Here is a 54,695-nt window from a genome sequence, read left to right as displayed (position 1 = left end):
CCGCGACACCTGGCTTGAGCCGGCCCTGGCCAGCCGCCCCGCCTTCTTGCTGGCGCTGGCCGGGGTGAACGATCCGGGCAAAGGCATATCCCTGGCCACGACCGTGGCCAACCTCACCGCCATGGCCGAGCGCGCCCTGCAGCTGGGCGTGCGCCCGGTCATCTGCACCAACCCGGGCAGCGAAGCCTTCACGGTCGAGCAGGCCGCAAGCTTCCACGGCGCGGGGGGATTGAACGATCAGATCCGCGCGCTGGCCGCGGCGGACCGGCGGGTCATCGTCGTGGATCTCGCGGCGGCGCTTCTGGCTTCCACGGCGCCGATCGTCTTCGACACCGGCTTCTCCTACGACGGCCTGCATCTGGACGTGCCCGGCGGGATCGCCGGCGGGGCGGCGCTTGGCGCTGGCCTGCTGCCCTATGTGCCGGCCCCGTCGGATCCGAGCTTGGTGGGCAGCCTGGTGGCAAACGCCGACTATGCGACGGGGACGGGAGGATCGGTGGGCACGGGCAACACCGGAACCTTGCCGGCCTCGTTCACGGCGGCGCGCGACAACACCAACTGCTCGACGGTCTTCTCGGTCAACACCCGGGGCGACGGCGTAAAGGAGATCGTGGCGGCTCTGACAGCCAACAACGCCTCTGGAACTACGCTCGGCGGTGTGACCATCACTCAGTCGCTCAGCGCCGCGCTCTTCCCGACCAAGGGGGCGCGCTACGTAGTCGGCTGTCAGGTCGACGTGGACGCTGGCTTCACCAACCTCGCGGATCTCAGCAGCCAGCTGGACTTCAACTATACCGACGGCAGCTTTGACCAGGGGTACATGGCGCGGACCACGGGAAGCCGCAGGGTCATCCCATCCACCGGCGCCTTGGCCCTGACCTTGGAGACCCAGCCGATCACCTATGACGCGGCCAAGACCATTTCGACCTGTAACGCCAGGATGAAGGCGCGGTGCCTGGGTGTCGGCGCCGTGACGGCCCGGTTCAGGCGGCTCTATGTGCGGCAGGTCTCCTAGGCTGGCGTTGCGGGCGGTCTCCCAGGGCTAGCGTTCCTGGGAGATCGCCGGCGTGGCGGTCGCATTCGGAGCCCGCCCGTCATGGCCTTCAACGAACTCAACATTACCAAGATCAGCAATGTCGCGCCGGCGGACAACGTCTCGCCGTCGCTGAGCTTCTGGCACTATCGCGAAGCCGCGCTGATCGCGGCGATCGCCGCCGCCGGCTACTTCAACAACTACCGCGACTTCCTCAAGGTGGAGGACCTGATCCTGGTGCAAGCCTCGGACGGCGCCTATCACCTGAAGGTCGCCACCGTGCCGGCCGCCGGCAACGTCACCGTGACCCGCACCAACGGCCCCGTGGCCGGCAGCCTGAAGAGCGCCAGCGGCCAGGCCGCGACGGCCGCGGCCTCGAACACCATCGTCACCGGCCTGGCCACGGTCAGCGCCGTGGTCGCCACGCTGAACGACGACCCCGTCGCCGGCTGCACCTCGGTGACCGCGTCGATCGGTGACCAGGCCGGCGCGCCGGCGGCCGGCTCGTTCCTGCTGAAGGCCTGGAAGCCCACGGGCGCCGGCGACACCACGCCGATCGCGGCGACGACTTTCGCCAAGAAGGTCAACTGGGTCGCTTACGGAACGTAGCGACGTCGTCCGACTTGAGACCTAGTTAAATCCCTTGGTCGGAAGGGGCGGTGACAAAAAGTCGTTGCCCAGTAAGGGATTTGGTGAGGGGGTGCGTAAATCGCGTCTTCACTTTTCCCCAGGGGTCGCTACAGGAGCGCGGATGAGCGAAAAGCCCTCGCAGAAACAAGGCTGGTTCCAGCGCCTTACGGCCGGCCTGACCCGGTCTTCCCAGCAGATGACCGAGCAGGTCACCGGCGCCTTCACCAAGAAGCCGCTGGACCAGGAGCAGCTGGACGCGCTGGAGGAGATGCTGATCGAGGCCGACCTCGGCCCGCAGATCGCCGCCCGCATCGCCGACGCCTTCGGCAAGGCCCGTTTTGGCAAGGCCTCGACCGACCACGAGGTCAAGGAAGCCCTGGCCGAGCTGATCGCCGCCGAGCTGGCCGACCGCGAAGGCCGCTTCGACCCGCTGGGCGGACCGCGTCCCTATGTGGTGCTGTTCATCGGCGTCAATGGCTCGGGCAAGACCACGACCCTGGGCAAGATCGCCGCTGACCTGACCGAGAAGGGCGCGCGCGTCCTGATCGCCGCCGGCGACACCTTCCGCGCCGCGGCCGTCGAGCAGCTGAAGGTGTGGGCCGACCGGGCCGGCGCCGACTTCATGTCCAGGCCCACGGGCAGCGACGCCGCCGCCCTGGCTTTCGAGGCCGTCGAGCGCGCCAAGGCCGAGGCCTATGACGTGGTGCTGATCGACACCGCCGGCCGCCTGCAGAACAAGCAGGGCCTGATGGACGAGCTGCTGAAGGTCATCCGGGTGGTCAAGAAGGTCGATCCGGAGTTCCCGCACGAGACCCTGCTGGTGCTCGACGCCACCGTCGGCCGCAACGCCCTGGCCCAGGAAAAGGTGTTCGGCAACAGCGTCGGCGTCTCGGGCATCGTCATGACCAAGCTGGACGGCACCGCCCGTGGCGGCGTGCTGGTGCCCGTCGCCCGCGCCTCGGACAGCCCGATCAAGCTGATCGGCGTCGGCGAAGGGGTCGATGATCTGCAACCGTTCGACGCCCGCGCCTTCTCGCGCTCGCTGGTCGGGCTGGAGGACTGAGCGCGTGACCGAGCAGAACTCCGCCGCCCCAGAAGCCCAGGCCAAGAAGAAGACCGCCTGGGTGCGCACCGCCGTCGACTACGGCGCGCCGATCGCCTTCGCGGCCACCTATTTCGTCACCAAGAACTTCCAGACCGCCACCTGGGTGCTGGTCGCCGCTTCGGCCCTGGCCCTGGTCGTCGGCTACGCCCTCGAGCGCCGCGTGGCCCTGCTGCCGCTATTCTCGGGCCTGATGGCGCTGTTCTTCGGCGTGCTGGGCCTGGTGTTCCACAGCGACGTCTTCGTGAAGATCAAGGTCACGGTGGTGAACGGCCTGCTGGCCGCCTTCATGATCGGCGGGGCGCTGATGGGCCGCGCGCCGCTGAAGGCGCTGATGGGAGAGGCCCTGCACATGTCGGACGCCGCCTGGCGGACCCTGACCCTGCGCTACGGCGGCTATTTCGCTCTGGCGGCCATCGCCAACGAAGTGGTGCGCCTGACCCAGGACACGCCCACCTGGGTGAAGTTCCGCATCGCCCTGCTGCCGCTGGCGATCGTCTTCTCGCTGACCCAGACGCCCTTCATCATGAAGCACATGGCCAAGCCGGACGACCAGAAGACCCCCGAGCCCCCGGACGCGGGTTTCTAATCCACCGCCCACGGACCATCTGTCGTCAAACCGACGCGTAACCGTGCTAGCTGGACGTCCGTCAACGGAAACGGGGCGGACGACATGGCCAAGCACAAGAGCGACAAGACCGCCGCGCGCGAGGTCGGGGTTCTCGACCGTTCGCCCAGCCACCTGCTGCATCGGGTGCTGCAGACCGCGCTCGACATCTATGTGGAAGAGACCGGCGCCGGCGGAATCACCCAGCGCCAGTTCGCCGTTCTGGCCGCCGTGGCCGAGCACGAGGGCGTCACCCAGACTGGTCTGGTCCGCGCCACCGGCATCGACCGCTCGACCCTGGCCGACATGGTCGCCCGGATGATCGCCAAGGGCCATCTGGAACGTCAGCGCTCGGAGCAGGACGCCCGCGCCAACTCCGTACGCCTCACCGACGCCGGCCGCCTGGTGCTGGAAGAGAGCCTGCCGAAGGTCGGCGCGGCCGACGCCCGGATCCTCTCGCTGCTGAAGGCCAGCAAGCGCGACGGCTTCCTCGACCTGCTGGCCGAGATGGCCGCCGTCGACCTCCACGCGCCCCCGCCCGAGCCGAAGGCCAAGAAGCCCAAGGCCGAGAAGGCGGACAAGCCGAAGAAGGAAAAGAAGGCCAAGAAGGACAAGGACGCCAAGAAGGCGGCTTGATCCGTTCCCTCTCCCCTTGCGGGAGAGGGTGGCCTCCGAAGGAGGTCGGGTGAGGGGTCTCTCAGAAATTCGCAGAGGCCTTTCGACCCCTCATCCGTCGGCTTCGCCGACACCTTCTCCCGCAAGGGGAGAAGGAAATCAGACCACGATGTTCAGCAGCGACCCCGGGCGCAGCACCTTCTGCGGTTGCTCGGTCGGGGCGGTGAAGGTCTTGGGGGCCGTGCGCTGGGCTTGCGGCTGGGTCTGGGTCTGAAGCTGCACGCTCATCGCCGACTGGGTCGGGCGCGTGGTCGTCGCGCCCGTCGCCTCGGTGACCGCCGCCTGGAAGAACGCCGCCGCGCGCGACTGGCCAGCCGGTGTCACGCCGCCGGACGAGGGTCGGGCGGGGACGGCAGGCAGGCCGGTGGGGCGAACAGTGCTCATGACGCGCAAGCTAGCATGGTTAATGCATGGTGCGCGAGCGTGGTTAACGCGGTTCTAAGGCCGGCGGCGCGCGGCCGTTTACCGCAGTTTGGCGACCAGGGCGTCGAGGTCGGCGGGGGTGAGCGGGCCGGTGTGCTTGGCGATCACCGTGCCTTTCGCGTCGACGATGAAGGTCTCGGGCACGCCGGTGACGCCGAACTCGACGCCCGCGCGGCCGTCGCGATCGACCAGCCGGGCGGCGAACGGGTCGCCCAAGCGGCCGATGAAGGCCTCGGTATTGGCCGGGGCGTCCTTGTAGGCCACGCCGACGATCCGCACGCCGCGCGCCTTCAGGGCCATCAGCTGCGGATGCTCCACCTCGCAGGGGGCGCACCAGGAGGCGAAGAAGTTGATCAGCATCGGCCCGTCGCCGGCCTGGCGGATCGCGGCGGGCGTGCCGCTGTCGAGGTCGGGCAGGGAAAGGGCCGGAACCGGCTTGCCGACCAGGGCGTCGGGGCTGACCTGCGGATTGCGCTTCAAGGCGTAGCCGGCGAACAGCACGGCCAGGGCGGCCAGAACGATCAGCGGCGCGAAGGCCAGCCAGCGCTTCACTTGGACCGCTCTTTCGCTTGCGCTTCGCGGCGCTCGACCTCGGCGCGCCAGCGGCGGGCGCTCGCCAGGCTGTCGGCGATCATCCAGACGAACACCGCCGCCGACAGGGCGAAGGCGGGCCAGACATAGACGGCGTACTTGCCGGCGTCGAAATCGAAGTGCACGCGCTTAGGCCTCCGCCGCCTTGAGGGCCAGGGCCCGGGCCTTGCGCCGCCAGACCAGGGCGCGGATCCGCACCAGCCATAGCGATCCGAAGGCCGACAGATAGGCCAGGCACATGACCAGCATCGGCCAGGCGTAGACCGCCGGCAGGCGGTCCTCGCTCTTGGCGAACAGGGTCGAGGAGCCCTGGTGCAGGCTGTTCCACCACTCGACCGAGAACTTGACGATCGGCAGGTTGATGACGCCGACCAGGGCCAGGATGGCCGCGGCCCGGGCGGCCTTCTGCTCGTCGTCCAGCGCGCCGCGCAGGGCCAGATAGCCGAGATAGAACAGCAGCAGCACCAGCACCGAGGTCAGGCGGGCGTCCCACACCCACCAGGTTCCCCACATCGGCTTGCCCCATAGCGAGCCGGTGGCCAGGGCCAGCACGGTGAAGGCCGCGCCCAACGGGGCGCAGGCCTGGGCGGCGGCGTCGGCCAGGGCGTGGCGGAAGACGAGGGCCAGGAAGCTGGCGATCCCCAGGCACAGATAGACGAAGCTGGCGAGGATGGCGGCCGGCACGTGGATGAACATCATCCGCACGGTGTCGCCCTGCTGGTAATCCTCGGGGACCATGAAGGTCAGGACGAGGCCGATGACGGCCAGCACGCCGGCGATCGCGCCGAACATGGGCGCGGCCCAGCGCGAGAAGGCCATGAACCGCTCGGGGTTGGCCAGGAAGTCGAAAGGGTTCTTGTTGTTGCGGGCGCCCATCGACCTTGACTTAGATCGGCTGAAGGACGCCCGCAATCGTCTCGGTTGTTTACGAGCCCGACTTGCGCTCGATGATCACGCGACGCTCGCTGCGGCGCTCGAAACCGGGGCCGCCGGGACCACGGGTCTCGATGCGGCGCACGGCGACGCCCGGACCGCCGCCGACCTCGGGACCGAGGATGTCGAAGGCCTTCTTCTGGCTGGGCGACAGGGCGTTGTAGAAGGCGCGCGTGGCGTCGGCCCGGGCCTTGAACTCGGCGGTGACCTTGGCCAGTTGCTCGGCCTGGCGGTCGAGGCGTTCCAGCGTGGTCGGCGGGGCCTTGTCGGCGCCGGGACCTTCAGCGCCCGGACCCTTAGCGCCGGGGCCGTCGTCGCGCACGGGCTTGGGCTCGGGGCGCTCCTTGGGGCCGGTGGCGGCGATGTAGGCCTTCAGCGCGCCTTCCTGGCGGTCAGTCAGCTGCAGCACGTCGCGCAGGTGCTTGGCGCGGGCTTCCGGGTCGCGGTGGGCGCGCATGGCCATCGGCGGCGGGCCGCGGAAGGTCAGGTGGTCGATACCGGGCGGCGGGGGCGGCGGTTCCGGGGCTTCCGGCGGGGCGGGCGGCTTGGGCGGGGCCGGGGGCTCGGCGGTCTGGGCCGCGGCGGCGACGACGCCGGCCGTGAGCGCGGCGGCGCCGGCGATCGCGAGGGACTTGAGGGCGAGGCGCATGGCGATCTCCTTGGACAGGGGCGGATACGAACTGCGGCCTAGGTTGAAGCCCGTTGTGGCGCGAAAATGTCTGAAGATGTGAACAATGTTACACGAATGAAGCTCTATCCGGATCGGCGATACGAAGAGCTGACAAATCAAGTACTTGGCGGTGTGGCCTCCGGGCCGCGCCTTGGCTCATTTCGATAATTTCATGTTCTGCAGGGGCCTGCTGACAGGTCCTGACACGGGTAAGGCCCATATCCCGCCGTATCCGAATGCGGCATGAGGCCCCCATGAAACGCGTCGCCTTCCTCGCCCTGATCCTCGCCGGCCTGCTGTGGGGCCTCGGCTTCCCGCTGGGCAAACTGATCCTGCGCGAGACCGACGCCGCCCACATGGTGCTGCTGCGTTTCGCCGTCGCCGCCGTGGTGGCCGCGCCCTTCGCCCTGCGGACCAAGGAGGCCCGCGCGCTCTTCCGCTCGCCGGTGATGCTGCTGTCGGGCGCGCTCTATGGCGTGGCCTTCATGGTGCAGTTCGAGGGGCTGGCCCATGTCAGCGTCACCCTGGCGGCCCTGCTGGTCGGGGCCATGCCGGCCCTTATCGCCGTCTGCGCCAAGGTCATGGGCGAGAAGGTCAGCCGGGCCTCGTGGATGGGCGTGGGGGCCGCGACGCTGGGCGCGGCCCTGATCGCCGGCAGACCCGACGGGGCCGGCTCGCCCCTGGGCGTGGCCCTGTCGCTGGGCTCCCTCTTCATCTTCCTGGCGTGGCTGGTAGTGCTGAAACGCGCGCCCAAGCCGCCGACCCCGATGGCCATTCCGGCGGTGACGGTTATCGTCGCGGCCCTCACCGTGCTGCCGATCGCCCTGATCATGCACGGACCGCCGAAGCTGGATCTTTCGCCGACGGCCTGGATCGGCGTGCTGGGCCTGGGCGTGCTGTCGACCCTGCTGGCCACGGCGGCCTGGCAGTTCGGCTCAGCCCGCGTCGGCAGCGCCAGCGCCGGGGTGTTCATCAACATCGAGCCGCTGATGGGCGCCTCGATCGGCGTGCTGCTGTTCGGCGACCACCTGACCCTGGCCCTGGGCGTCGGCGGCCTGATGATCATCGCCGGCAGCTTCATCACCGTGCTGGGCGAGCGGCACGCCGATCCGGACGGCCTGCAGGCGGTTCCGGCCCCCGCGCCCTAAGGCCGATCGACAGTCACCGGCCTGAGCTCATTTTTCACCGAGCATCCCCGCGAAGGCGGGGACCCAAGCCAAGTCCGCAGGTGATCCACGGCCGCGCCTCATCCTGAAGTCCAGCTTGGATCCCCGCCTTCGCGGGGAGACACGGATTGGAAGGGCGCGAACAGCTGAATGTCGATACGCCTAACCGAGCAGGACCATCAGCCAGGCGCCGAGGCCGACCAGCAGGAAAAGGCCCGTGACGCCGGCCGCGGCGAGACGGATCCGGCCGTCGTGGAGCTTGCCGTCCAGCAACAGGCCGGCCGCCGGACCGAAGGTCGCCGCCAGCAGCAGGGCCGCGCCCGCCTTGCCGGCCGAAGCGCCGTGGGCCAGCACGTCGGATTTGGTTTCAGGCTCGGGGTCCAATTCTGGCGGGATCGCGCCGCCGCGCAGGTCCTCGATCAGCCGCCGGGCCTCGTCGGCGTCGCTGTCGGGCGCCCACAGGCGAAAGCCGCCCATGGCGATGGTCATCAGATAGTCGCTGGCGCCCCAGTGCTCGTTCTGCAGCAGCACCGGCACGCCCTCGGCCCGCAGCCGAGAGGCGGCGATCTGGGCCTCGGCCAGGTCGGCGAAGCGGGCGATCTCGGTCAGGCTCATTGGCCTGCCCTCCTCAGCGCGGCTCCGAACCGAGCCGCCACAGATAGAGGTGACGCGCCGGCGTGCCGACGCGCAAGTCCTTCAGGTCCTTCTGCTCGGCTTCGCTGAGCTTGAACCGGCTGTAGCCGCGCTCGGCCAGGCATTTCTCCAGGGCCGGGGTCGCCTGGTCGCGGACGTTGCGCCAGTGGCGGTTCATCCGCAGCCGGTAGGCTTCGGCATAGGCGTAGGCCGATTGCGCCGCGCCGGTGGTGGAGGGTTCGAAGGCGCCGAGATCCGGATCGACCGGAACGTCCATGCCGAAGGTCAGGTCCACCAGCGCCAGCTTCACTGGCGCCAGGGTCTCGACATAGTGCAGGCACTCGGCCGCGTCGGTGCGGTATTTCAGGTAGCTGACGCCGGGCTTTCCCCAGCTTTCCTTGCGGGTCGGCGCGCCCTGGGCGGCGCTCGCCACGGCGAGGGCGGCCAGCAGCGACAGCGCCTTGCCGGCCGTTCGGATCCTGGTCATTCGGTACGGCCTCCCCTGCCGGCCGGTTGATCGTTCGTCGACCCATGTTACCGTGACCATGGAAGAAGAAAAGGGCGCCGCATGCGCGTCCGACGGGAGGCCGCAGGGTGGACGCTCATTTTCTCATCGCCGTTGGTGCGGCCGGGCTGCTGCTGGCGGCCCAGGCTTCCGCGCCGGTTTCAGCGCCGCCCGCCGCGCCGCAGGCCGATGCGAAGGCAGCCGCCGATATCGACGGGGTCACGGTCACGGCCCAGGAAAAGGCCAAGGCCATGCCGCCCTGGGCCGAGCGGGTGCGGGCCGACGGCTGGCCCTATTTCGCCGCCGCCGAGGAGGGGGCGGTGCTGATGTTCGCCAAGACCGCCAAGGGCAACGACGGACGCAAGCCGCAGGGCCAGGTCTGGGTCCGTCACGAGTTCCGCCTGCCGCGCACCGAGGCCCAGGCGCCGGACGCCCCGGCCTTCCGCTCCGAGAAGGTGCTGGTCGAGGTAGACTGCACGGCCGGTCGCTTCCGCAACGCCGCCGCCTTCCGCTACCCGAAGAACAACCTCGAAGGGACCGAGGACTCCTACCGTTTCGAGCAGGACTGGCAGGCCCCGACCGCCGGCACGCTGGACGCCACGGTGGTCGAGGCGGCCTGTTTGACCCCCTGAGGCCGCTCATGTGCGCCGAAGCGCGACCGAGCAGCCGGGAGATGTGCAGTTGTGCCCGGGCAAGGACGCCGGGGATCGCCAACCAAGGCCCAGGTGGCCCAAGCCGCCGAGGGCGCGATTGGTGGTGTCGCGATCGACTGGAACGCTGGCGCCGAGCATCGAATGCGGCCATCCCGCCGCCGCGTGGTCCTTGAAGGCCGTCATCGTGGGATGTTGGTGCGAGTTGCCCTGGCCGAACGAATAGGCGGTCCGGGCGCCGGGCAGGCCGCTGGCGGCGGGTGTCGCGTGGCTCGACATGTTCGCGCCGTGATGGGGGGCGACGAGCGACGTAAAGGTGGCGTTGACCGCGCCGGGAATAGCCGTGTAGCGCGCGTCGCCCGTCAACAGGATCGGGGGCTGGCCCGCTGGACCGCGCACCTCCATGGCCAGGCCCGTGTGGTTTCTGTTGGCGCCCATGCTGGTGCACTTGTGGATCGTCATCTGGCCGCTCGACAGGGTGGCCAGCGTGTTGGGCCATATGAACAGCCTGCCGGCTCTATGCAGGCCCGCGGCGAATGTGCTGTGCACCACGCCCAGGCTCTGGGCCGGGGCGATCCAGTTCAGGGCCTGGGCGCCCGGGAACTTGGCGCCCGACGACCAGTGGTCCCAGTCCCAGTGCGACAGCACCACGGGCGGAGACGCTTGATAGCAGAAGTCGGTGAGCGCCGCCGGAAAGGTGGCGAGGTTGGTGTTCACGCCGCCGCCGAGATCGAAATAGGCCAAGGGCGTCTCGCCGCTGTCGCACAGGCCGTTCGCATTGCCCTGGCCGATGTCGTAGACGCCGATCCAGTCGATCGTGCCGGTCACCGCGTCGAGCACGTCCTGGATTTCGCGGGGCTGGCGCTGCAGGGGCTCCAGATCAAGGATCTCTTCGAGTTTGCGCGAGATCCCAGGATCGACGTTCTTGACCTCTTCGACCGTGGTCGCCTGGGGCTCGCGAAAGAGATTGAAAAACAACAGGGACTCGCCGCCGGGCCTGATCGAGATTTCGTACCATCGGGGCGGCATGGCGTCGGGCCAGTCGTCGAACTCGCCGCTGGGCGGCGGCGTCTGACGGTTGTCGCGATCATGAAGAACGAAGATCGGCGCCCTGGCCGAGAACTCCGACCAGGCGTCGATGCCGGCGATCGCCGGGAGGGTGTCGAAGAAGGCCGCATCGACCGCCTCGAGCACGACGGCGTCGGGCTCGAAATGATCGATACGCGCATAGAGGCGTCTTTTGTCTTCCCGCGGCTGTCCGTCGAGGCGGGGGCGGAGGAAAGCGTTCTCGAACATCGCGTCTGCGCCAGGTTGCGAGCGGTCGCGGCGGCGATCGCCTCAGGCGGGAGCAGGATGGTTGAAAACGACCTGCGGGGGAACCCTTTCGTCGATCCCTCAGTCCAGCGCGTTCCTGCACGCCGCCGCCATGGCCAGGGGGCTCAGCGCCACGGCCGCGGCGCTGTAGGCCAGCAGGAACAGCAGGCCGCCCGTCCACGGCAGGCCGCCGGCCAGGCTGTCGAGCGCGCCGGCGCCGAAGATCACCGGCGGGGCGTAGAGCGGCAGGACGATCACCGCCACCAGCAGGCCGCCGCGGCGGCTGCCCAAGGCCAGGCTCGCGCCCAGTCCGCCAAGGAACGAGAAGGCGAGACCTCCCGCCAGGGCGCAGACGAACAATAGCGGCGCGATCGAGGGCGAGGCGCCGAGGATCACCGCGGCGATGGGCGCGGCCAGGGCCAGGGGCGCGCCGGCCGCCAGCCAGTGGGCCAGGCATTTCGCCACGGCGACCGCCTCGAGGGGAGCGGGGCCCAGCGCCAGCAGGTCCAGCGCCCCGTCCTCGAAGTCGCGCTCGAACAGGCGCTCCAGGGAAAGCAGGGCCGCCAGGGCCAGGGCCAGCCAGGCGATGCCGGGGGCCAGGGCCGCCAGGCGTTCGGGTGCGCGGCCGGCGGCCAGCGGCAGCAGGGTGACGACGCAGGCGTAGAAGGCCAGGGCCAGCAGCGGCCCGCCGCCGCGTCCCCAGGCCAGGGCCAGCTCGCGGCGGAAAAGAACGACGAAACCCCTCATCCGCCGATCTCCACGCCGCGGGCGGGGATCGGCAGGGGATCGTGCACGGCGGCCAGCAGCAGGCCGCCGCCGGCCAGGTGTTCGGCCAGGATCTCGCCGAACAGGGCGCGGTGGCCGGCGTCCAGCGGGGCCATCGGCTCGTCGAGCAGCCACAGCGGTCGCGGACTGGCCAGCAGGCGAGCAAGTGAAACACGGCGGCGCTGACCGGCCGACAGCCGGCGGACCTCCAGGTCGAGCAGGCGCGACAGGTCCAGGCGCTCGACGGCGGCGCGGGCCGAGGCTTCCGTCCCGCCGGTCCACAAGGCCTGAAACAGCAGTTCCTCCCAAGCGGTGCGGGTGGTCTTCAGCCCGTCATGGTGGCCGGCCAGGTGCAGGCCTTCGGCGCGGGCGGTTTCTGCTTCCAAGGAGGCGCCGTCGGCGCCTTCGAAGGCGATCGTTCCGGCCTGGGGCCGCAGCAGTCCGGCGACCGCGCGCAGCAGGCTGGTCTTGCCCGCGCCGTTGCGGCCCAGAAGGGTCGCCGCCTGGCCGCTTTCGAGCGCCAGATCGAGCCCCGAAAACAGGGTCCGCTCGCCCCGCGCGAGGCTCAAACCCTTTATGCGAACGGCTCTCATCATCGCAAGTCCATGCGCCGTGCATGGACGTTGTGGGTAACCGGCGCTAAGAAGCGCTCGGCCGTCACCCTCCGCTTTGGATGGGGCGTACGCGGCGCGAGGATGGACGCTGTGGGTCCCCCTCGATCGCGCGATCCCGGGAGTGGTTTTCCGGCGGCCGTGAACAGAGAAGGGATCCTTCCAAATGGCGTCAGTGGACAGCCTCAAAACCCGCCGCGAACTCGTCGTCGGCGGTAAGACCTACGTCTATTACAGCCTTCGCGCCGCCGAGGAAGCCGGTCTGGCCGGCACGGGCTCGCTGCCCGTCTCGATGAAGGTGCTGCTGGAAAACCTGCTGCGCTACGAAGACGGCGTCTCGGTCAACGAAGCCGACCTGAAGGCCGTGGCCAACTGGCTGGAAAACAAGGGCTCGGTCGAGCACGAGATCAGCTTCCGCCCGGCCCGCGTGCTGATGCAGGACTTCACGGGCGTTCCCGCCGTCGTCGACCTGGCCGCGATGCGCGACGCCATGGTCGCCCTGGGCGCCGACCCGGCCAAGATCAACCCGCTGAACCCCGTCGACCTGGTCATCGACCACTCGGTGATGGTCGACAACTTCGGCGACGCCAAGGCCTACGACGCCAACGTGAAGCGCGAATACGAGCGCAACATCGAGCGCTACCGCTTCCTGCGCTGGGGCTCGTCGGCCTTCAACAACTTCCGCGTTGTCCCGCCCGGCACCGGCATCTGCCACCAGGTGAACCTGGAATACCTGGCCCAGACCGTCTGGACCGCGCTCGTGGATGGCGCTGAAGTCGCCTACCCCGACACCGTCGTCGGCACCGACAGCCACACGACCATGGTCAACGGCCTGTCGGTCCTGGGCTGGGGCGTCGGCGGCATCGAAGCCGAGGCCGCCATGCTCGGCCAGCCGATCCCGATGCTGATCCCGGAAGTCATCGGCTTCAAGCTGACCGGCGCCATGCCGGAAGGCGCGACGGCCACCGACCTGGTGCTGACCGTCACCCAGATGCTGCGCAAGAAGGGCGTGGTCGGCAAGTTCGTCGAATTCTACGGCGACGCCCTGGCCAACCTGACCCTGGAAGACCAGGCGACGATCGCCAACATGGCCCCGGAATACGGCGCCACCTGCGGCTTCTTCCCGATCTCGGCCGCCACCGTCGCCTTCCTGAAGGGCACCGGCCGCGACGCCGACCGCGTCGCCCTGGTGGAAGCCTACGCCAAGGAACAGGGCCTGTGGTGGGAGCCCGGCGTCGCCGAGCCGACCTTCACCGACAGCCTGGAACTCGACCTGTCGACGGTTCTGCCGTCGCTGGCCGGCCCGAAGCGCCCGCAGGACCGCGTTCTGCTGTCGGACGCCTCGAGCAAGTTCGCCGAGTCGCTGGTCGGTGAGTTCGGCAAGGCCGAAGCCCCCGAGTTCCGCGCTCCGGTGGAAGGCGAGGACTTCGACGTCGGTCACGGCGACGTGGTGATCGCCGCCATCACCTCGTGCACCAACACCTCCAACCCCTCGGTCCTGATCGCCGCCGGCCTGCTGGCCAAGAACGCGGTCGCCAAGGGCCTGAAGGCCAAGCCGTGGGTGAAGACCTCGCTGGCCCCCGGCTCGCAGGTCGTCACCGACTACCTGGCCAAGGCCGGCCTGACCAAGCACCTCGACGCCCTGGGCTTCAACCTCGTGGGCTACGGCTGCACCACCTGCATCGGCAACTCGGGCCCGCTGCCGGAAAACATCAGCAAGACGATCAACGACAACGATCTGGTCGCCTGCTCGGTGCTGTCGGGCAACCGTAACTTCGAAGGCCGCGTGAACCCGGACGTCCGCGCCAACTACCTGGCCTCGCCGCCGCTGGTGGTGGCCTACGCCCTGGCCGGCTCGCTGAAGATCGACCTGAACACCCAGCCGATCGGCAAGGACAAGAAGGGCAACGACGTCTTCCTGAAGGACATCTGGCCCTCGAACGAAGACATCGCCGCCCTGCAGCGCAAGTCGATCAACGAGAAGATGTTCGCCAGCCGCTACGGCGACGTCTTCAAGGGCGACAAGAACTGGCAAGGCATCAAGGTCACCGGTGGCCAGACCTACGCCTGGGAAGGCGAGTCGACCTACGTTCAGAACCCGCCCTACTTCCCGAACATGTCGATGACCCCCTCGCCGGTCACCGACATCGTGGAAGCCCGCGTTCTGGCCGTGTTCGGCGACTCGATCACCACCGACCACATCAGCCCGGCCGGTTCGATCAAGACGTCCAGCCCGGCTGGTCAGTACCTGGTCAACCACGGCGTCGAGCCGATCGACTTCAACGGCTACGGCGCTCGCCGCGGCAACCACGAAGTCATGATGCGCGGCACCTTCGCCAACATCCGCATCCGCAACAAGATCACTCCGGAGATCGAAGGCGGCGTGACCAAGCACTTCCCCTCGGGCGAAGTGATGCCGATCTACGACGCGGCCATGAAGTACCAGGCCGAGGGCCGTCCGGCCGTCGTGTTCGCCGGCAAGGAATACGGCACCGGCTCGTCGCGTGACTGGGCGGCCAAGGGCACCAAGCTCCTGGGCGTCCGCGCGGTGATCACCGAAAGCTTCGAGCGCATCCACCGCTCGAACCTGGTCGGCATGGGCGTGCTGCCGCTGCAGTTCATCGCCGATGGCTGGCAGAAGCTGGAACTGACCGGCGAAGAGCTGGTCTCGATCCGCGGCCTGCAGGACCTGGCGCCGCGCAAGCAGCTGATCGTCGAGCTCTACCGTCCGACCGACGGCCGCATCGCGCGCTTCCCGGTGCGCTGCCGCATCGATACGCCGACCGAACTCGAGTACTTCAAGAACGGCGGCGTCCTGAACTACGTGCTGCGCAACCTGGCCAAGGCCGACTAAGCGCAGTCGCAAGACGCTGAATAACGAGGCGGCCGGCCCTTCTGGGGCCGGCCGTTTTCGTTGATGGGACCGCCGACATCGTTGTCGTGTGGATTTACCGGCCCCGAAGCGGTCATTTCACGGCCTCGTGAGCGGCGACGCAGCGGTTTCTTGGCTTAAGTGCGCCGCACATGCGTACGGCCTTGATCTCTGTTGTCTCCCTCGCCCTGACGAGCCTCGTCGCCGCCCCGGCCGCGGCCAAGTCTCCCGTGCTGGTCGAGCTGTTCACCGCCCAGGGCTGTTCGTCGTGCGGCAAGGCCAACCAGGCCGCCGCCGAACTCGCCGAGCGCGAGGACGTCCTGGCCCTGACCTATTCGGTCGATTACTGGGACTATCTCGGTTGGAAGGACACCTTCGCCAAGCCGGCCTTCGTCGAGCGCCAGCGCGTCTACGCCAAGGCCTTCGCCCTTAGGGACGTGCCCACGCCCCAGGTGGTGGTGGCCGGCAAGGTGCAGGCCTCCGGCGCCAAGGCCGAGACCGTCGACAAGCTGATCGAGACCACCCGCCTGCCGCCGGCGCCGGACATGGAGTTCGTCGGGACCGGCCGGGTGGCCATCGGCTCGGGCGTCGTGCCGCGCGGCGGGGCCGAGGTCTGGCTGGTGCGCTTCGATCCGCGCAAGCAGGAGATCGCCGTCAAGCGTGGCGACAACCGCGGCCAGACGATCGTCCACCGCAACGTGGTGCGCGAATTGGTCAAGCTGGGCCCCTGGTCGGGCCGTCCGAAGATGTACCGCCTGCCCGCGGGCCATGACGACGAACTGCAGACGGCGATCATCGTCCAGGGCGTCAAGGGCGGCCGGGTGCTGGGCGTGCTGCCGCCGGGCGGCAAGAGCCGCTGAGGCCGTTCAGTAGCCGGCCTGGGGCGTCCAGCCGGCCAGGCTGAGCATATACTCGCCCAGAGCCCGCTCGGGACCGCGCTTGGGCGACCAGCGGTTCACGTAGCGATAGGTCCCGCCTTCGGCGGACTCCAGGATCCATTGCGACCCGTCCGTGCCCATGGGGCAGTCGGCGGGGCGCAGCTTGAGGTTCGAGGCGGCCGCCAGCAACCGCTCGAAGCGACGCTCCTCGTCCTTGGTCAGCACCTTGTGGACGACCCCGCCAGCGGTTTCCTCCGGCAGGCCCGGGTCGTAGCCGCCGGCGCCGGACAGGCGCGTGGCGGTCAGCACGGTCTTGCCGTCGGGCCAGACGTTCAGGCGCACGATCATCGGCTTGTGAAAGGTCGGGATGAAGGTCAGTCGGTAGGTGCGGACGCCCGGCGGTCGCGGCTGGCGCGAGAAGGCGTAGAGCGAGGGTTCGTCGGCCGCCATCAGGATGCGCGGATACCATTCGGCCTCGACCTCGCTGATCACCGGCTGGCGTCGCAAGGGCAGGCAGATGATCGAAGGCTTGCGGAACTCGGCCGGGAAGTAGCCGGCGACGCGGGCGGGGTCTGGCGCCGCGGCGACTAGCAGCACCAGCGCCAGCAGGCCCATCAAGGCCGTCATCACGAAGCCCGAGCCCCCGTTCATGGCGCTTCTCTCCCTCGACGCATGTCGCCACGAGAGATTACGCGTGTCAATTGAGACGTGCAAAAGAAACCCCGCCTCGCCTTAGGGGATGGTCGGCGAAGCGGGGTCTTTAGGGGGAGGGGATAGAAATACGCGTCGGCCGAGCGGCGCGCCTCGTGGCCCGGAGGGCTGGAGGGGCTGTTCAGGATCCCGGACCGCTTGGCGTTCCGATCGACCGACCATGACAATCTGATCCCGGTCAGAGGCCAGGGAAGGGCGCGATCAGGGTCGTTTCGCGACGGGGTGAGGCGCCTCTATGGCGATCTTTGCAGTTGTGGAAACAACTGGAGGCCACATATGCGAAAGCCCGCGCGGGAGGGGGGATCCGCACGGGCTCTGCAAGAAAGAGAGAGGGGTTCTCTTTGTAGGTCTGTCGGCCGACCGGCCCGCGATCGAGGGGGGCTGGGGGGGCTGTTCAGGATCCAGGACCGTGGGGTGTCCGATCAGCCGACACTGACTTTTTCGACCCCCAAGCAGGCGGGCGCAGGACCAAAACAAGGTCATTTCGTGGCCTGGTGCAGCTTGGCTTGTCGCTTCGCCGAACGTTGTTGCGGATTTGCGACGGTGGAACCCGGGGGTGAGGCCCATCTGGCGCGTTCGTCCAACGCGCTCGCCTGATGGCGTGATTTGGGGTTAGGATTCGCGTCGATGGCCCTTGATGCTCCCTCCCCCGTCGGCGGCGTCGTGTTCTTCGAGCGGCGCGAGATCGACCAGCTCCTGCGGCTGTACGGCCGCATGGTCGCGGCTGGCGAATGGCGCGACTACGGCATGGGCGGCGCGGTCGACCACGCGGCCTTCTCGATTTTCCGCCATGCCGCCGAGGCGCCGCTCTACCGCGTCGAGAAGTGGCCGGACTTGGCCCGCAAGCAGGGCCAGTGGCTGGTGCGGGGCCAGGGCGGCATGGTGCTCAAGCGCGGGCACGAGCTGGCCCAGGTGCTGCGGCTGTTCGACAAGGGCCGGTTCAAGGTCGTGGACTAGGGCCTTCCCAGGCGATCGCTCACGAAAAAGCCCCGGCGGAGCGATCCGCCGGGGCTTCGTCTTTCGATCCGGGGCCGGGCCTTAGCGGCGGTCGCCCAGGAAGTAGAGCAGGAAGCGGAACAGGTTGATGAAGTCCAGGTACAGGTTAAGCGCGCCGTAGTTGGTGGCCACCGACTTGGCGGCCGCGTCGCCGCCGACCTGGTAGTAGGTCATCTTCAGGTTCTGCGTGTCGTAGGCGATCAGGCCGGCGAAGATCAGCACGCCGATGGCGTTGATCGCGAAGACCAGCGGGCCCGACGGGAAGAAGAGCGACACGACCGAGGCCAGGATCAGGCCCACCAGGCCGATGATCAGGAAGCTGCCGAAGCCCGACAGGTCCTTCTTGGTGGTGTAGCCCACCAGGCTCAGCGCGCCGAAGGCGGTGGCCGTGATCAGGAAGGTCGAGGCCACGCTGCTGCCGGTGTACATCAGCACCACGGTGCCGAGCGAGGCGCCGATCAGCGACACGATGGTCCAGTAGATCACGCCGGCGGTGCGCGGGGTGATCGACTTCATCACGAAGCTGGAGAACAGCAGGATGCCGAGCGGCGCGAACGAGATCGCGATGCCCAGCATGGTGTAGCTGACGCGGTTGCCGTTGACCTGGAACAGCAGGTCGCGAACCGGCGGGAACGAGCTGGTCGTCCAGGCCAGGGCGGCCGACAGCAGCAGGCCCAGCGCAACCTTGTTGTAGACGCCGAGCATGAAGCTGCGCAGTCCGGCGTCAACCGACATGTCGGCGCGATCCGTCGGGATCGAGCGCGCATAATCGCGGTTGAAGTCGTTCATCGAAGGAAGCCCTTTATGTTTCCGTCCCAAGGGGGACACGTGTGAAATATCGTGTCGAAAGCGGCCGCGCGCAAGGCTCCAGCCTTGGGTTGAGACCGCTAACGCCTAAATAGGCCAAAAAGCCAGGCTACAGGCCAAGCTACAGGATCGTTCAGGGGACTTCATGGATTACGTCGAACTCGGCCGTACGGGCATCCAGGTTTCGCGCTGCTGCCTGGGCACCATGACCTGGGGCTCGCAGAACACCGAGGCCGAGGCCCACGCCCAGATGGACTACGCCCTGGGGCGCGGGGTGACCTTCTGGGACACGGCCGAGATGTACGCCAGTCCGCCCAGCCCGGAGACGCAGGGCCATACCGAGCGCTACATCGGCTCGTGGCTGAAGAAGACCGGCAAGCGCAGCGAGATCGTGCTGGCCTCCAAGGTCGCTGGCCGGGGCTCGGCCTTCGGCGGCTTGTCGTGGATGCGCGCCGACGGGGCGACCACCCGCCAGACCAAGGCCCAGATCGACGAGGCGGTGGAAGGTTCGCTCAAGCGCCTGCAGACCGACTATCTCGACCTCTACCAGCTGCACTGGCCCGACCGCGCCGTGCGGGTGTTCGGCGGCCAGACCTACAAGGACTATGACGACGACTACCAGCGCTTCGGCGACATCCTCGAGGCGCTGGACGCCCACGTGAAGAAGGGGACGATCCGGGCGCTGGGCGTCTCCAACGAGTTCCCGTGGGGCGTGATGAAGTTCCTGGCCGAAAGCGAGGCCCGGGGCCTGCCGCGCATCGCCTCGATCCAGAACGCCTATCACCTGGCCAACCGCGTGTTCGAATTCGGACTGGCCGAGATCGCCATGCGCGAGCAGGTGGGCCTGCTGGCCTATTCGCCGCTGGCCCAGGGTCAGCTGACCGGCAAGTACCTCGACGGCAAGCTGCCGGAAGGCTCGCGCAAGGCGCTCTACAACCGCATGCATCGCTACGAGGGGCCGGGCGCGGTCGAGGCCTTCCGCGCCTATGTCGAGCTTGCCGTCCAGCACGGCCTGGACCCGGCGCAGTTGGCCCTGAAGTTCGTCGACGCCCGCCCGTTCGTCACCGCCACGATCATCGGCGCGACGAGCATGGAGCAGCTGAAGACCGACATAGACGCCTTCGACGTGGAGTGGACGGAGGAACTGGAGGCGGCCGTCAACGCCATCCACGCGGTGCATCCGAACCCTTGCCCGTAGAAGGGAACCTCCCCCTCTGGGGGAGGCGATCGCGCAGCGATCGGCGGGGGGAGGCGGGCCGACGTCTCGGAAGCTGAGACCGTCCCCCCTCCGGCCCTTCGGGCCACCTCCCCCAGAGGGGGAGGATCCTAGATGACGCCTCGCGCCTTCAGCTCCGCCACCGTCTCGGCCGCCATCCCCGCCACCTCGGCCAGCACGTCTTCCGTGTGCTCGCCCAGCGTCGGACCCGTCCAGCGCACGCCGCCGGGGGTGCCGGTCAGCTTCGGGAAGGCGTTCTGCATCTTCACCTGGCCGAACACCGGATGGGGCGCCGAGACGATCGAGTCGCGGGCCTGGAACTGCGGGTCGGCCAGCATCTCGGGCGCGCGATAGATGCGGCCGCAGGCCAGCCCCGCCGTCTCCAGCTTCGGCAGCAGGTCGTCGATGTCCTGGTCCAGTGTCCAGGCGGCGATGCGGGCGTCGAGTTCGGCCTGGTTGATCCCGCGCGCGGCGTGGTCGCGATAGCGTGGATCCTCGGCCAGGTCCGGCCGGCCCATCAGTTCGCACAGGCGCTTGAACAGGGTGTCCTGGTTGGCGCCGATCAGCACGAGTTCGCCGGACCGGGTCGGATAGACGTTGGACGGGGCGATGCCGGGCAGCACCGCGCCCGAGCGTTCGCGGATGTAGCCGGTGAGGTCATATTCGGTGACCAGGTTCTCCATCACCGTCAGCACGCTCTCATAGATCGCCACGTCGACGACCTGGCCCTTGCCGGTGCGCTGGCGGGCGTGCAGGGCCATCATCACGCCCAGAGCGGCGTTCAGGCCCGACAGGCTGTCGCCGATCGAGATCCCGGCCCGGGCTGGATTGCGGTCCGGCTCGCCGGTGATGTGGCGAAGGCCCCCCATGGCCTCGCCGACCAGGGCGTAGCCGGCCCGCTTGGCATAGGGGCCCGTTTGGCCGAAGCCGGAGACGCGGGCCATGACCAGGCCGGGGTTGGTCGCGGCCAGGGCCTCGTAGCCCATGCCCCACTTCTCCAGCGTGCCGGGGCGGAAGTTCTCGACCACCACGTCGGCCTTGGCGATCAAGGCGCGGGCGATGTCGCGGCCCTCGTCGGTGCGCAGGTCGACCGTGACCGACTTCTTGTTGCGGCCGATCACCGGCCACCAGGGCGACAGGCCCTGGGGTTTGGAGCGTCCCCACTGGCGCATCGGGTCGCCGGCCTTGGGGTCTTCCAGCTTGATCACCTCGGCGCCGAAGTCGCCCAGCACCTGGCCGCAGAACGGACCGGCGATCAGCTGGCCCATTTCGATCACGCGGACGCCCGCCAACGGCCCTTGGGTCATTTTGTTCCTCTCCCCGATCACGGAACCATCACGCGGCCGTGAACCTTCTTCCTGCCACACGGCGACGCGCGACGCCGACCCTTCTTGCCCAGAAAAACGCGCAGGGAAAGAAAGCCATGACCCGCAAGCTTCTCATCGTCGGCGCCGCCTTCGCCGCCCTCAGCCTCGCCGCCTGCGGCCAGAAGGAAGAGACCAAGGGCGCCGCCACCCCGGCCGAGCAGGCCGCCACCCCGGACGCCAATCCCGCCGCCACCGTCCCGACCCCGTCGGACGAGGCCAAGGCTCCGGACTTCTCGGCCAAGGCCGCCGCCGGCGACACGTTCGAGATCGAGTCCGCCAAGATCGCCCTCAAGCGCTCGACCAACCCCGACGTCAAGAAGTTCGCCCAGGCGATGATCGACGCCCACACCGCCACCAGCCAGGGCCTGAAGGCCGCCATCGCCGCTTCCGGCGCGACCATCACTCTGCCGGCCGCCCTGCCCGACGACCTGCAAGGCAAGCTGGACGACCTGAACAAGGCCGACGCCAAGGACTTCGACAAGGACTACGCCGACGACCAGGTCGACGCCCACCAGGCCGCCCTGAACCTGTTCCAGCGCTACGCCCAGGACGGCGACGTCGCCGCCATCAAGACCTTCGCCGCCGAGACCGCGCCGAAGATCCAGGAGCACCTGAACATGGCCGAGGGCCTGAAGAACGGCATGAAGTAGGGTTTGGGCTCAGCCCGGATACGGAAATCCCCCGGTCGAAAGGCCGGGGGATTTTCTTTGTCCGATATCTCCACTCCACAGCTCGTCATCCCGGCCGGAGCGCGCAGCGCGCAGAGCCGGGACCCAGGGGCCGCCGCACCACGCCGGCTAGCGGGAGGGCGGCGAGCCCAAGCGCAGCGTCCAGTCCCCCTGGGTCCCGGATAAGCGCTGCGCGCTTTCCGGGATGACGAACCTGGGGGATTGGGAAGCGGGGAAAGACCCCCTCAGTTCGCTGTCTTGATGACGTTGTCGTCGCCGTTGCGGTCGATCACCAGGTTGTAGGGATCCACCCCGGCCCAGCGCGGCGCGACCGACGTGACGAAGGTGAGGGTCTGGGTCCCAGTGCGGATCGGGCGGCGTTCGAAGGCGACGACGTTCTTCTGCGCGAAGTCCTTCTTGCCCGGCTCGGCGGTGAACAGGCCGACGTCCAGCACCTCGTTCAGCGGCGCGTTGGTCTCCTTGCCGCGGCCGTCGGCGTACATCTTGCGCGCCTCGACCACGAGCTTGACGTCGTAGCGGCCGTCGGCGCGCTTCTTCACGGTCGCCGACTTGGTCTTCAGGTCGTAGAGCGTGATCTTCTCGAAGAGATCGGTGATCAGGGCCTGCTTGTCGGCCGGGACCTCGGCGCGGAGGATGCGCAGGAAGTCGAGCGTGGTCGGATAGGGCGCGCCCTTCAGGCCGTACTCGGCGATCAGCCGGCGCAGGGCGCGGTTGACGGTCTCCTCGCCGACCTCGTGCTGCAGCCGGTACATGACCAGCGAGCCCTTGCGGTAGTGGACGTATTGCTGGTTCTCGACCCGGGCCAGCGGCTGCTCTTCGAGCACGTCGCCGCCGCGCGCGCGCAGGTAGCCGTTGAGTTCGAACTTCAGGAACTTGCGGATCTGGGCCTCGCCGTACATCCGCTTCATGACCATCAGCGCGGAATACTGGGCGAAGGTCTCCGACAGCATGGTCGAGCCCTGCTGGTCGGCCCCCAGCACCTGGTGGGCCCACCACTGGTGGCCGATCTCGTGCGCCCCGACATAGGTGACCATGTCGATCTTCTCGGGATCGCGGTAGTCGGCGATGAAGAACATGCCCTCCGACCAGGGGATCGTGCCGGCATAGGCCTGGGCGAAGTCGGCATAGGCCGGGAACTCCTGGAACCGCAGCTGGCGGAACTGATAGGGGCTGAACTGGGCCTGGTAGTAGTCGAGCGAGGCCCTCATCGCCGCGCGCATGCGGTCGATGTTCCACGCATGCTGCGGGTCGTAATAGACCGCCAGGTCGACGCCCTTGTAGGCCTCGCGCGAGACCGTGTAGCGGGCCGACTGGATCGACAGGAACGGCAGGATCGGGGCATCGGCGACGAAGCGCGCCGTACGGCGTTCCTCGTTCCCGGATTTCCACGTCCGCTCGGAGACCATGGTCCCCGGCGCGACCGGCGTCTGGTCGGCGTCGGTGGTGACGGTGATGTCGGAGGTCACGAAGTCGGCGTCGTGGCGGATGTAGTTGAAGCCTCGGCTGGCGGCGTCGCCCAGCTTGGCCATGCGCAGCTCCGGCGGCAGGCCGTACTTGCGGCGCTTGGCGCGGTCCTGCAGCAGGCCTTCGCGCGACATGCCCAGGATCGGCGCGATCTCCAGGTTGTTGAGGAAGGTCCCGTTGTCGACGATGCGGGTCTCGGCGCCGTTGTTCTTGAAGCCCTTCTGGCTGCGCTCGGTGATGAAGCTCATCCGGCGGGTCTCGCCGGGGGCCATCGGCGTATCGAAGGCGAAGATTCGGTAGTTGAAGCGGTCGAAGGTCTGCTTGGGCCGCGCGCCCTCGATCGACAGGCCGCGCACCACCAGGTCGCGGTCGAAGCGCAGGTGGATCTCCTTGATCGGCTGGCCGGTCTTGTTCTGGAAGACATAGGCGCCGCGGGTCACGGCCTTAGGCTCGTGCGGCCACAGGTCGACGTCCAGCTTCATGCCGACGATCTTGGGCTGAGGCGTGTTTTCGTAACGCAGCAGCGCCTTCTCGAAGTCGGCCGTCCAGCGCTCGTCGTCGAGATTGGTGCGGTACTCGTTCCAGACGTTGGTGTTGACGAAGATGAAGCCGCCCAGGCCCGCGAAGGCGGCCAGGAAGACGCCGAAGACGATCCCGTTGGCGCCGCGCAGGCGGTGGGGCAGGCGTCGCAGACGGGGCAGCAGCCGGGTCTCGGTTCCGCGCCGCCACAGGGCGTAGGACAGCAGGGCCAGCAGGACGGCGAAGGCGGTCCAATAGGCGCGGAACCACCAGGCGCCGATCCAGAACTTGCCCAGGCCGTTCATGTCGGAGAACGGCGTGTCGGGGGCGCCGCCGTAGTTGTAGAGGTTGTGCTGGAAGCCGAGGTTGCCGAAGGTCAGGGTGGCGACGATGTAGATCACCATCAGGCCCCAGCCGACGAACTTGTGCGGGCTCAGCACCTGCAGGAACACCGACAGCACCGCCAGCAGGATCCAGTCGACGCTCTGCGGCAGCACGTACCACAGCAGGTACTTGCCCAGTTCCAGGCGCTCATAGCCGTGGCTCAGCTGGCTGAAGATCGCCGCGACCACGCTGACCAGCAGGGTCGAGAGCAGCACCAGCGAAATGGCCGCCAGCTTCGGGGCGACGAAGGCCCAGTCGCCGACCGGCGTGGAATCGACGATCTCGTGGGTGCGCCGCTCGCGTTCGCGCCAGACCAGCTCGCCGGCGTAGTAGATGGCGATGATCATCGGGATCAGGCTGAACGAGCCCATCAGCGGCCGCAGCAGGATGCGGGTGACCGGGTGGACCATGCCGCCGTAGCCGGCCGCCTCGGTGGCGAACCATAGGGCGCCGGAGGCGTTCGACAGGCCAAGCGCCAGCAGCACGAAATAGGCCGGGCTCTTGAACACCTGCACCATGTCGAAGCGGGTGCGGGCGACGAACTGGGCCAGGGCGGCGGTCCGATCGTGGCGCGGCTTGGCCAGCGGCTTGATGACCGGGACCACCTCGATCGGCGGCGGCAGGCCGTTGGAGCGGGGCGCCTTGCGCTGCCCCGAAAGCTCGGCCGACTGGAACCGGAAGAGCCCGTAGGCGATCGCCAGGAAACCCGCCGACAGGACGAGGACATAGATCCGGTTGAACAGCAGAGGACCGGACAGATGCGGGATCAGGCTGTTGCGCTCGCTGGCCGTCCAGTACTTGGTCGCCAGGCTGAAGGCGCTGGCGCCTAGCGGATCCCACAGCGCCGCGCCGTGCTCGAACTCGGGCTTGTCGAGGGCGATGTTGGCGATGATCCACACCACCATGACGCCGACCACGCCCAGATAGGTCCACATCATCGAGCGGGTGACGGTGGCCAGGGCGAAGAACATCGCCGAGGTCAGCAGCAGGGCCGGCAGGGCCAGGACGAAGTACGAGAAGACGTAGGCGTCGAGCAGGTTGGGGCCCAGCTTCTCCGCGTCGATCCACGGCATCAGCGAGCCGATGAAGATCGCAAGGGGCACGGCCAGGAACGACACGGCGGCGGCCAGGAAGGCGCCGACGAAGCGTCCGTAGAGATAGTCGAACTTGCCGATGCGGGTGGTGCGCAGGATCGGGCCGTAGCCGGTCTCGTCGTCGCGGACGATGACGTTGGCCACGAACGCCGTCGTCACGAACATGTAGAAGATCGACAGGATCAGGTTGGTCTGGGCGATGGCGAAGGGGGCGTTCTTGTGGATCGAGCCACCGCCGCCGATCGAGATCTGCTCGATGGTCACCGAGCCGAAGGTCAGCAGGAAGAAGATGACCGCCACCACCCAGAACACCGGGGAGCGCAGCTGGTAGCGGAACTCGAAGCCCGCGATCTTGCCGAACATGGTCCTCGCGCCCCCTACGCCGCGCAGCGGGTCGTGGCGAGGGTCGAGAAATAGACGTCCTCGAGCCCGCCGGGCACGGGCGCGAAGCCCTGCCCCGGATCCTGGTCGGCGAGGACGTGGATGACGGTGCGGCCGCCCAGCAGCCGGGTCGAGATCACCTGGTGGGCCTTCTTGGCGTCTTCGAGCTCGGCCTTGTCGATGGTCTTCTTCCAGATCCGGCCGTCCAGCTGGCGGATCAGGTCGCCCGGGGCGCCTTCGCGCACGATGCGGCCGTCGCAGATGATGGCCATGGCCGGGCAGAGGTCGGAGACGTCCTCGACGATGTGGGTCGATAGGATCACCACCACGTTCTCGCCGATCTCGGCCAGCAGGTTGAGGAAGCGGTTGCGCTCTTCGGGGTCGAGGCCTGCGGTGGGCTCGTCGACGATGATCAGGCGGGGGTCGCCGATCAGGGCCTGGGCGATGCCGAAGCGCTGGCGCATGCCGCCCGAGAAGCCGGCGATGGCCTTGTTGCGGACATTCCAGAGATTGACCTGGGCCAGCAGGCTCTCGACGGTGTCCTTGCGCTCCTTGCGGCCGGCGATGCCCTTCAGAACGGCCATGTGGTCGAGCATGTCGTAGGCGCTGACGCGGGGATAGACGCCGAAGTCCTGCGGCAGGTAGCCGAGCACGCGGCGCAGGGCCTCGGGATCCTTCAGCACGTCGATGTCGCCGAAGCGGATGTGGCCAGAGGTCGGGGCCTGCAGGGTGGCGACGGTGCGCATCAGGGTCGACTTGCCGGCGCCGTTGGGGCCGAGCAGGCCGTACATGCCGCGCGGAATGGTCAGGCTGACCTCGTCGAGGGCCCGCACGCCGTTGCCGTACACATGCGTCAGATTTTCGATGATCAGCATCGTCGCTCGTCGCCCCCTAGTGTTAACGCCACAGTCCCCACTTCGTCATGACTCGACGGCGCAACCATGGGCAAGTGAAAGAACGTTTAGGCTGTCGGGTTCCCGACGAACGGCGTTCGGTTCGTCGTTTTCGGCCGGGGTTCCGGTCGGCGGCGTTTGGGTCTAAGCAGGTGGCCATGACGACCTTCGCCTTTCCCCCGCCCGTCCAAGCTTCGGTTCCGGTGGAAGGGACCGATGCGGTCTTCCCGGTCCGGCGCATCCTGTGCGTGGGCCGAAACTACGCCGCCCACCGCGCCGAGATGGGCGGCGACGAGCGTGATCCGCCGTTCTTCTTCGCCAAGCCGGCCGACGCCGTCGCGCCGCTGCTGGAAGACGTGCCCTATCCGCCGCGCACCGCCGACCTGCATCACGAGATCGAGCTGGTGGTCGCCCTGAAGTCGGGCGGCGCCGACATCGCCGTCGACGACGCCCTGGACCACGTGTTCGGCTACGCCGTGGGCGTCGATTTGACCCGCCGCGACCTGCAGGGCGCGGCGAAGGCCAAGGGCCAGCCGTGGGAAGCGGGCAAGGCCTTCGACTTCTCGGCCCCGATCTCGGCCATCCGCCCAGTCGCCGAGGCCACGCTCGACGGCGCCATCTGGCTGACCGTCAACGGCGTGCAGCGCCAGACCGGCCTGATCGCCGACATGATCTGGAACATCCCCGAGATCATCGCCGAGGCCAGCAAGCTGTGGACCCTGGCGGCCGGCGACCTGATCTTCACCGGCACGCCCGAGGGCGTCGCTGCGGTGGTCAAGGGCGACAGGATCGTCGGCGAGGTCGACGGCGTCGGCGCCCTGGCCTTCACCCTGGTCTGACGGGAGGGCGCGAGCCGTGACCCTGACGCTGTTCGGCTACTGGCGGGCGGCCGCGCCCTATCGCGTCCGCATCGGCCTCAATCTCAAGGGCCTGGCCTATGACCAGAGCCCGGTGAACCTGCTGAAGGGCGAGCAGCGCCAAGGCGCCTATCTCGACCTCAATCCGCAGGGTTTGACGCCGGCCCTGGCGCTTAGTGGCGATGGGGGGGGCGGCGTGGTGCTGACCCAGAGCCTGGCCATCCTCGAATGGCTGGACGAGACGCATCCGCAGCCGCCTCTGCTGCCGGCCGATCCGCTGGGCCGTGCGCGGGTGCGGGCCATGGCCCAGACCATCGCCTGCGACATCCATCCGCTGAACAACGTGCGGGTCACCGGCGAACTGGCCGCGCGAGGCCAGGACGAGGCCGCCCGCACCGCCTGGATGGCCCGCTGGCTGAACGAGGGCTTCACCGCCCTGGAAGCCGCCGTCGCCGCCCACGGCGGAACCTATGCCTATGGCGATACGCCGACCCTGGCCGACATCTGCATCGTGCCGCAGGTCTACGGCGCGCGCCGGTTCAAGATCGACCTTTCACCCTTCCCGCGGATCGTCGCGGCCGCAGACCGCGCCGCCGACCATCCCGCCTTCGCCGCTGCTCACCCCAGCCTCCAGCCGGACGCCGCCGATGCTTGAAGATCTGAAAACCAACAACGCCAACTGGTCGCTGCGCAAGACGGAGGTCGACTCCGACTTCTTCAAGCGCCTGGAGAACCAGCAGAGCCCCGAGTACCTGTGGATCGGCTGCAGCGATAGCCGCGTGCCCGCCAACGAGATCGTCGGCCTGGATCCGGGCGAGCTGTTCGTCCACCGCAACGTCGCCAACCTGGCTCCGCCGCAGGACGCCAACTACCTGTCCGTGCTGCAGTTCGCGGTCGACGTGCTGAAGGTCAAGCACGTGATGGTCGTCGGCCACTACGGCTGCGGCGGGGTGGCGGCGGCCATCGACGGCAAGCGCCGGGGCCTGGTCGATCACTGGCTGCACCCGATCCGCGAAGTCCACGCCGAGCACAAGCACGAGCTGGAAGCGATCCCGGAAGAGCGCGACCGCCTCAACCGCCTGTGCGAACTGAACGTCATCCGCCAGGTGCGCAACGTCGCCTCCGACGTCTTCGTGCAGGACGCCTGGGCCCGCGGTCAGAGCCTGTCGGTGCACGGCTGGGTCTATTCGCTGTCGAACGGCCTGGTCACCGACCTCAATGTCGGCATCTCCAGCATCGAGGACTATGAGCGGGTCCTGACGGGCAAGCCGGAGTAAGGTTCCTTCTCCCTTCCCCCTTTGATGGGGGAAGGGTCGGGGATGGGGGTGACAGCGCTTCAAGGCGAGGCGCGAACCTGACCGCCGCAGCCACCCCCACCCCAGCCCTCCCCCATCAAGGGGGAGGGAGCCCTGGCCGCGCCTTATCGCCGCACCTTACAAAAACCGCCTTCGCCCTTACCTGTTCGTCACCTTGTTGCGGCACGGTGAGCGCATGGACGCCTTCCTCCAGACCCTGCACGAGATGGTCGTCGAGCACCGCCTGCTGGTGTGCGCGATCCTGGCGCTCGTCACCCTGCTCGAGGCCCTGATGCTGGTCGGGGTGCTGATCCCGATCATGGCGGTGATGCTGACGGCCGGGGCGCTGATCGCCACCGGCTCGCTGCATCCGGTGGAAGTCATCATCTGGTGCAGCGTCGGCGCGGCCGCCGGCGACGCCATCTCCTATCTGATCGGCCAGAAGATCGGCGCAAAAGCCGTGCGCCATCCGGCTGTGGCCAGGCATCGCCGCACGGTCGCCCGCGCCCGCCTCTACACCCGACGCTATGGCGTGCTGGCCCTGGCCGTGGCCCGGTATCTCGGCCCGTTGCGGCCGTTCGTGCCGATGGCCGCGGGCATGACCCGCATGCGCGACTGGACCTTCCACGCCGCCAACACCGTCACCGCGCCGCTGTGGGTGGTGTCGGTACTGGCCCCCGGCTATCTCGCCGCCCGCAATCTCGGCTACTGGAAGCCCGATCCACAGTGGCTGACGGCCCTGGCCGTGGGCGCTTTGCTGCTGGTCGCCACCGTCGCCGTCGTCCGCGCCGCGCCGTTCAAGGCCCAGCCGGCGAAAGCCTAACCCGGCGCCTTGATGCGCACCCGGGCGCTGGCCGCCCGGCCCTGGGCGTCGACCACTCGCAGCCGATAGAAGCCCGCCGCCGGCGGACGCCACACCGGCTTGCCGCTGACCGCGTCCTGTGAGAGCGGCGCGCCGTTCACGTACCACGACAGGTTCTCGCCGCCGGCCGCCAGGACGAGGCCGCGCGAGCCCTTGCCCAACCCCTCGACCTGCACCGTCGCCCCGTCCGGCGGGAAGATCAGGCGTGGACCTTCGTCGGCGACGGTCTGGAGACGCTGCAAGGCCCCCGGCGCCGACTTCGGCGCGATCGGGCGCGGGGCGGTGGGCGGAGCGCCGACCAGATCGGCGACGTCGAACAGCAGGGGTAGGGCGGCGTCGCGGCCCGTCAGCCCGCCGCGCGCGCCGCCATCGGCGCGGCCGGTCCAGACAACGATGGCGTGCCCGCCCACGACGCCCGCCGCAACCGCGTCGCGGAAGCCGTAGGAGGTGCCGGTCTTGAAGGCCATGGCCGGTCCGCCCCGGGTCAGGGCCGAGGGGGCGCGGCCGCGTGGGCCGGGGGCCTCGCGCAGGATGTCGAGCACCTGGTTGACGGCTTCGGGCCGGGCGATGCGGGTTCCGCCCGAACGTTCGCGGGCCTTGGCCTCGTCCACCGTATAGGCAAGCGGCTTGGCCACGCCACCGTCGCCGAGGGCGGCGTAGAGGGTGACCAGATCGCGCAGGGTGATGCCGGCCCCGCCCAGGGCCAGGGCCAGGCCCGCGGCCTTCACCTCGGCCTTGGGCCGCAGCAGCTTGACCCCGCCGGCCTCCAGGCGGGCGGCGAAGGCCTCGGGGCCGATCTTCTCCAGGGTGGCGACGGCCGGCACGTTCAGCGAATAGGCCAGGGCCTCGCGGGCGGTGACCTTGCCATGGAACACGCGGTCGAAGTTCTCGGGCTGGTAGTCGGCGAAGCGGGTCTGGGCGTCGTCGATCTGGGTGTCGGGCGCCAAAGCGCCGTCGTCGAAGGCGAAGGCGTAGACGAAGGGCTTCAGGGCCGAGCCGGGCGAGCGGGCGGCGCGGGTCATGTCCACCCAGCCGCCGGGCCGGTCGCGGCCGCCCGAGCCGACCAGGGCCCGGACGGCGCGATCCTTGATCCGCACGACGATGATGGCCGAGGTCGCCTCCGGACCCTGGCTGGCGGCGACGGCGGCGGCCATCGGTTCCAGCCGCGCCTGGAGGTCGGGATCGATGGTGCTGGCGACGCTGGGCTGGCTGGCCGGCGCGGCAGCGGCCAGCTGGCCCGCCAAGTGCCAGGCCATGGCCGGAAAGACGCTGCGGCGGGGGATCGGCTCGCCCTCGGCCTCGACGGCGGCGATGTCGGCCAGCACGCCGGCGCGGACCATCTTGTCCAGCACCGCCCGCCGGGCCTCGCGCGCGGCTTCGGGTCGCCGGTCGGGACGGCGGCCTTCGGGGGCCTGGGGCAGGGCGATCAGCAGGGCCTGCTCGCCGTCGGTCAGGCTGGACGGCTCGTGGCCGAAATAGGAGAGGCTGGCGCCCCGCACGCCTTCCAGATTGCCGCCATAGGGGGCCAGGGTCAGGTAGAGGGCGAGGATCTCGTCCTTGGTCAACCGGCTCTCCAGCTGCACGGCGCGGACCATCTCGATCAGCTTGGAGCCGAGATTGCGCGGCCGGGGCTCCAGCAGGCGCGCTGTCTGCATCGACAGGGTCGAGGCGCCGCTGCTGATCCGGCCGTGGATCACGGCCGAGCCCGTGGCGCGGACCAGGGCGATCGGGTCGACGCCTAGGTGCCAGCGGAAGCGGGCGTCCTCCACCGCGACCAGGCGCTTCAGGAAGGTCGGGTCGGTGCGTTCCAGGTCGGCCCGCACCCGCCAGCGGCCGTCCTCCACCGGCAGGGCGCGCAGCCACGCCCCGCGTTCGCCCAGCACGACGGGCGAAGAACGCTTGGCGCGGCCCATGTCCGGCGGGAAGGCGGCGCTGGCGGCGAACAGCACGACCTGGGCGGCGAGGAAGCCGGTCAGTACCCGCGTGATCAGCGGCATCCTCCCCTCCCCCTTGAGGGGGGAGGGGGCAGGGGTGGGGGTGACTTCGGTGTTGGCGGTGGTCACGGCGTTCTATCCTGAGACGCCGTGATCACCCCCATCCCCGACCCTTCCCCCATCGAGGGGGAAGGGAGAACGCTGAACATCACTGCCCCGCGATCGTCGTGCGGCCGGCGTCCGACCGGGCGGCGATGCTCGGGCGGTACATGTCCTTGGCCACGGCCCCGGGCAGGAAGAACTCGCCCGGCGTCACGGCCCGCGCGATGTAGGCCATGGCGAAGGGTTTGTTGCCCTCCAGGTCCAGCGCGGCGATGTAGCGGTCGTCGCGGCTTTCCTGGGCGTCGGGGCTGGAAAGCTCGCCAAGGAACCGGAACGGCCCGTTCTGGGCGTCGTCGGCGCCCAGCGGGGCCTCGATCTCGAAGCCGGCCGGCAGGGCGTCGTCGACCACCAGGGCGGTCGAGCGGGCCTGCAGCGACCGGCCCTGGATCAGCACGATCACCCGTTCGCCCTGGCGGATGGCCGACGGATCGACCGCGCCGCCGCTCATCGTGAACAGCCGCTTGCTCACCGTCAGGCCGTTGCTGGACGCTCCGGGGGCGAGGATCGGCGTGCCGCGCACGCTGACCGTCCGCCACAGGGCGCCCTTGCCCTTGTTGGTGAAGCGGGCGTCGGCCAGCTTGCCCACCGCCCAGCGCGGCGCCCCGCCCGCGGGCGGCAGGCCGATCACGCCCTGGGCGTCGATGCTGATCGGGCCTGCGGCCTTCATCAGCTGGTGGGCGGCGAACAGCAGCTGGGCCTGTTCCTGGGTGTTCAGGGCGTCGGGATCCTTGACCACGTTCTCCAGGCGGCCTTGCAGGCGGGCGGCGACATCGGTCTGGCCGGCCTGGACCGCCAGGGCCGTGACCGCGGCCACGTCGCGCAGAGGGCTCTGGTACCAGTCATACTCGTCGCGCCAGTTCAGCGAGTTGACCGCCTGGCGCATGGCCGAGCGGGCCCGGGCGTGGTCGCCCATCAAAGCCAGGCCTGCGGCCACTTGCGCCTTGGCCAGCGGCTGGTCCTCGTCCTTCATCTGCACGTCGTGCCACCAGCGCAGGCGGGCCAGGTCCCCGCGCCCGGCCTTGGCCAGGACGTAGAGGGCGTAGGCGCTGGCCCGGCGGCGCATGCGCTCGGTGGCCTTCTTGCTGTCCTCGGGGCTACGGCCCCACCAGGCCGGATATTCCAGCCGGTAGGAGACCGAGCTCCAGCCGTCGGGACGGCTGATCTGGCGCATGGCGTTCAGAGCCTTGTCCAGCGCCTCGTCGGGCACGGCCACGCCCTGCGCCTTGGCTTCCAGCAGGAAGTCGGTGGCGTAGGCGCCGAGCCACGCGTCGGCCTCGCCGTCGCCCACCCGCCACAGGCCGAAGGCTCCGTCGAGGGTCTGGCGATCGAGCAGTCGGCCCACCGCGCCCGCCAGGGCGGCCGGGGTGCGCTTCAGCTTCGGATCGCTGGAGACGCTCTGGGCGTAGAGCAGCGGATAGGCGGTCGAGACCAGCTGCTCGGTGCAGCCGTAGGGGTAGCGTTGCAAGGCCACCGCGATCGCCGACGGGTCGAAGCCCTTGAACGGCGAGTAGCTGACCTGCAGCGTCACGTCCCCGGCCGCCAGGCCCGACAGCAGCTGGTAGTTGGGGGTGTAGCTGGTCCCCGGAGCCTGCAGTTCGGTAGTGGTGCGCACCACGTCGCCCCAGCCCAGGCGGGTCTGGATCGGATAGTCCTTGGCGGTCGAGAAGCCGGGGCCGCTGACCTTGAAGCCGATCTTGCCGATGCCGGTGACGTCGGGCGCCAGGAAGGGGATCTTCTCGGCGACGCGCTGGCCCAGGATCAGGGTGATCACCTTCTTGAAGGCGACCTTCAGCCCGCCCGAGGCGCTGGCCTCGGCGGTGTAGGCGCCGGGCTTGCCCTCGACATTGTGCAGTTCCAGCGTCGCGGTCGGTTTGTCGCCGGGCGACAGGAAGCGGGGCAGGTTGAGGTCGGCCACCACCGGCTGGCGCACGGTCATGGCCTTGGAACCCGAGCCGACGGCCTCGTCGGTCCAGGCCACGGCCATGATCCGCAGCTCGCCGTTGAAGTCGGCCGGCGGCAGCTTGACCACCGCCTTGCCGTCGAGGCCGGTCTCGACCACGCCCGACCACAGGGCCACGGTCTTGATCGGCGTGACCGTCAGGCCCTCGCCGCCCAGTTCGTCGCCGCCGAAGTTGACGTTGGCCGGCGCGCCCATGTTCGGGTCGAGCAGGCGGCCGTAGTCGTCACGGTAGTCGAGCGTCAGGGCCCGTTTGCCGAAGTACCACTTCACCGGATCGGGGCTTTCCTGACGGGTCAGGCGCAGCACGCCCTCGTCCACCGCCGCGACGGTGACCCGGGCCTTCTGGCCAAAGCCCAGGCCCTGCACCTTCAGCGGGATCTCGACCGGGGCCTTGGAGTCGATCTTGGCCGGCGTGCCGATGTCGACCACCAGCTTGCGGCCCTTCGGCTCCAGCGGCACGTAGACGAGGCCCAGGGCCCGCTTGGGCTTGGGCGAGGCCACCGGGTCGCGCGGCTGGATGACGGTGACCATCACATAGGCCCCGCCGCCCCAGGCGGCGCTGGTCTTCAGCTTCACGGTCGCGCCGTTCTCGCCGACCGAGACGTTCTTGAAGTCGATCAGACGGTCGGTGGCCACGGCCACCTGGGCCTGGCCGGCATAGGGCGCCTTGAGGGTGATCTCGACGGTGTCGCCTTGCGCATAGGCCTTGGTTCCGGCCGACACGCGGACATAGTCGGGCGCCTCGGCGTCCTTGGCCGGCGAGCCCCAGCCCGAAGAGAAGCGGGTGATGGTCTTGGTCCCATCGGCGCCCTCGACCACCAGGCGGTAGTCGCCCCAGCCGAGGCGGCGGTTCACGCGCGCCGACTGGCCAGCCGACAGGTTCAGCGCGCCCTTCATGACCACGGCGTCGCGGCTGGTGCGCCGCCACTGCCAGCGGCCGTCCTGCTGGAACCAGTCGTAGTTCCAGTTCTCGCTGATCAGGGTGTAGTTGGCGGTGGTCGAGATCCGCTTGCCGGCGGCGTCGACGGCGATGATCTCCAGGCTGACGGGCGGATCGCCACGGTCGTTCTGACCCTGCTCGATCTTGACCCCGTAATAGACCGGCTTGCCGCGGACCTTCAGCTCCAGGCCCTCGCGCACTGGACGGCCGCCGGGCTCGAACACCGAGGCCGTGACGGCCGCGACCAGCGGCTGGCCGGTCTCGCCGACGTCGGACGTCGCCAGGTTCAGCACCGCCCGGCCTTCGCCGTCGGTGACGGTGTTGCCCAGCTCGATCAGCTTTTCGTCGAACGGCTCCTGGGCGTCGCCCCACTCGAAGCCCTTGTATTGCGGGAAGGGATCGGTGTCGCGGCGCAGGCGGGCCTCGCCCTGCGTCTGCAGGCCCGAGCCCGGCGCGCCGTAGAGGAAGCGGGCCGAGACGTTGATCTGGCGCGTCTCGCCGATGCGGACCGGCGCGCTTTCCTGGCCCGTGGCGGTGACCGCGAGACGCTGAGGAGCAAAGTCCTCGACGCTGAAGCTCAGCGAACCGGACGAGGCCTCGATGCCCTCGATGTGCAGCTCGGCGGTCCAGCGGCCGCGCGGGGCGCTGCGGGGCAGGGCGATGTCGATCGGCACGGCGCCGGCGTTGGCCTGGCCGAACCACCAGCGCTTGTACTCCACGCCCGAGGGGCGCTTGACCAGGATATAGCCCTTGCGGTCGTTGACCGCCTTGGCCAGGCGGTCGCGGACCATGGCCGTCAGGTGCACGGTCTCGCCGGGGCGATAGATGCCGCGGTCGGCATAGAGCCAGCCGTCGATGTCGGTCTTGGCCTCGCGGCCGCCCTCGCTCTCGGTACGACCGCCGACGCCCTGCTTGGACAGGTCCACCGGCGAGCGGTCGAGGTCGAGCACCGACAGGTCGCCCTGCGGACCATAGGCCATGACCATCTTGGCGCGCTCGGCGCCTTCGCCTTCCAGCAGCGGGCGGGCGAAGCGCACGCGGCCGTCGGCGTCGCTCTTGACCTCGGCCAGGGGCTCGCCGTCGCGGGCGACCAGGGCCACGCGCACGCCCGACACGGTCTTGGCGGTCTTCAGCGAGCGCACCACGACGTCCAGCGCTTCGGAGCCGTCATAGGCGATCAGCGCCATGTCGGTGAACACGATCCAGCGCCGGGCCTGGGCCGGCGGGGTGTCGCCCTCGCCGTCGGGATCGCGGCCGCCCGAGGCGTCGCGCGCCTTGATGACATAGGCGCCGGCCTTCATCTCCTTCAGCACCGCGCCCAGCGGGAAGACGGTGGTGGCCTTCTGGCCGGCGGCGCCGTCGACATTGACCTCGCCCTTCCAGATGCGGCGGCCGTCGTCATTGGGGCTGTCGTCGCCGTAGTCGCTGTTCCAGTCGCCCTCGCCGGTGGGGTCGGGGGCGCTGATCGACTTGCGGACCAGGTTGCGGTCCGACACGCGCCAGACCTCCACGGCCAGCTTGGAGACGTTCATGGTCTCGATGGCGACGCCGTCGGACTCCTCGCGCGGCAGGATCACCCCGTCGCCGGCGAAGCCGACGTACGGGGGCTTCTCACCAAACGTGAAGTCGACGTCGGCGTTGGCCCCCAGGGTGTCGCCGCCCTTGGCGGGCAGGCCCTTCAGCAGGGTGACGCGGTGGTCGGTGAAGCCGATGCCGCCGACGCACAGCTCGTCGCCCTTGACCCGCACGGCCGGGGTGCGGCCGAGGTCGGGCGAGACCATGACGAAGTCGGCATAGGTATTGGACGGGTCGAGCTCGCGGCTCATCTGGATGCAGGCCAGCGGATCGCCGCCGGAGCTGTCGATGCGGGTGCGCCAGACGGCGAAGCCTTCGGGCTTGGGAACGCCGCGCCGACGGGCGCCCGCGTCGCGCGGCTTGCCGAACAGCGACCAGGCCTCGCCCTTGACCGCGCCGCCGCTGGCCGCGGCCTTGCCCCCGCCGCCGCCACCGAACCAGCCGAGGTCGGCGGTCTTGGCCGCCACGAAGCCACCGCCGAAGCCGAGGACCAGGGCGGCCGCCGCCACGGCCGCGGCCGGGGTCAGCAGGTGGGGTTTCAGACGGGTCCAGACGGAGGACTTGGCCGTGCCGCTGCCCTGCGGCGTCTCGTCCGTCGGCATCCGTCGTCTCTCCCAAAGCGAAGTGATTTGGGGGACTTGAACCTAAGCGCGAGCGGGGGTCAACGGCGCTGATGTGACGGTGATGGGTTACCGCCTGCGGAAACGGAAACCTCGCCCTTCGACAGGCTCAGGGTGAGGTTTCCAACTGTTCCGCCGAACGGGTCTAGACGTCGAACTTCACCTGCGCCGTCGACAGGTCGTAGCAGGCCGAGATGATCTTCAGCCGGCCCTGGGCGACGCGCTCGGCCAGGGTGCCGTCGGCCACCTTCAGGCGGGCGGCGGTGTTGCGGACGTTGCGGCGGATGGCGGCGTCCTGCAGGTCGGCGGGATGCTCGCTCTCGGCGTCGAACACCGCCGGCAGAATCGGCAGGACCATGTCCTGCAAGGCCCCATGCAGGTGGGCGTGCTTGGTGGCGACGTCCACGGCCGCGCCGACGGCGCCGCACTTGGTGTGGCCCAGCACGACCACCAGCGGCGCGCCCAGGTGCTCGACGGCGTAGAGGATCGAGCCCAGGCCTTCGGGCCCGACGGTCGAGCCGGCCACGCGGACGATGAACAGTTCGCCCAGATTGCAGTCGAAGATCAGTTCGGGGGCGGTGCGGCTGTCACTGCAGCCGACGATGACGGCGAACGGCTTCTGGCCGCCGGCCATTTCCGAGATGCGGGCGGCCGAGGGCAGCACCAGGCTGGCGCCGCCGCGGGCGAAGATGGCGTTGCCGTGCTTGAGCCGGCCCAGCGCCTCGTCGGGGCTGACGGCCGGGGCGGGCGGCTCGACCTTGACGCCGGAGACCTGGGTCGCGCCCGGGGCGGCGTGGCCTTCCTCGCCTTCCATCGGCGGCACGCTGGCGACGGCCTTGTCCAGCGCGGCCTTGTCGGCCGGCTGGGTGGCCAGCGCCTTGGTCACGCGGCGAGCCTTGCGGGCCTTGGGCGTCACCGCCGGCAGCTCGGGCGCGTGCAGGCCTTCGGCCCAGGCGATGGCGGGCGCGGCCAGGCCAACGCCCAGCGCGCCCAGCAGGGTGCGTCGTGAAACCATGGTCTTCCCCCGAAGCCAGTGAATGTCGGGAGCGACCCTATCCGCGGGAGGGTTAATCCCCCGGCAACGCTGACGCTCGCCTCAAAGCGGCAATTCGACGCGTTTGACGACGGTGCGCATGGCGATCGACGAACTGACCCGCACCACGCCGGGGATGCGCGTCAGTTCCTGGCTGTGCACCCGCTCCAGGTCGTCGACGTCGGCGACCACCAGCCGCAGCAGATAGTCCGAGCCGCCGGTCATCAGATAGCACTCGGCCACCTCGCGCACGCTGGCGACGGCCTTCTCGAAGGCGGTCAGGGCGGCCTCGGCCTGGGACGACAGGGTGACGGTGACGAAGACGCTGAGCGGCAGGCCCACGGCCCGCTCGTCGATCACCGCGGCGTAGCGGCCGATGACGCCGGAATCCTCCAGCGCCCGCACGCGCCGCAGGCAGGCCGATTCCGACAGATTGGCCGCCCTGGCCATGTCGACATAGCTGGCGCGACCCTCGCGTTGGAGCAGGCGGAGGATCTTTCGGTCGAAGACGTCGAGCGTCACCGGGGATTTCTTCAACGAACCGGCCCTTTCACGCAGGATTCCTGCATACACCGTTATCCCACGAACGAAAGAACCAAGAAACCTGCGAACGGAGAGGCGTACACCAGCGTTAAAGCCATAAACCGAGGAAACATCATGCGCGTCGGCGTCCCCTCCGAGATCAAACCGGGCGAGCACCGGGTCGGCCTGACCCCCACCGCCGTCCGTGAATATGTCGCCCATGGCCACCAGGTGCTGGTGCAGCAGGGCGCGGGCCTGGGCGCCGGCTATGCCGACGACGCCTACGTCAAGGCCGGGGCGACCATCGCCCCCGACGCCGACGCGGTGTTCGCGGGCGCCGAGATGATCGTGAAGGTCAAGGAGCCCCAGAAGATCGAGTGGGAGCGCCTGACGCAGCGCCACATCCTCTTCACCTACCTGCACCTGGCGCCGGATCCGGCCCAGACCGAGGGCCTGCTGGCTTCGGGCTGCGCGGCTATCGCCTACGAGACCGTTACGGACGCCAAGGGCGGCCTGCCGCTGCTGGCCCCGATGTCGGAAGTGGCCGGCCGCATCGCCGTGTTCTCGGCGGCCGAGACCCTGCTCAAGCACAATGGCGGCATGGGCTTGCTGCTCAGCGGCGTGCCCGGTGTGCCGCCGGCCCGCGTGGTGGTGCTGGGCGGCGGGGTGGTCGGCTCCAACGCCGCCCGCATGGCCGCCGGCCTGGGCGCCGAGGTGGTGGTGCTGGAACGTTCGATCCCGCGCATGCGCGAGCTGGACGACCTCTATCAGGGCCGCATTCTCACGCGCTACTCGACCTTCGCCGCGGTGGAGGAAGAGATCCTCAAGGCCGACGTGATCATCGGCGCGGTGCTGACCGCCGGCGCGGCCGCGCCGAAGCTGGTGCGTCGCGAGCATCTTTCGAAGATGAAGCCGGGCTCGGTGCTGGTCGACGTGTCGATCGACCAGGGCGGCTGCTTCGAGACCAGCCACCCGACCACCCACGCCGAGCCGACCTACACGGTCGACGGCGTCGTCCACTACTGCGTGGCCAACATGCCGGGCGCGGCCCCGCGCACCTCGTCGGAAGCCCTGGGCAACGCCACCCTGCCGTTCGGCCTGGCCCTGGCCGACAAGGGCCTGGACGCGCTGAAGACCAACGTCCACCTGGCCCGCGGCCTCAACGTCCTGGCCGGCCAGCTGACCCACCCGGCCGTGGCCCAGGCGCTGGGCAAGGAGTCGGTGGATCCGTACGGGGCTTGGGCGTAACGCTCAGGCCCCAATTCAATAAGCTCGTCATCCCGGAAACGGCGAAGCCGTTATCCGGGACCCAGGGGACTGGGCGCTGCGCCAAGGTTCGCCGCCCAGGCGCCTGCCGACGCGTTGCGGCGGCCCCTGGGTCCCGGCTCTACGCTGCGCTTCGGCCGGGATGACGACTGTTGAGGGTGTGGGAAGTGGGGACCTAAAACCCCGCCATCTCCGCGATCACCTTGAGAGCCGCCTCGCGCGGATCGTTGGCCGCCGTGATCGGACGGCCGCAGACCAAGTGGCTGGCGCCGGCGGCGATGGCGTCGGCGGGGGTGGCGGCGCGGGCCTGATCGTTCTTGGCCGACCAGAAGGGGCGCACGCCCGGCGTCACCACGAGGAAGTCCGGGCCGCCGATCTCGCGGGCGAGAGCGGCTTCGTGCGGCGAGGAGACGATGCCGTCGACGCCGCATTCCACGGCCTGGCGGATGCGCCGCTCCACCAGCGCGCGGGCGCTGAAGGCGTAGCCCATCTCGATCAGGTCAGCGTCGTTCAGGCTGGTCAGCACGGTCACCGCCAGGATCTTCAGGTCCGAGCCTGCGGCGGCCTTCACGGCCGCGCGCATCACCTGCGGCTCCGCATGGACGGTCAGCAGGTCGCAGCCGGCCCCGGCCAGCACCCGGGCCGAGCGCTCCACCGTCGCGCCGATGTCGTGCAGCTTCCAGTCCAGGAACACCTGCTTGCCGGCCTTCTTGAGGTCGCCGGCGAAGGCCATGCCGTCGGTGGCCAGCAGCTCCAGGCCGATCTTGTAGAACGACACCGCGTCGCCGAGCTGGTCGACCATGCCGCGGGCGTCGGCGACCGTGGGCAGGTCGAGCGGGACGATCAGGCGCGGATCGGCGGTCATTTCAAGGCTCCGGTGTTGGCGCGCGAGCCCGCATCGCTCTAGAGAGAGCGACGTTTCCCGCACAGGCATGAAGGTTGAGGACGTCGAATGAGCCAGGCCGAACTCGCCGTCAACTTCTTCGTCGCGCTGTTCGCCCTGATCGACCCGATCGGCAACGTGCCGCTGTTCGCCGCCGCCACTCTCGGCGCGGCCTCGGCGGGCCGGCGGATGGTGGCTGTCTATATCGGCCTCTTCGTGCTGGCCTTCCTGGTCTTCTTCTATTTCACGGGCGTCAGCCTGCTCGAGTTCTTCGGCATCTCGATGCCGGCCTTCCGCATCGCCGGCGGCATCATCCTGTTCATCCTCGGCCTGGACATGGTGCGCGACGACTTCACCACCATGTTCGCCGACGCCGCCGAGGGCGAGACCGAGGTGGTGTCGGCCCGGGTCTACGCCAAGAAGCGGTTCGAGCGGCTGATCGTGCCGTTCGCCATGCCGCTGCTGATCGGCCCCGGCGCGATCTCGACCGTGATCATCTACGCCAGCGAGGCCAAGCACCTGGGGCTGGCCGGCATGGCGCTGGGCGTCGGCGTGATCGCGGCGGTGTCGGTGGTGCTGGTCGCCACCTTCTGGGCCGCGCCGGTGATCAGCAAGGTGCTGGGCCGCATCGGCATGAGCATCGTTGTGCGCGTGCTGGGCCTGATCCTCTGCGCGCTCGCGGTGCAGTTCGTGCTGATCGGGGTGGGCGACGCGACGCGCGGGCTGATCCGCGCGGATGCGAAGGCGCCGTACGCGGCGGAGAAGTAAAAGCCCTCTCCCTGAAGGGAGAGGTGGCCGCGAAGCGGTCGGAGAGGGAAGGCTTTGCGGAGGCTGGGTTTACTTCCCCCTCCGTCGCCTTCGGCGACACCTCCCCCCCTCAGGGGGAGGGTCTTGCTAGACCTTCCTGAACTTCCCGCCCTGGCTGGCGATCAGGGCCAGGGCCCATTCGTCGGGGATGATCTTGGCGAGCACGGCGATGGCCTTGTTGGGCGCGCCGGTGACACAGACGGGGCGGTTGGCCTCGGCGGCCTCGTAGCCGGCGGCGGCGACCTCGTCGGCCCCCAGCCACATCCAGGCCGGCAGGCTCTGGCTGACCTGAGCGCGGGTGCCGTTGACGTCGTGGAATTCCGACAGGGTGAAGCCGGGGCACAGGGCGCTGACGTGCACGCCGGTCGCCAGGTTCTCCAGGTGCAGGCTCTGGGAGAACTTCACCAGGAAGCTCTTGGTCGCCGCATAGAGGGTGTGGCCGGCCGAGCCGGGGGCCAGGCCGGCCAGAGAGGCGACGTTGACGATGCGGCCGAAGCGGCGCTCGACCATGCCCGGCAGCACCTTGTGGGTCAGGGCGCAGACCGAGGTCAGCATCACCTGCAGGAAGGTCGACTGGTCGGCCCAGCTGGTCTTGTCGTAGGCTCCGGGCAGGCCGTAGCCGGCGTTGTTCACGAGCGCGTCGATCTCGCGGCCCTCGGCGGCGACCCCGGCCAGCACCGCATCGACCCCGGCCGGATCGGCCAGGTCGGCGGCGATCGCATAGGCCTCGACCCCGAAGCGCATGCGGATCTCGGCGGCCAGGGCCTCCAGCCGGTCGAGCCGGCGGGCGGTCAGGGCCACGTCGTAGCCGTGGCTGGCGTAGATGCGGGCGAAGGCGGCCCCGATGCCGGCGGAGGCGCCGGTGATCAGGGCGAGGCGGCGGGCCATGTCGTGAAAGGTCCTGCGAACGAAGCGTCGCCGGAGTCGAGCACGCCGGACCCGCCGGTTCAAGCGGGGGGCGGAGGAACGACCGCCGGGGGCGGGGTCGATCGTTCCTCCGCGAGGGGCGCGCCTCTGAGGGGGGGATGGCGCGCCCGGTATCGCTTAGGCCGCGTCGCTGAGCGCCGGCTGGGCACCGCGGGTCCAGCGGACGGCGGCCTCGGCCACCCGTACGCCGAGCAGACGGGCGGTCTCGCGGTCGCCGGCCGGCGGGGTGATCTCCGGCGAGGCGTTGTCCGACTGGGCGGCGAGGCCGACGAACGAGCCGACGCGGTTGATGGTTTCCGGACCACGCTCGGCGGCGGTGACGTTCGGCGGGGCGATGCCCAGGTTGATCCAGTTCATGCCGTGCTGGGCGGCCAGGATGGCCAGGCTGTTCAGGGCATGGGCCTTGTCGCCCGAGAAGCTGTGCGAGTTGGTGAAGCCCGCGGCCAGCTTGTCCTTCCAGGCGCCGGTGAAGAAGGCGGCCGAGGAGGCGTCGGCGAAGACTTTGAACACGCCCGAGACGTCGCCCATGTAGGTCGGCGCGCCGAACACCACGGCGTCGGACTCGGTCACGGCGTCGAGGATCGGCTTGAAGTCCTGGCTCGCGCTTTCGATGGCGAGCAGAACCGGGGTCTGGCCGGCGTCACGGACGCCCTGGGCGACCTTGTCGGCGAGGACGGCGGTGTGGCCGTAGCCCGAATGATAGACGATGGCGACCTTGGTGGTCATGGCGGTTGTCCCCTGAGGAGAATGATGTTTTCCGAACAGGAACTGTATCGGTAGCGATTACGTAATAACGCCCTCGATCGGCGCCAGGGGTAATCGCAACAATTTCGGGTGCAGTTTTTCTGCGGAGCCCTTTTAGGCGCTCTGCAGCACGGCCTCGCGCTCGGCCGGGTCGGCCAGCAGGTCGGCGACCGAGATGCGCGACAGGCGCTCGGCGGCGGCGGCGTCGGCGGCGATCAGGGCCGCGCGGACGGCGTCTGGGATCCGCGCGCCGACGGGGCAGCCCTTCACGCCTGGAGGAGCGGTGCCCAGGTTGGCGCAGCCGTGGACGGCCCGCAGCACGGTGTCGAGGGTGATGTCCGTCGCCGGCTTCAGCAGCCAGGCGCCGCCGTTGGCGCCGGCGCGCGCGCCGATCAGCCCCGCCTTGCCGAGCATGGCGGTGACGCGCCGCACCACCACCGGATTGGTGGGGACGGAGGCCGCGAGTTCGGCGCTGGCCACGGCGCGGTCGGGGCTGAAAGCCTCCTTGTGCGCCAGATAGGCCAGGGCGTGAGCGGCGACGGGGAACTTCTGACTGTCGGACATGATCTTCTGCTAAGTCCGGAACGTAAGGGGGGAACGCGCGCGTTGAAACAAAAACCGTAAAGGCGCGCGGCCAAGGTCGCGATTGAACCCGGATCGGATTGGGTGTATCGCGCCCCGCTTGATCGATATGGGGCTTCGCGCGAGATTTTCGAGGGCGCGGTCCCGGAGGGATTGAATGGCTTCCGAAGCCTCCGGCGTTTCGACTTCTGAGAACGCCTCCGTCGCGGCGTGCGACATTCCACAACAAGGTGGTTCCGCCAATGGTCACGGCCCCAAGGGTCATGGCACGCTGGCGCTTGCCTTGGGGTCCGTCGGCGTCGTGTTCGGCGACATCGGCACCAGCCCGCTCTACGCCTTCAAGGAGGCGCTGCACGTGGCGGCCTCCGACGGCGTGACCCGGGCCGAGATCCTGGGGATCGTGTCGCTGGCCCTGTGGGCGCTGATCCTGGTCGTGACGATCAAGTACGTCCTCTTCATCATGCGCGCCGACAACAAGGGCGAGGGCGGGGTGCTGTCGCTGATGGCCCTGGCTCAACGGGCGATGGGCCGACGCACGGCGCTGGTGTTCGGCCTGGGCGTGATCGGGGCGGCGCTGTTCTATGGCGACGCGGTGATCACCCCGGCGATGTCGGTGCTGTCGGCGGTCGAGGGCCTGCGCACCATTCCGGCGCTGGAGCACTCGATCAGCACCGAAGCGGTGCTGCTGATCGCGACCGTGATGCTGCTGGGGCTGTTCTTCATCCAGAGCCGCGGCACGGCCAAGGTCGGCCAGCTGTTCGGCCCGGTCTGCGCCGTGTGGTTCGCCGTGATGGCCGCCCTTGGCGTCTTCCACCTGATCGACCATCCCGGCGTGTTCCGGGCCATCAACCCCTACTACGCCGTCCATTTCCTGATGCAGCACGGCATGGCCGGCTTCATCGTGCTGGGCGCGGTGTTCCTGACCGTCACCGGGGCCGAGGCCCTGACCGCCGACATGGGCCACTTCGGCCGCTGGCCGATCCAGGCCGCCTGGCTGTTCTTCGTGCTGCCGTGCCTGGCGCTGAACTATCTGGGCCAGGGCGCCCTGGCGCTGAACACCCTGGTCGAGGCCGAGCGGGCCGGCGTGCCGTTCCAGGAGCTGAACTGGTTCTTCGAGATGGCGCCCGACGTCCTGCGCCTGCCGCTGGTCATCCTGGCCGGCGCGGCCACCGTCATCGCCAGCCAGGCGGTGATCACCGGCGCCTTCTCGCTGACCCAGCAGGCGATCCAGCTGGGCCTGCTGCCGCGCATGGACGTGCGCCGCACCTCGGAGACCCAGTCGGGCCAGATCTTCGTGCCGCAGCTCAACACCATGCTGCTGCTGGGCGTGCTGGCGGTGATGTTCACCTTCAAGACCTCGTCGGCCATGGCTCACGCCTACGGCCTGGCGGTGACCGGCACCATGGTCGTCACGACCGCCATGGCCTTCATCGTCATGCGCCAGCTGTGGAAGTGGCAGCTGCCGGTGGCCCTGGCCTTCCTGATCCCGTTCATGACGCTGGATCTCGTCTTCCTCAGCGCCAACGCCCTGCGCTTCTTCACCGGCGGCTGGTTGCCGGTGCTGATCGGGGCGGCCCTGTTCACGATCATGGCCACCTGGGTGCGCGGCAGCCAGATCCTCAGCGAGAAGACCCGCCGCGACTCTGTGCCCCTGGCCGACCTGATGGAGATCCTGCGCGCGCGGGCCCCGCACCGCGCGCCGGGCACGGCGATCTTCCTGACCTCCGATCCGGACATGACCCCGGTCGCCCTGATGCACAACCTCAAGCACAACAAGGTGCTGCACGAGCGCAACGTGGTGCTGACGGTGCGCACGGCCGAGACGCCGCGCGTGCCCGAGGAGGAGCGGATCAAGACCTTCAAGGTCAACGAGGACTTCAAGAAGGTCGAGATCTACTACGGCTTCATGGAGAGCCCGAACGTGCCCAAGGCGCTGGCGCTGCTGCGCAAGCAGCAGGGGCTGAAGTTCGACATCATGGCGACCAGCTTTTTCCTCGGCCGCCGCTCGATCGTGCCGTCGGCCAATTCGGGCATGCCGCTGTGGCAGGATCGGCTGTACATCTTCCTGATGAAGAACGCGGCCAATCCGACCGACTTCTTCAAGATTCCCCCTGGCCGCGTCGTCGAGCTCGGCGCCCAGGTCACTGTGTGAGACTGAACCTCTAGATGGATATTCTCGGCGTCATCGGCGACGTGCTCTGGATCCTGGCCCTGTCGATCATGGCCGGGGCGTCGCGCATGGCCTGGAGCAAGATCCCCAAGGGCGAGCCGACCCCGGTGGCCTGGTCGCCCAAGGGCTCCACCCTGCTGCGCCTGCCGCGCGGACCGGCCCTGGTGCTGCTGCCGGCCGGGGCCTTCGCCATCAGCCTCTACCTGCTGGTCGAGAGCCGCCAGGCCGAGGACCTGACCTTGCGGCTGACCATGCTGGGCCTGCGCGCCACCCTGGCGGCGATCCTGGCGGTCATCCATCTGACCCAGGTGCGCCGGGCGCTGAACCAGCTGGCCGAAGAGGGCAAGATCCGGCTCTAGCTCCACGCCGGTTCCACCGTGTGTTTCCCTCGTCGCAAAAGCGCGCTAAACGCCCCGCGACTTTGTGTTTTCGCCTTCGACAAGGACCCCGCTCATGGCCGACAAGCCCGTGAAGAAGGTCGTGCTCGCCTATTCGGGCGGTCTCGACACCTCGATCATCCTCAAGTGGCTTCAGACCGAGTACGGCGCCGAGGTCGTGACCTTCACCGCCGACCTGGGCCAAGGTGAAGAGATCGAGCCCGCCCGCGCCAAGGCCCTGGCCGCCGGCGTGAAGCCCGAGAACATCTTCATCGAGGACGTGCGCGAGGAGTTCGTGCGCGATTTCGTGTTCCCGATGTTCCGCGCCAACACGGTCTACGAAGGCCAATACCTGCTCGGCACCTCGATCGCCCGCCCGCTGATCGCCAAGCGCCAGATCGAGATCGCCCGCCAGGTCGGCGCCGACGCCGTCAGCCACGGCGCCACCGGCAAGGGCAACGACCAGGTCCGCTTCGAGCTCGGCTATTACGGCCTCGAGCCCGACATCCACGTGATCGCCCCCTGGCGCGAATGGGACTTCAAGTCGCGCGAAGCGCTGTTGGAGTTCGCCGAAAAGCACCAGATCCAGATCGCCAAGGACAAGCGCGGCGAGGCGCCGTTCAGCGTCGACGCCAACCTGCTGCACTCCTCGTCGGAAGGTAAGGTCCTGGAAGACCCGGCGGTCGAGGCCCCCGAGTTCGTCCACATGCGTACGATCGCGCCGGAAGACGCGCCGGATGCGCCGACCGTCATCACGATCGACTTCGAGAAGGGCGACCCGGTCGCCATCGACGGCATGGCGATGAGCCCGGCCACCCTGCTGACCAAGCTGAACGAGCTGGGCCGCGACAACGGCGTCGGCCGTCTGGACCTGGTCGAGAACCGCTTCGTCGGCATGAAGTCGCGCGGCGTCTACGAGACCCCGGGCGGCACCATCCTGCTGGCCGCTCACCGCGGCATCGAGAGCATCACGCTCGACCGCGGCGCCATGCACCTGAAGGACGAGCTGATGCCGAAGTACGCCGAGCTGGTGTACAACGGCTTCTGGTTCACGCCGGAGCGCCAGATGCTGCAGGCGGCCATCGACTACAGCCAGGAGAAGGTCACCGGCCGCGTGCGGGTGAAGCTCTACAAGGGCAACGTCACGGTCATTGGTCGCGAGAGCCCCTACAGCCTGTACGACCAGGACCTCGTCACCTTCGAAGAGGGCAAGGTCGCCTACGATCACCGCGACGCCGGCGGCTTCATCAAGCTCAACGCCCTGCGCCTGCGCGTGCTGGCCAAGCGCGACCGGCGCGGCTGAGGCTTCTCGAAGCTTCGATAGGATCGAGCCCCGCTGGAAACGGCGGGGCTTTTTCTTTGGAAGCTAGGCCGCGAGCTGCGCGACGTTATTCTGAAACGCCTGGAAGCGACGCAAATCGTCGAAATGCGCAGATTTCGAGGTGCGGTAAGTGATAATCCAATTAGGTATGGTGAAATAATCGAACATTCCCAAGACAAAAACTGTACGGGATTGTTGTTCGAAATGTCTTTCGCGTATCGTGTTGAACGCTGCCTTTAGATCGACTCCAACCTGTGTTCGCGGGCTAAAAAGACTAACAATGAAAGGGTCTATTTCCTTGGGCGTGGCGCTAGCATCATAGGCTTCGAAAAGAAGATCGTAGATTGCTTTAGGGCCGACGTGATCGACCCAGCTGCTGACAATCAGCAATTCCATCTTGGCGTCAGACGCCTCGCCGCCGACGCCGGCCCACAGCAAGGCGTCAGGCGTGAAGCCGAGCTTCTTCAGCGCTGCCGCATACTCGTGGCCGGCCTTGAGCTTGCGCTCCATCTCCATCACTGACCGTTCAGCCAAGCCACCACTCCTTCCGGGTCAAAGGCTGCGGCAACCATGCTCCGCGCATTGGCGCGGCTCATTCGGCCCGAAGTATACTCGTGGGCGCGGTTCCAGTCCAAGACCGTACGCAGAGACCCGCGAAGCTCGCGCGGAGCCGCCTTCAGATCGATCCTGGCTGCCAGAAAAAGGTCGCGGAGGCTGTGAGTATAAAGTTCTGGTCGGCTATCTTTCGATGGCCAGGAGTTGAGGCGCTCGCGTCGGATAATCAACGCCTTTAAGGCAAATTCTACGGCAAAGCCTGCAGCCATCCAGGCCTCGCGACAGGCCAACCGGTCCTCGACAACCGCCCGCGCAACTACCCGCTTACTCTCGACCATCCGGAGAAAGGCGTCGGCGGTTAGCGGCTGATCAGCATCCACGTGACTTTCATGCCAAGCTCTACCTTGGCGAGCAAGTGGCGATTTGAGCGCTAGCTCGCCGCCGCCGTCCCGCCGCCCGCCGGCTGCACCAGGTTCGGGGCCAGGTTGATGCCGGTCCTGTTGTAGATCACCCAGCCGACCACCTGGAACACCGTGTTCAGCAGGGTCTGGCTCAGCACCAGGGTCATGAACTTGGTGAACTGCAGGGTCTGGTTGAAGGCCAGTTCCTGGTTGTGAAGGATCAGGTCGGCGGCTTCCGGCGTGATCTGGTGGTTGGCCAGGGCGGTGCGGGTCTGGATCGCGGCCTCGGCCAGGCTGCGCAGATAGCCCGGCACGACGCTCTTGTTGGCGTTCCACCAGTCGGTGGCCGTGGCGCCCAGCTGCTGTTCCAGCACGGTCGCCAGCTCGTCGGCGTTGTCGACCTGCAGGGTGGAGAAGTCGATCGACATGGGGGCTACCTCGGCTTCATGGCGGTGACGGCCTTGGCGGCCTGGTCGCAGGCCACCATCATGGCGGTGGTCGCGCCGGTGTTGGGGATGATCCCGGCCATCTGGTGCAGTTGGGCCAGGCCCTTGACCTGGGCGCTGCAGCCCTGGATCAGCGACACTTCCGCGGCGATGGCCTTCTGGGCGGGGCGGGCGGCGTAGGGCTGGCTGCCCGCGCGCACGGCGGCGACGGCCAGGGCGGCCTGGATGTCGGCATAGGTCCCGATCGCGCTGGCATAGGTGGCCTTGTCGGCATAGAGACCCATCTCGCCCTCGGCCGCCAGCTTGGCCACGCCCTCGTAGGCGGTGGTGATCTTGGTGTCGAGGACGGGGTCGTCGGGCGGGGCGAACACCGCGCAGCCGCTCAAGGCAAAGACCGACAGGGCGCAGGCGGCGCCGCGTCGCATGGTCTGGAACATTCAGCCCTCCCCCGAAAGGGCGCCAGGGTGGCGCCCCGCCGAAGGGGGCTCAAGCTCAAAGTTGTATCGGCCTGTCGCGCGTCCTGGGGACGATTCTCAGTCGCCGCAGCCGGTGGGCGGACCCTCGGCCTTGGAGGCGGCGATCTCGGCCCTGGCCTTCTCCAGGTCGGCCTCGAAGGCCGGGTCGGCGTGCAGCCGCGCCACCATCACCCCGCCCAGCAGGCGGCCGGCCTCCAGGTCGCTGGGGAAGTGGACGCCGCAGATCACCCGGCTGTCGCCGAACTCCCGCCCGCGAGCAGTGATCTGGGCGGCGCGGTCGGGCACGAGCTCGGCCAGGACCAGGCCCCACGACCAGCCGATCAGGGCGTGGCCGGACGGATAGGAACCCTCGGTCTGGATCCAGCTCTCGCGCGGCACGCAGATCGGCTTGCTGTTGCCCACCGGCGGACGGGGCCGCGAGAAGGCCTGCTTGGCCGGGCGATAGATGGTCCCGGCGTCGTCGGTCATGCGCAGCAGCAGATTGGCCAGGGTCGGGGTCTTCTGCGGATTGATCGTCACCCGCGCGGCGCAGGAAAAGCTCTTGAAGCCGTTGGCGCCCGAGAGGTCGGCGTCGGCCACCGCGCGGTCCCAGGCCGGCGTGCCCGCCAGCTTGCGGGTGTCGTCATAGGCGGCGCGGTCGGCCTTGCCGCGCGGCGAGTCCGGCGTCGGCGGCGGGCCGACGATCCCCGGCGCGTCGAACGGTTCGGCCAAGGTCAGGTAGCCCTTCGGCGGTTTGGTCCAGGTGCTCGACCCGCCGGCCTTGGCATAGGTCTTTGCCGGAGTCTTCGACGCGGCGTCGCCCGTCAGCTGGGCGCAGCCGAGGAGCAGGCCGGCGACCGAGATTGCGGCCGAAAAGGGGAGCACAGACGAAAAACGCATCATGGAAAGCCCGGACTGAGGTCGTGAAGACACAGAAAGCCGCCTCGTGCTCGCGTCAAGCGAAAGCGGATTGACGGCGAGATATGTTATTTCATAACAGAAAACGAGCCGCTCCCCCGGCCAGTTCCAGGATCCGTCGTTCATGACCCGCCGCCTTCCGCTCCGCCGCAACGTCTTCGCGGCCGCCAGCCTCCTCGCGCTCGCCGCCGCTGCTCCGGTTTGGGCCGCCGATGCGACCGCCGCTCCGGCCGATCCCGCCGCCGACCCGGCGGACACCGCCGTCTCGCAGGTGGTGGTCACCGCCGCCCCCTACGCCGTCTCGCTCGACACCGTGACCAGCAGCGTCAACGTGCTGACCCGCGACAAGCTCGACACCGCCCCGCCGGCCGGCCTCGGCGACGTGCTGAACGGCCTGCCGGGCCTGCGCTCCACCTTCTACGGTCCTGGCGCCTCGCGGCCGGTGATCCGGGGCCTGGCCGGCCCGCGGGTGATGGTGCTGCAGAACGGCGTCGGCCAGGTCGACGCCTCGTCGCTGTCGCCCGACCACGCCGTGGCCTCCGATCCGGCCGAAGCCTCGCGCATCGAGGTGCTGCGCGGCCCGTCCACCCTGGCCTATGGCGGCTCGGGCATCGGCGGCGTGGTCAACATGATCGACGATCGCGTCCCCGCCAGCCGCGCCGAGAACGGCATTGAAGGCCGCATCGCCGCCTCGGCCTCCTCGGTCGACGACGGCTGGGGCGTCAGCGGCGCGGCCAAGTTCAACGTCGGCCCGCTGGTCTTCGCCGTCGACGCCGACCGCCGCCGCAGCGACGACTATTCGGTCCCGACCTCGCCGGTCTCCGCGCGCCTGGCCGCCCGCGACGGCCTGACCGTCGATCCGGAAAAGACCGTCCGCAACACCGACGTCGAGATGGACGCCTACGGCGCCGGCGTCTCCTATGTGCACGACCGCGGCTTCTTCGGCCTGTCGGTGAAGCGCACCGACACCACCTACGGCGTGCCCTACGAGCAGATCCTGGCCCCCATCGACCCGGACGCCGAAGGCCCGGTCTCGATCCACCTGCAGCAGACCCGCTACGACCTGCGCGGCGAGCAGGAGCTCGACAATCCGTGGTTCGAGAAGGTGCGCGTCTCGATCGGCCACGCCGACTACGAACACGCCGAGGTCAGCGTCGAGGACGGCGAGGTCGGCACCCGCTTCCTGTCGGACGGCACCGAGGGCCGCGTCGAGCTGGTCCATCGCGAGCATGACGGCCACCAGGGCGCCATCGGCTTCCAGGCCCTGAGCCGCAGCTTCGAGGCCATCGGCGACGAGGCCTTCGTGCCCAGCGTCGACATCAAGGAATACGGCGTCTTCACCCTGCAGCGCCTCGATCGCGGCGACTGGGGCGTGGACGCGGGCCTGCGCTTCGACACCCGCTCGCTGGAGACGGCGACGATGAAGCGCGACTTCGACAACGTCTCGGCCTCGCTGGGCGTGTTCTACAAGCCGGCCGAGCACCAGTTCTACGCCCTGACCCTGTCGCGCAACGGCCGCGCCCCGACCGAGTTCGAACTGTTCGCCGACGGCCCGCACCCGGGCACCGGCGGCTACGAGAAGGGCGACGACAGCCTCGATTCCGAGACCGTCACTTCGCTGGAGGGCACCTATCGCTGGACCGGCGAGCGCCTGCGCGTCGAGGGCCACCTGTGGGGCGCCTGGTACGACAACTTCATCGAGGAAGCCCCGACCGGCGCCGAGGAAGATAACCTGCCGGTGTTCCAGTACTACCAGACCGGCGCCAAGTTCCACGGCGCTGAACTGGAGGTCGGCTGGAACGCCTGGCGCTCGGGCGAGCAGGCCGTGCGCCTGGAAGGCGTGGCCGACTATGTGCGCGGCTCCACCGACCTGGGCGCGCCGGCCCGCATCCCGCCGTGGTCGGTGACCGGCCGGGCGATCTGGACCGTCTCGCGCGTCGAGAGCGAACTGGAAGTGCGCCATGTCGCCGAACAGGATCGCGTGGCCACCTACGAGCTGCCGACCGACGCCTATACGGTGGTGAACCTGAAGGTGACGGTGAAGCCCTTCGCCGACGAGCCGCTGCGCCTGTTCCTCGAGGGCCGCAACCTGACCGACGAGGAGGTGCGCGAGCACGCGTCGTTCCTGAAGGACATCGCCCCGTCGCCGGGCCGTTCGATCCGTACCGGGATCGCCTGGAAGTTCTAGGCTGGTCCGGGTCCCGGCCTTCGCTCGCCAGGCGAGGGTCGGGACGGCGATTCCCTCTCCGGAGGTGTCGATTGCCGGGATATCGCAGATCGGCTAGAAGCGCTGACCACCAAAGGCCGCCTAAGCGATAGAGCGTCCGTTCTTCTTAGCCCTTCTGTAGAGCTTCTTATGGAAACGACCCAGACCGCCGGCGGCATCACCGGCAACGTTCTCTTCTACTCGACGCCCGAGCCGCTGAACCGCGAGCAGCATGGCTCGCTGGGTCTGGTCCACAAGGACAAGCCCTACGGCTTCGCCGCCGCCGGCACCGCCGTGCCGCTGACGGTCACGGAATTCGGCCCCGCGGGCCTGTCCTATCCGATCATCTTCGCCGGCGACGAGCGCGTTCCGCTGGCCGTGATGGGCCTGAACCAGGGCGAGAACCTGTTCATCCACGCCGACGGCTCGACCGAAGTCGGCGTCTACATCCCGGCCTATGTCCGCCGCTATCCGTTCGTGCTGGCCAATGACGACGCCCAGGGCCGGATGATCGTCTGCATCGACCGCGGTTCGAACCTGCTGGCCGAAGGCGGCGAGACCCCGCTGTTCGACGCCAAGGGCGAGCCGACCGAATACACCCAGAACTGCATCAAGTTCTGCGACGACTTCGAAGTCGAACGCCGCCGCACCGACTCGTTCGTGCAGCTGCTGAAAGACAACGACCTCTTCGAACTGAAGAAGGCCACCTTCACCCCGCAGGGCGCCGATGGCCAGCCGGCCGAGCCGCAGGTCGTGGCCGAGTACTACGGCGTCTCGGAAGACAAGCTGAACGCCCTGCCGATCGAGAAGCTGAAGGAACTGCAGTCGACGGGCGCCCTGGCCCAGATCTACGCGCACCTGGTGTCGCTGGTCGGTTGGGATCGCCTGATCGCCATCACCATGTTCCGCCAGCAGCAGGCGCCGGCCGCCAACCTCAACTGAGGTCGGTAGTCGCATAAAAGAAGAAGGGCGGCGGATCGCAGGATCCGCCGCCCTTTTCGTTTGGGCCGTCTTCCAGTCCGAAAAGGCCTAGTGCACCGAGACCGGCGCCAGTTCGTGGGCCAGGGCGGCCGCCACGGCCGCGTCGCGGTCGGTCAGCACCGCCAGGCGGGCCCCGTCGGCCCGGCACACCGCATAGAGCGTCTGGTCGGGGGCGAGGTCGAAGTCCTCCACGCCCTCGGGGGCGTCGGCGAGGATCTCGGCCGCCTTGATCGGGCGCACATAGACGAGGTCAGGCGCGCCCAGCGCGGCGAAGGCCTCGGTCGAGAAGAACGGCGTGTGCGAATTGGGCGTCATGTGACCACCTCCTTCGATAGTGGAACGCCCCGAAGGCCCCGCGGTTCAGCCGAGCTTCGGAAGGGCGATTGCAAAGGGCTTCAGCCCTGCGAGCGGATGGGAATTTTCTTGACCAGCCGCTCGGGCGGCGGGCGGGCGACGTCGACATGCAGCAGGCCGTGCTCGAGGGTGGCCGCCGACACTTCCATGCCTTCCGCCAGCACGAAGGTGCGCAGGAAGCCGCGGGCGGCGATTCCCCGGTGCAGGTAGGCGCGGTCGATCTCGCCCTTGCCGTCGCCGTCGCGGCGGCCGGCGACGACCAACTGGCCGCCCTCGACGGTCACCTGCAGCTGGTCGGGCGAGAAGCCGGCCACGGCCAGGGTGATGCGCACCCCTTCGTCGGTCTGCTCGACATTATAGGGCGGATAGCTCTCGCCGGCGGCCTTGGCGGCGCGCTCGATCAAATCTCGGGTGTGTTCGAAGCCCAGGAGAAAGGGGCTGTCGAACAGGATCGTCCGGGTCATGCGAAGTCCTTCGCTTCAAGCGACTTCGTTCGCGGAGGTCCGGGGCCCTGTAGCGGCGCCCCGATTCCGCAACGTCTCCAGGAAGTGGCGATGGGGCGGCGGCGGTTCAAGGCGCGAGGCCCGCGGGGCTCTCCATTGGGCTTTCTATAGAGGGGGCGTGGAGACCGCCCGGCGCGACCCCGCGTCGCGCTATCCCCAGGTCTTGCCGGGGTCTCGGGAGAGGCGTGCGGATTCACGCTTGTCATCCTTTCGTCACGCGCCTATATGCGCCCCTCGCTCGGAACGGCGCTGACGAAGACGCTCGAAACGAGGCCGAAAGGCCCTTGCTTCGGTTGGATCTCATCGCTAAGTTCCGCGGCCTCAATCGACTCGGGCAGCTGGATTGCCGACGACCTCAGGGTCTTCGGGAGGGAGCGCTTTTATTGCTTTCTGGGGAGCTTCGGTTCTTCGGAAAGTTTCGAAAAGAGTTGGTTGACTGGGCAGGATTGCTTCACTAGAA

At 68.8% G+C, this 54,695-nt stretch carries 53 protein-coding genes (1 of these 53 running past the window's edge); 23 read left to right on the top strand and 30 right to left on the bottom strand.

The window, feature by feature from the left end:
* From AC07NS_RS05055 to AC07NS_RS05035, 5 genes are all read left to right on the top strand, one after another.
* Positions 1 to 1,015: the 3' portion of an SGNH/GDSL hydrolase family protein gene (locus tag AC07NS_RS05055; RefSeq protein WP_494601942.1), read on the top strand. The gene continues 257 nt to the left of window position 1, outside the view; 1,015 of the gene's 1,272 nt are visible here — the last part of the coding sequence; the start codon falls outside the window, past its left edge; it ends in the stop codon at positions 1,013 to 1,015.
* An 81-nt stretch (positions 1,016 to 1,096) separates the two neighbouring features.
* On the top strand, positions 1,097 to 1,642 hold the full coding sequence (locus AC07NS_RS05050; protein ID WP_494601941.1) for a hypothetical protein: 546 nt from the start codon (positions 1,097 to 1,099) through the stop codon (positions 1,640 to 1,642).
* 142 nt (positions 1,643 to 1,784) lie between these two features.
* A complete protein-coding gene (gene ftsY, locus AC07NS_RS05045; RefSeq protein WP_494601940.1) occupies positions 1,785 to 2,726 on the top strand; it encodes a signal recognition particle-docking protein FtsY in 942 nt (313 codons plus the stop codon).
* A gap of 4 nt (positions 2,727 to 2,730) precedes the next feature.
* A complete protein-coding gene (locus AC07NS_RS05040; RefSeq protein WP_494601939.1) occupies positions 2,731 to 3,354 on the top strand; it encodes an inner membrane-spanning protein YciB in 624 nt (207 codons plus the stop codon).
* 84 nt (positions 3,355 to 3,438) lie between these two features.
* Complete coding sequence (locus tag AC07NS_RS05035) at positions 3,439 to 4,008, top strand: MarR family winged helix-turn-helix transcriptional regulator (RefSeq protein ID WP_110121155.1); 570 nt, start codon at positions 3,439 to 3,441, stop codon at positions 4,006 to 4,008.
* Positions 4,009 to 4,146: 138 nt separating this feature from the next.
* On the opposite strand, the gene AC07NS_RS05030 is transcribed toward AC07NS_RS05035, so the two are convergent.
* The 5 genes from AC07NS_RS05030 to AC07NS_RS05010 all read right to left on the bottom strand — a co-directional run bounded on the left by AC07NS_RS05030 (position 4,147) and on the right by AC07NS_RS05010 (position 6,643).
* Positions 4,147 to 4,431, bottom strand: a complete 285-nt coding sequence (locus AC07NS_RS05030; RefSeq protein ID WP_494601938.1) for a hypothetical protein — start codon at positions 4,429 to 4,431, stop codon at positions 4,147 to 4,149.
* Between the two features lie 78 nt (positions 4,432 to 4,509).
* Positions 4,510 to 5,022 (bottom strand): DsbE family thiol:disulfide interchange protein, encoded by a 513-nt coding sequence (locus AC07NS_RS05025; RefSeq protein ID WP_494601936.1) that lies wholly within the window; start codon positions 5,020 to 5,022, stop codon positions 4,510 to 4,512.
* Positions 5,019 to 5,186, bottom strand: a complete 168-nt coding sequence (gene ccmD / locus AC07NS_RS05020; RefSeq protein ID WP_494601935.1) for a heme exporter protein CcmD — start codon at positions 5,184 to 5,186, stop codon at positions 5,019 to 5,021. The genes AC07NS_RS05025 and ccmD overlap by 4 nt, the downstream gene beginning before the upstream one ends.
* 4 nt (positions 5,187 to 5,190) lie before the next feature.
* A complete protein-coding gene (ccmC, locus tag AC07NS_RS05015) occupies positions 5,191 to 5,937 on the bottom strand; it encodes a heme ABC transporter permease CcmC (RefSeq protein ID WP_494601933.1) in 747 nt (248 codons plus the stop codon).
* 49 nt (positions 5,938 to 5,986) lie between these two features.
* Entirely contained in the window at positions 5,987 to 6,643 is a 657-nt protein-coding gene (locus AC07NS_RS05010; RefSeq protein WP_494601932.1) for a Spy/CpxP family protein refolding chaperone, read from the bottom strand.
* A 275-nt stretch (positions 6,644 to 6,918) separates the two neighbouring features.
* Between AC07NS_RS05010 and AC07NS_RS05005 the strand changes: the two genes are divergently transcribed.
* Positions 6,919 to 7,812 (top strand): DMT family transporter, encoded by an 894-nt coding sequence (locus tag AC07NS_RS05005; protein WP_494601931.1) that lies wholly within the window; start codon positions 6,919 to 6,921, stop codon positions 7,810 to 7,812.
* Positions 7,813 to 7,992: 180 nt separating this feature from the next.
* On the opposite strand, the gene AC07NS_RS05000 is transcribed toward AC07NS_RS05005, so the two are convergent.
* Both AC07NS_RS05000 and AC07NS_RS04995 read right to left on the bottom strand, forming a co-directional pair.
* On the bottom strand, positions 7,993 to 8,445 hold the full coding sequence (locus tag AC07NS_RS05000) for a putative signal transducing protein (protein ID WP_494601930.1): 453 nt from the start codon (positions 8,443 to 8,445) through the stop codon (positions 7,993 to 7,995).
* Between the two features lie 13 nt (positions 8,446 to 8,458).
* A complete protein-coding gene (locus AC07NS_RS04995; protein ID WP_494601929.1) occupies positions 8,459 to 8,950 on the bottom strand; it encodes a hypothetical protein in 492 nt (163 codons plus the stop codon).
* A gap of 107 nt (positions 8,951 to 9,057) precedes the next feature.
* Here AC07NS_RS04995 and AC07NS_RS04990 point away from each other — a divergent pair, with 107 nt between their 5' ends.
* Positions 9,058 to 9,600 (top strand): surface-adhesin E family protein, encoded by a 543-nt coding sequence (locus AC07NS_RS04990; protein WP_494601928.1) that lies wholly within the window; start codon positions 9,058 to 9,060, stop codon positions 9,598 to 9,600.
* A 6-nt stretch (positions 9,601 to 9,606) separates the two neighbouring features.
* Here AC07NS_RS04990 and AC07NS_RS04985 read toward each other — a convergent pair whose 3' ends face one another.
* From AC07NS_RS04985 to ccmA, 3 genes are all read right to left on the bottom strand, one after another.
* On the bottom strand, positions 9,607 to 10,914 hold the full coding sequence (locus AC07NS_RS04985) for a ComEC/Rec2 family competence protein (RefSeq protein ID WP_494601927.1): 1,308 nt from the start codon (positions 10,912 to 10,914) through the stop codon (positions 9,607 to 9,609).
* Between the two features lie 99 nt (positions 10,915 to 11,013).
* Positions 11,014 to 11,679 carry a heme exporter protein CcmB gene (gene ccmB / locus AC07NS_RS04980; protein ID WP_494601925.1) on the bottom strand — a complete coding sequence of 222 codons (666 nt, stop codon included), beginning with the start codon at positions 11,677 to 11,679 and terminating at the stop codon, positions 11,014 to 11,016.
* Complete coding sequence (gene ccmA, locus AC07NS_RS04975; RefSeq protein ID WP_494601924.1) at positions 11,676 to 12,293, bottom strand: heme ABC exporter ATP-binding protein CcmA; 618 nt, start codon at positions 12,291 to 12,293, stop codon at positions 11,676 to 11,678. The genes ccmB and ccmA overlap by 4 nt, the downstream gene beginning before the upstream one ends.
* 181 nt (positions 12,294 to 12,474) lie before the next feature.
* Between ccmA and acnA the strand changes: the two genes are divergently transcribed.
* Positions 12,475 to 15,162 (top strand): aconitate hydratase AcnA, encoded by a 2,688-nt coding sequence (acnA, locus tag AC07NS_RS04970; protein ID WP_494601923.1) that lies wholly within the window; start codon positions 12,475 to 12,477, stop codon positions 15,160 to 15,162.
* Between the two features lie 170 nt (positions 15,163 to 15,332).
* On the top strand, positions 15,333 to 16,040 hold the full coding sequence (locus AC07NS_RS04965) for a DUF1223 domain-containing protein (protein WP_494601921.1): 708 nt from the start codon (positions 15,333 to 15,335) through the stop codon (positions 16,038 to 16,040).
* A gap of 6 nt (positions 16,041 to 16,046) precedes the next feature.
* Here AC07NS_RS04965 and AC07NS_RS04960 read toward each other — a convergent pair whose 3' ends face one another.
* Entirely contained in the window at positions 16,047 to 16,709 is a 663-nt protein-coding gene (locus tag AC07NS_RS04960) for a hypothetical protein (RefSeq protein ID WP_494601919.1), read from the bottom strand.
* A gap of 687 nt (positions 16,710 to 17,396) precedes the next feature.
* On the opposite strand from AC07NS_RS04960, the gene AC07NS_RS04955 reads away from it, so the two are divergent.
* Positions 17,397 to 17,726 carry a DUF2794 domain-containing protein gene (locus AC07NS_RS04955; RefSeq protein WP_494601918.1) on the top strand — a complete coding sequence of 110 codons (330 nt, stop codon included), beginning with the start codon at positions 17,397 to 17,399 and terminating at the stop codon, positions 17,724 to 17,726.
* A gap of 81 nt (positions 17,727 to 17,807) precedes the next feature.
* Here the strand turns inward: AC07NS_RS04955 and AC07NS_RS04950 are convergent, their stop codons facing one another.
* Positions 17,808 to 18,554 carry a Bax inhibitor-1/YccA family protein gene (locus AC07NS_RS04950; RefSeq protein WP_494601916.1) on the bottom strand — a complete coding sequence of 249 codons (747 nt, stop codon included), beginning with the start codon at positions 18,552 to 18,554 and terminating at the stop codon, positions 17,808 to 17,810.
* A 163-nt stretch (positions 18,555 to 18,717) separates the two neighbouring features.
* On the opposite strand from AC07NS_RS04950, the gene AC07NS_RS04945 reads away from it, so the two are divergent.
* On the top strand, positions 18,718 to 19,770 hold the full coding sequence (locus AC07NS_RS04945; RefSeq protein ID WP_494601914.1) for an aldo/keto reductase: 1,053 nt from the start codon (positions 18,718 to 18,720) through the stop codon (positions 19,768 to 19,770).
* 128 nt (positions 19,771 to 19,898) lie between these two features.
* Here the strand turns inward: AC07NS_RS04945 and AC07NS_RS04940 are convergent, their stop codons facing one another.
* Positions 19,899 to 21,095 carry a CaiB/BaiF CoA transferase family protein gene (locus AC07NS_RS04940; protein WP_494601912.1) on the bottom strand — a complete coding sequence of 399 codons (1,197 nt, stop codon included), beginning with the start codon at positions 21,093 to 21,095 and terminating at the stop codon, positions 19,899 to 19,901.
* 116 nt (positions 21,096 to 21,211) lie between these two features.
* On the opposite strand from AC07NS_RS04940, the gene AC07NS_RS04935 reads away from it, so the two are divergent.
* Positions 21,212 to 21,805 (top strand): DUF4142 domain-containing protein, encoded by a 594-nt coding sequence (locus AC07NS_RS04935; RefSeq protein ID WP_494601911.1) that lies wholly within the window; start codon positions 21,212 to 21,214, stop codon positions 21,803 to 21,805.
* A gap of 263 nt (positions 21,806 to 22,068) precedes the next feature.
* On the opposite strand, the gene AC07NS_RS04930 is transcribed toward AC07NS_RS04935, so the two are convergent.
* On the bottom strand, positions 22,069 to 25,668 hold the full coding sequence (locus AC07NS_RS04930) for an ABC transporter permease/M1 family aminopeptidase (RefSeq protein WP_494601910.1): 3,600 nt from the start codon (positions 25,666 to 25,668) through the stop codon (positions 22,069 to 22,071).
* A gap of 14 nt (positions 25,669 to 25,682) precedes the next feature.
* A complete protein-coding gene (locus tag AC07NS_RS04925; RefSeq protein ID WP_494601908.1) occupies positions 25,683 to 26,561 on the bottom strand; it encodes an ABC transporter ATP-binding protein in 879 nt (292 codons plus the stop codon).
* A gap of 176 nt (positions 26,562 to 26,737) precedes the next feature.
* Here AC07NS_RS04925 and AC07NS_RS04920 point away from each other — a divergent pair, with 176 nt between their 5' ends.
* The 4 genes from AC07NS_RS04920 (at position 26,738) to AC07NS_RS04905 (ending at position 29,554) form a co-directional block, all read left to right on the top strand.
* On the top strand, positions 26,738 to 27,418 hold the full coding sequence (locus tag AC07NS_RS04920; protein ID WP_494601907.1) for a fumarylacetoacetate hydrolase family protein: 681 nt from the start codon (positions 26,738 to 26,740) through the stop codon (positions 27,416 to 27,418).
* 16 nt (positions 27,419 to 27,434) lie between these two features.
* Positions 27,435 to 28,091 (top strand): maleylacetoacetate isomerase, encoded by a 657-nt coding sequence (gene maiA / locus AC07NS_RS04915; RefSeq protein WP_494601905.1) that lies wholly within the window; start codon positions 27,435 to 27,437, stop codon positions 28,089 to 28,091.
* Positions 28,084 to 28,713, top strand: a complete 630-nt coding sequence (locus tag AC07NS_RS04910) for a carbonic anhydrase (RefSeq protein WP_494601903.1) — start codon at positions 28,084 to 28,086, stop codon at positions 28,711 to 28,713. Before maiA ends, AC07NS_RS04910 begins: the two co-directional genes overlap by 8 nt.
* Positions 28,714 to 28,927: 214 nt before the next feature.
* Positions 28,928 to 29,554 carry a DedA family protein gene (locus tag AC07NS_RS04905; RefSeq protein WP_494601901.1) on the top strand — a complete coding sequence of 209 codons (627 nt, stop codon included), beginning with the start codon at positions 28,928 to 28,930 and terminating at the stop codon, positions 29,552 to 29,554.
* Here AC07NS_RS04905 and pbpC read toward each other — a convergent pair.
* The 4 genes from pbpC to AC07NS_RS04885 form a co-directional block, all read right to left on the bottom strand.
* On the bottom strand, positions 29,551 to 31,590 hold the full coding sequence (pbpC, locus tag AC07NS_RS04900; RefSeq protein WP_494601900.1) for a penicillin-binding protein 1C: 2,040 nt from the start codon (positions 31,588 to 31,590) through the stop codon (positions 29,551 to 29,553). The two genes, AC07NS_RS04905 and pbpC, sit on opposite strands and share 4 nt — an antisense overlap.
* 145 nt (positions 31,591 to 31,735) lie before the next feature.
* Complete coding sequence (locus AC07NS_RS04895; protein WP_494601899.1) at positions 31,736 to 36,766, bottom strand: alpha-2-macroglobulin family protein; 5,031 nt, start codon at positions 36,764 to 36,766, stop codon at positions 31,736 to 31,738.
* Positions 36,767 to 36,929: 163 nt separating this feature from the next.
* Entirely contained in the window at positions 36,930 to 37,799 is an 870-nt protein-coding gene (locus AC07NS_RS04890; RefSeq protein ID WP_494601898.1) for a carbonic anhydrase, read from the bottom strand.
* Between the two features lie 81 nt (positions 37,800 to 37,880).
* Complete coding sequence (locus AC07NS_RS04885) at positions 37,881 to 38,354, bottom strand: Lrp/AsnC family transcriptional regulator (RefSeq protein WP_110122207.1); 474 nt, start codon at positions 38,352 to 38,354, stop codon at positions 37,881 to 37,883.
* A 120-nt stretch (positions 38,355 to 38,474) separates the two neighbouring features.
* Between AC07NS_RS04885 and ald the strand changes: the two genes are divergently transcribed.
* On the top strand, positions 38,475 to 39,587 hold the full coding sequence (gene ald / locus AC07NS_RS04880; RefSeq protein ID WP_494601897.1) for an alanine dehydrogenase: 1,113 nt from the start codon (positions 38,475 to 38,477) through the stop codon (positions 39,585 to 39,587).
* Between the two features lie 193 nt (positions 39,588 to 39,780).
* On the opposite strand, the gene pyrF is transcribed toward ald, so the two are convergent.
* Complete coding sequence (gene pyrF / locus AC07NS_RS04875) at positions 39,781 to 40,470, bottom strand: orotidine-5'-phosphate decarboxylase (protein ID WP_494601896.1); 690 nt, start codon at positions 40,468 to 40,470, stop codon at positions 39,781 to 39,783.
* Positions 40,471 to 40,557: 87 nt separating this feature from the next.
* On the opposite strand from pyrF, the gene AC07NS_RS04870 reads away from it, so the two are divergent.
* The gene (locus AC07NS_RS04870) at positions 40,558 to 41,256 is read left to right on the top strand and encodes a MarC family protein (RefSeq protein WP_494601894.1); all 699 of its coding nucleotides are present in this window, start codon (positions 40,558 to 40,560) and stop codon (positions 41,254 to 41,256) included.
* 126 nt (positions 41,257 to 41,382) lie between these two features.
* Here AC07NS_RS04870 and AC07NS_RS04865 read toward each other — a convergent pair whose 3' ends face one another.
* The 3 genes from AC07NS_RS04865 to AC07NS_RS04855 form a co-directional block, all read right to left on the bottom strand.
* Positions 41,383 to 42,183: an SDR family NAD(P)-dependent oxidoreductase gene (locus tag AC07NS_RS04865; RefSeq protein WP_494601893.1), complete on the bottom strand. Its 801-nt coding sequence runs from the start codon at positions 42,181 to 42,183 to the stop codon at positions 41,383 to 41,385.
* A 156-nt stretch (positions 42,184 to 42,339) separates the two neighbouring features.
* The gene (locus tag AC07NS_RS04860; protein WP_110122203.1) at positions 42,340 to 42,948 is read right to left on the bottom strand and encodes a flavodoxin family protein; all 609 of its coding nucleotides are present in this window, start codon (positions 42,946 to 42,948) and stop codon (positions 42,340 to 42,342) included.
* A 132-nt stretch (positions 42,949 to 43,080) separates the two neighbouring features.
* On the bottom strand, positions 43,081 to 43,530 hold the full coding sequence (locus tag AC07NS_RS04855) for an Rrf2 family transcriptional regulator (RefSeq protein WP_110133029.1): 450 nt from the start codon (positions 43,528 to 43,530) through the stop codon (positions 43,081 to 43,083).
* Positions 43,531 to 43,705: 175 nt separating this feature from the next.
* Here AC07NS_RS04855 and AC07NS_RS04850 point away from each other — a divergent pair, with 175 nt between their 5' ends.
* The 3 genes from AC07NS_RS04850 (at position 43,706) to AC07NS_RS04840 (ending at position 47,398) form a co-directional block, all read left to right on the top strand.
* Positions 43,706 to 45,700, top strand: a complete 1,995-nt coding sequence (locus AC07NS_RS04850; protein ID WP_494601891.1) for a potassium transporter Kup — start codon at positions 43,706 to 43,708, stop codon at positions 45,698 to 45,700.
* Between the two features lie 14 nt (positions 45,701 to 45,714).
* A complete protein-coding gene (locus AC07NS_RS04845; protein WP_487291206.1) occupies positions 45,715 to 46,077 on the top strand; it encodes a hypothetical protein in 363 nt (120 codons plus the stop codon).
* Positions 46,078 to 46,171: 94 nt separating this feature from the next.
* On the top strand, positions 46,172 to 47,398 hold the full coding sequence (locus AC07NS_RS04840) for an argininosuccinate synthase (RefSeq protein ID WP_494601890.1): 1,227 nt from the start codon (positions 46,172 to 46,174) through the stop codon (positions 47,396 to 47,398).
* Between the two features lie 63 nt (positions 47,399 to 47,461).
* Here AC07NS_RS04840 and AC07NS_RS04835 read toward each other — a convergent pair whose 3' ends face one another.
* The 5 genes from AC07NS_RS04835 to AC07NS_RS04815 all read right to left on the bottom strand — a co-directional run bounded on the left by AC07NS_RS04835 (position 47,462) and on the right by AC07NS_RS04815 (position 50,173).
* Positions 47,462 to 47,950 (bottom strand): hypothetical protein, encoded by a 489-nt coding sequence (locus tag AC07NS_RS04835; RefSeq protein WP_494601889.1) that lies wholly within the window; start codon positions 47,948 to 47,950, stop codon positions 47,462 to 47,464.
* Positions 47,932 to 48,351 (bottom strand): hypothetical protein, encoded by a 420-nt coding sequence (locus AC07NS_RS04830; protein WP_494601887.1) that lies wholly within the window; start codon positions 48,349 to 48,351, stop codon positions 47,932 to 47,934. The genes AC07NS_RS04835 and AC07NS_RS04830 overlap by 19 nt, the downstream gene beginning before the upstream one ends.
* A 50-nt stretch (positions 48,352 to 48,401) precedes the next feature.
* The gene (locus AC07NS_RS04825; RefSeq protein ID WP_494601886.1) at positions 48,402 to 48,800 is read right to left on the bottom strand and encodes a hypothetical protein; all 399 of its coding nucleotides are present in this window, start codon (positions 48,798 to 48,800) and stop codon (positions 48,402 to 48,404) included.
* 5 nt (positions 48,801 to 48,805) lie between these two features.
* Positions 48,806 to 49,255 (bottom strand): hypothetical protein, encoded by a 450-nt coding sequence (locus AC07NS_RS04820; protein ID WP_494601885.1) that lies wholly within the window; start codon positions 49,253 to 49,255, stop codon positions 48,806 to 48,808.
* A gap of 96 nt (positions 49,256 to 49,351) precedes the next feature.
* Positions 49,352 to 50,173: an acid phosphatase gene (locus AC07NS_RS04815; protein ID WP_494601883.1), complete on the bottom strand. Its 822-nt coding sequence runs from the start codon at positions 50,171 to 50,173 to the stop codon at positions 49,352 to 49,354.
* A gap of 142 nt (positions 50,174 to 50,315) precedes the next feature.
* Between AC07NS_RS04815 and AC07NS_RS04810 the strand changes: the two genes are divergently transcribed.
* Together AC07NS_RS04810 and AC07NS_RS04805 are read left to right on the top strand one after the other, a co-directional pair.
* Positions 50,316 to 52,379 (top strand): TonB-dependent receptor, encoded by a 2,064-nt coding sequence (locus tag AC07NS_RS04810; RefSeq protein WP_494601881.1) that lies wholly within the window; start codon positions 50,316 to 50,318, stop codon positions 52,377 to 52,379.
* A gap of 168 nt (positions 52,380 to 52,547) precedes the next feature.
* The gene (locus AC07NS_RS04805; protein WP_494601880.1) at positions 52,548 to 53,339 is read left to right on the top strand and encodes a SapC family protein; all 792 of its coding nucleotides are present in this window, start codon (positions 52,548 to 52,550) and stop codon (positions 53,337 to 53,339) included.
* A gap of 87 nt (positions 53,340 to 53,426) precedes the next feature.
* Here AC07NS_RS04805 and AC07NS_RS04800 read toward each other — a convergent pair whose 3' ends face one another.
* Together AC07NS_RS04800 and AC07NS_RS04795 are read right to left on the bottom strand one after the other, a co-directional pair.
* Entirely contained in the window at positions 53,427 to 53,693 is a 267-nt protein-coding gene (locus AC07NS_RS04800) for a DUF1150 family protein (protein ID WP_110122192.1), read from the bottom strand.
* A gap of 80 nt (positions 53,694 to 53,773) precedes the next feature.
* Positions 53,774 to 54,196 (bottom strand): Hsp20 family protein, encoded by a 423-nt coding sequence (locus AC07NS_RS04795; RefSeq protein ID WP_110122191.1) that lies wholly within the window; start codon positions 54,194 to 54,196, stop codon positions 53,774 to 53,776.
* Between the last annotated feature and the right edge of the window lie 499 nt (positions 54,197 to 54,695).

The sequence above is a fragment of the Caulobacter sp. GW821-FHT10A10 genome (assembly GCF_059415745.1).
This window is presented reverse-complemented; position numbering and strand designations above follow the sequence as displayed.

Bases quoted from the DNA above. Each gene is read 5' to 3' on its own strand.
- AC07NS_RS04800 (WP_110122192.1), bottom strand. From the start codon at position 53,693: ATGACGCCCAATTCGCACACGCCGTTCTTCTCGACCGAGGCCTTCGCC.
- AC07NS_RS04950 (WP_494601916.1), bottom strand. From the start codon at position 18,554: ATGAACGACTTCAACCGCGATTATGCGCGCTCGATCCCGACGGATCGC.
- AC07NS_RS04890 (WP_494601898.1), bottom strand. From the start codon at position 37,799: ATGGTTTCACGACGCACCCTGCTGGGCGCGCTGGGCGTTGGCCTGGCC.
- AC07NS_RS05010 (WP_494601932.1), bottom strand. From the start codon at position 6,643: ATGCGCCTCGCCCTCAAGTCCCTCGCGATCGCCGGCGCCGCCGCGCTC.
- AC07NS_RS04935 (WP_494601911.1), top strand. From the start codon at position 21,212: ATGACCCGCAAGCTTCTCATCGTCGGCGCCGCCTTCGCCGCCCTCAGC.
- AC07NS_RS04820 (WP_494601885.1), bottom strand. From the start codon at position 49,255: ATGTTCCAGACCATGCGACGCGGCGCCGCCTGCGCCCTGTCGGTCTTT.
- AC07NS_RS04910 (WP_494601903.1), top strand. From the start codon at position 28,084: ATGCTTGAAGATCTGAAAACCAACAACGCCAACTGGTCGCTGCGCAAG.
- AC07NS_RS04940 (WP_494601912.1), bottom strand. From the start codon at position 21,095: ATGACCCAAGGGCCGTTGGCGGGCGTCCGCGTGATCGAAATGGGCCAG.
- AC07NS_RS04825 (WP_494601886.1), bottom strand. From the start codon at position 48,800: ATGTCGATCGACTTCTCCACCCTGCAGGTCGACAACGCCGACGAGCTG.
- AC07NS_RS05035 (WP_110121155.1), top strand. From the start codon at position 3,439: ATGGCCAAGCACAAGAGCGACAAGACCGCCGCGCGCGAGGTCGGGGTT.
- AC07NS_RS04925 (WP_494601908.1), bottom strand. From the start codon at position 26,561: ATGCTGATCATCGAAAATCTGACGCATGTGTACGGCAACGGCGTGCGG.
- AC07NS_RS05050 (WP_494601941.1), top strand. From the start codon at position 1,097: ATGGCCTTCAACGAACTCAACATTACCAAGATCAGCAATGTCGCGCCG.
- AC07NS_RS04920 (WP_494601907.1), top strand. From the start codon at position 26,738: ATGACGACCTTCGCCTTTCCCCCGCCCGTCCAAGCTTCGGTTCCGGTG.
- AC07NS_RS05005 (WP_494601931.1), top strand. From the start codon at position 6,919: ATGAAACGCGTCGCCTTCCTCGCCCTGATCCTCGCCGGCCTGCTGTGG.
- AC07NS_RS05000 (WP_494601930.1), bottom strand. From the start codon at position 8,445: ATGAGCCTGACCGAGATCGCCCGCTTCGCCGACCTGGCCGAGGCCCAG.
- AC07NS_RS04865 (WP_494601893.1), bottom strand. From the start codon at position 42,183: ATGGCCCGCCGCCTCGCCCTGATCACCGGCGCCTCCGCCGGCATCGGG.
- AC07NS_RS04945 (WP_494601914.1), top strand. From the start codon at position 18,718: ATGGATTACGTCGAACTCGGCCGTACGGGCATCCAGGTTTCGCGCTGC.
- AC07NS_RS04930 (WP_494601910.1), bottom strand. From the start codon at position 25,668: ATGTTCGGCAAGATCGCGGGCTTCGAGTTCCGCTACCAGCTGCGCTCC.
- AC07NS_RS04965 (WP_494601921.1), top strand. From the start codon at position 15,333: ATGCGTACGGCCTTGATCTCTGTTGTCTCCCTCGCCCTGACGAGCCTC.
- AC07NS_RS04840 (WP_494601890.1), top strand. From the start codon at position 46,172: ATGGCCGACAAGCCCGTGAAGAAGGTCGTGCTCGCCTATTCGGGCGGT.
- acnA (WP_494601923.1), top strand. From the start codon at position 12,475: ATGGCGTCAGTGGACAGCCTCAAAACCCGCCGCGAACTCGTCGTCGGC.
- AC07NS_RS04810 (WP_494601881.1), top strand. From the start codon at position 50,316: ATGACCCGCCGCCTTCCGCTCCGCCGCAACGTCTTCGCGGCCGCCAGC.
- AC07NS_RS04960 (WP_494601919.1), bottom strand. From the start codon at position 16,709: ATGAACGGGGGCTCGGGCTTCGTGATGACGGCCTTGATGGGCCTGCTG.
- AC07NS_RS04895 (WP_494601899.1), bottom strand. From the start codon at position 36,766: ATGCCGACGGACGAGACGCCGCAGGGCAGCGGCACGGCCAAGTCCTCC.
- AC07NS_RS04855 (WP_110133029.1), bottom strand. From the start codon at position 43,530: ATGTCCGACAGTCAGAAGTTCCCCGTCGCCGCTCACGCCCTGGCCTAT.
- AC07NS_RS04850 (WP_494601891.1), top strand. From the start codon at position 43,706: ATGGCTTCCGAAGCCTCCGGCGTTTCGACTTCTGAGAACGCCTCCGTC.
- AC07NS_RS04955 (WP_494601918.1), top strand. From the start codon at position 17,397: ATGGCCCTTGATGCTCCCTCCCCCGTCGGCGGCGTCGTGTTCTTCGAG.
- AC07NS_RS05030 (WP_494601938.1), bottom strand. From the start codon at position 4,431: ATGAGCACTGTTCGCCCCACCGGCCTGCCTGCCGTCCCCGCCCGACCC.
- ftsY (WP_494601940.1), top strand. From the start codon at position 1,785: ATGAGCGAAAAGCCCTCGCAGAAACAAGGCTGGTTCCAGCGCCTTACG.
- AC07NS_RS04870 (WP_494601894.1), top strand. From the start codon at position 40,558: ATGAGCCAGGCCGAACTCGCCGTCAACTTCTTCGTCGCGCTGTTCGCC.
- AC07NS_RS04815 (WP_494601883.1), bottom strand. From the start codon at position 50,173: ATGCGTTTTTCGTCTGTGCTCCCCTTTTCGGCCGCAATCTCGGTCGCC.
- pyrF (WP_494601896.1), bottom strand. From the start codon at position 40,470: ATGACCGCCGATCCGCGCCTGATCGTCCCGCTCGACCTGCCCACGGTC.
- ccmC (WP_494601933.1), bottom strand. From the start codon at position 5,937: ATGGGCGCCCGCAACAACAAGAACCCTTTCGACTTCCTGGCCAACCCC.
- AC07NS_RS04795 (WP_110122191.1), bottom strand. From the start codon at position 54,196: ATGACCCGGACGATCCTGTTCGACAGCCCCTTTCTCCTGGGCTTCGAA.
- AC07NS_RS04845 (WP_487291206.1), top strand. From the start codon at position 45,715: ATGGATATTCTCGGCGTCATCGGCGACGTGCTCTGGATCCTGGCCCTG.
- ccmA (WP_494601924.1), bottom strand. From the start codon at position 12,293: ATGATGAGAGCCGTTCGCATAAAGGGTTTGAGCCTCGCGCGGGGCGAG.
- ald (WP_494601897.1), top strand. From the start codon at position 38,475: ATGCGCGTCGGCGTCCCCTCCGAGATCAAACCGGGCGAGCACCGGGTC.
- AC07NS_RS04860 (WP_110122203.1), bottom strand. From the start codon at position 42,948: ATGACCACCAAGGTCGCCATCGTCTATCATTCGGGCTACGGCCACACC.
- ccmB (WP_494601925.1), bottom strand. From the start codon at position 11,679: ATGAGGGGTTTCGTCGTTCTTTTCCGCCGCGAGCTGGCCCTGGCCTGG.
- AC07NS_RS04985 (WP_494601927.1), bottom strand. From the start codon at position 10,914: ATGTTCGAGAACGCTTTCCTCCGCCCCCGCCTCGACGGACAGCCGCGG.
- pbpC (WP_494601900.1), bottom strand. From the start codon at position 31,590: ATGCCGCTGATCACGCGGGTACTGACCGGCTTCCTCGCCGCCCAGGTC.
- AC07NS_RS04905 (WP_494601901.1), top strand. From the start codon at position 28,928: ATGGACGCCTTCCTCCAGACCCTGCACGAGATGGTCGTCGAGCACCGC.
- AC07NS_RS04995 (WP_494601929.1), bottom strand. From the start codon at position 8,950: ATGACCAGGATCCGAACGGCCGGCAAGGCGCTGTCGCTGCTGGCCGCC.
- AC07NS_RS04805 (WP_494601880.1), top strand. From the start codon at position 52,548: ATGGAAACGACCCAGACCGCCGGCGGCATCACCGGCAACGTTCTCTTC.